The sequence below is a fragment of the Ignavibacteriales bacterium genome (assembly GCA_026390815.1).
GTDB lineage: Bacteria > Bacteroidota > Ignavibacteria > Ignavibacteriales > SURF-24 > JAPLFH01.
Window position 1 is genome coordinate 57,672 of sequence record JAPLFH010000034.1, and the last position, 43,900, is coordinate 101,571.

Annotated in this window: 41 protein-coding genes (1 of these 41 running past the window's edge); 20 read left to right on the plus strand and 21 right to left on the minus strand. The window is 34.1% G+C overall.

Annotation, left to right across the window (positions count from 1 at the left end):
• The 4 genes in view from NTX22_11470 to NTX22_11485 are tightly spaced (at most 48 nt apart) and all read right to left on the minus strand, a layout consistent with a single transcriptional unit that may run on beyond the window.
• Positions 1-866 carry the 5' portion of a permease gene (locus NTX22_11470; protein ID MCX6151136.1) on the minus strand. 178 nt of this gene lie to the left of the window's left edge, so 866 of the gene's 1,044 nt are visible here — the first part of the coding sequence; it begins with the start codon at positions 864-866; its stop codon lies off the left edge, out of view.
• A gap of 12 nt (positions 867-878) precedes the next feature.
• The gene (arsB, locus tag NTX22_11475) at positions 879-1,961 is read right to left on the minus strand and encodes an ACR3 family arsenite efflux transporter (protein MCX6151137.1); all 1,083 of its coding nucleotides are present in this window, start codon (positions 1,959-1,961) and stop codon (positions 879-881) included.
• Position 1,962: 1 nt separating this feature from the next.
• Positions 1,963-2,403: an arsenate reductase ArsC gene (locus NTX22_11480; protein MCX6151138.1), complete on the minus strand. Its 441-nt coding sequence runs from the start codon at positions 2,401-2,403 to the stop codon at positions 1,963-1,965.
• A gap of 48 nt (positions 2,404-2,451) precedes the next feature.
• Positions 2,452-2,799, minus strand: a complete 348-nt coding sequence (locus NTX22_11485) for a metalloregulator ArsR/SmtB family transcription factor (protein ID MCX6151139.1) — start codon at positions 2,797-2,799, stop codon at positions 2,452-2,454.
• Between the two features lie 259 nt (positions 2,800-3,058).
• On the opposite strand from NTX22_11485, the gene NTX22_11490 reads away from it, so the two are divergent.
• Positions 3,059-3,619 carry a DUF1697 domain-containing protein gene (locus tag NTX22_11490; GenBank protein MCX6151140.1) on the plus strand — a complete coding sequence of 187 codons (561 nt, stop codon included), beginning with the start codon at positions 3,059-3,061 and terminating at the stop codon, positions 3,617-3,619.
• Between the two features lie 4 nt (positions 3,620-3,623).
• Entirely contained in the window at positions 3,624-4,049 is a 426-nt protein-coding gene (locus NTX22_11495) for an SRPBCC family protein (GenBank protein MCX6151141.1), read from the plus strand.
• 48 nt (positions 4,050-4,097) lie between these two features.
• Here NTX22_11495 and NTX22_11500 read toward each other — a convergent pair whose 3' ends face one another.
• The 4 genes from NTX22_11500 to ispG form a co-directional block, all read right to left on the minus strand.
• Complete coding sequence (locus NTX22_11500) at positions 4,098-6,191, minus strand: heavy metal translocating P-type ATPase (GenBank protein MCX6151142.1); 2,094 nt, start codon at positions 6,189-6,191, stop codon at positions 4,098-4,100.
• A gap of 162 nt (positions 6,192-6,353) precedes the next feature.
• Positions 6,354-7,085, minus strand: coding sequence for a C4-type zinc ribbon domain-containing protein (locus NTX22_11505; protein MCX6151143.1), 732 nt, complete (start codon positions 7,083-7,085; stop codon positions 6,354-6,356).
• A gap of 14 nt (positions 7,086-7,099) precedes the next feature.
• Positions 7,100-8,212 (minus strand): Nif3-like dinuclear metal center hexameric protein, encoded by a 1,113-nt coding sequence (locus NTX22_11510; GenBank protein ID MCX6151144.1) that lies wholly within the window; start codon positions 8,210-8,212, stop codon positions 7,100-7,102.
• 188 nt (positions 8,213-8,400) lie between these two features.
• A complete protein-coding gene (ispG, locus tag NTX22_11515; protein MCX6151145.1) occupies positions 8,401-10,335 on the minus strand; it encodes a (E)-4-hydroxy-3-methylbut-2-enyl-diphosphate synthase in 1,935 nt (644 codons plus the stop codon).
• Between the two features lie 222 nt (positions 10,336-10,557).
• Between ispG and dnaG the strand changes: the two genes are divergently transcribed.
• From dnaG to hslU, 8 genes are all read left to right on the plus strand, one after another.
• A complete protein-coding gene (dnaG, locus tag NTX22_11520; GenBank protein MCX6151146.1) occupies positions 10,558-12,423 on the plus strand; it encodes a DNA primase in 1,866 nt (621 codons plus the stop codon).
• 65 nt (positions 12,424-12,488) lie between these two features.
• Positions 12,489-13,964 (plus strand): alpha-amylase family glycosyl hydrolase, encoded by a 1,476-nt coding sequence (locus NTX22_11525; GenBank protein MCX6151147.1) that lies wholly within the window; start codon positions 12,489-12,491, stop codon positions 13,962-13,964.
• Positions 13,965-14,250: 286 nt separating this feature from the next.
• Positions 14,251-14,820, plus strand: coding sequence for a DUF3109 family protein (locus NTX22_11530; GenBank protein ID MCX6151148.1), 570 nt, complete (start codon positions 14,251-14,253; stop codon positions 14,818-14,820).
• Positions 14,821-14,822: 2 nt separating this feature from the next.
• Positions 14,823-16,301, plus strand: coding sequence for an RNA polymerase factor sigma-54 (gene rpoN, locus NTX22_11535; protein MCX6151149.1), 1,479 nt, complete (start codon positions 14,823-14,825; stop codon positions 16,299-16,301).
• A complete protein-coding gene (locus NTX22_11540; GenBank protein MCX6151150.1) occupies positions 16,298-16,948 on the plus strand; it encodes an isoprenylcysteine carboxylmethyltransferase family protein in 651 nt (216 codons plus the stop codon). Before rpoN ends, NTX22_11540 begins: the two co-directional genes overlap by 4 nt.
• A 69-nt stretch (positions 16,949-17,017) precedes the next feature.
• Positions 17,018-18,838, plus strand: a complete 1,821-nt coding sequence (locus NTX22_11545; protein ID MCX6151151.1) for a peptidylprolyl isomerase — start codon at positions 17,018-17,020, stop codon at positions 18,836-18,838.
• 139 nt (positions 18,839-18,977) lie between these two features.
• Positions 18,978-19,520: an ATP-dependent protease subunit HslV gene (gene hslV / locus NTX22_11550; protein MCX6151152.1), complete on the plus strand. Its 543-nt coding sequence runs from the start codon at positions 18,978-18,980 to the stop codon at positions 19,518-19,520.
• On the plus strand, positions 19,520-20,911 hold the full coding sequence (gene hslU, locus NTX22_11555; GenBank protein MCX6151153.1) for an ATP-dependent protease ATPase subunit HslU: 1,392 nt from the start codon (positions 19,520-19,522) through the stop codon (positions 20,909-20,911). Before hslV ends, hslU begins: the two co-directional genes overlap by 1 nt.
• Positions 20,912-20,948: 37 nt before the next feature.
• Here the strand turns inward: hslU and NTX22_11560 are convergent, their stop codons facing one another.
• From NTX22_11560 to NTX22_11570, 3 genes are all read right to left on the minus strand, one after another.
• On the minus strand, positions 20,949-21,713 hold the full coding sequence (locus NTX22_11560; protein MCX6151154.1) for a carboxypeptidase-like regulatory domain-containing protein: 765 nt from the start codon (positions 21,711-21,713) through the stop codon (positions 20,949-20,951).
• 74 nt (positions 21,714-21,787) lie between these two features.
• Positions 21,788-22,246, minus strand: coding sequence for a zf-HC2 domain-containing protein (locus NTX22_11565; protein MCX6151155.1), 459 nt, complete (start codon positions 22,244-22,246; stop codon positions 21,788-21,790).
• Between the two features lie 9 nt (positions 22,247-22,255).
• A complete protein-coding gene (locus NTX22_11570) occupies positions 22,256-22,741 on the minus strand; it encodes an RNA polymerase sigma factor (GenBank protein ID MCX6151156.1) in 486 nt (161 codons plus the stop codon).
• 134 nt (positions 22,742-22,875) lie between these two features.
• Here NTX22_11570 and NTX22_11575 point away from each other — a divergent pair, with 134 nt between their 5' ends.
• The 7 genes from NTX22_11575 (at position 22,876) to NTX22_11605 (ending at position 29,504) form a co-directional block, all read left to right on the plus strand.
• Complete coding sequence (locus NTX22_11575; GenBank protein MCX6151157.1) at positions 22,876-23,529, plus strand: hypothetical protein; 654 nt, start codon at positions 22,876-22,878, stop codon at positions 23,527-23,529.
• Positions 23,530-23,657: 128 nt separating this feature from the next.
• Entirely contained in the window at positions 23,658-25,316 is a 1,659-nt protein-coding gene (locus NTX22_11580) for a phosphodiester glycosidase family protein (GenBank protein ID MCX6151158.1), read from the plus strand.
• A gap of 158 nt (positions 25,317-25,474) precedes the next feature.
• Positions 25,475-25,975, plus strand: a complete 501-nt coding sequence (locus NTX22_11585; protein ID MCX6151159.1) for an RNA polymerase sigma factor — start codon at positions 25,475-25,477, stop codon at positions 25,973-25,975.
• Between the two features lie 3 nt (positions 25,976-25,978).
• The gene (locus NTX22_11590; GenBank protein ID MCX6151160.1) at positions 25,979-26,608 is read left to right on the plus strand and encodes a hypothetical protein; all 630 of its coding nucleotides are present in this window, start codon (positions 25,979-25,981) and stop codon (positions 26,606-26,608) included.
• A 1-nt stretch (position 26,609) separates the two neighbouring features.
• Positions 26,610-27,830: a hypothetical protein gene (locus NTX22_11595; protein MCX6151161.1), complete on the plus strand. Its 1,221-nt coding sequence runs from the start codon at positions 26,610-26,612 to the stop codon at positions 27,828-27,830.
• Between the two features lie 12 nt (positions 27,831-27,842).
• Positions 27,843-28,403 (plus strand): hypothetical protein, encoded by a 561-nt coding sequence (locus NTX22_11600; protein MCX6151162.1) that lies wholly within the window; start codon positions 27,843-27,845, stop codon positions 28,401-28,403.
• A 66-nt stretch (positions 28,404-28,469) separates the two neighbouring features.
• Complete coding sequence (locus tag NTX22_11605; GenBank protein MCX6151163.1) at positions 28,470-29,504, plus strand: hypothetical protein; 1,035 nt, start codon at positions 28,470-28,472, stop codon at positions 29,502-29,504.
• A gap of 88 nt (positions 29,505-29,592) precedes the next feature.
• Here the strand turns inward: NTX22_11605 and NTX22_11610 are convergent, their stop codons facing one another.
• Both NTX22_11610 and NTX22_11615 read right to left on the minus strand, forming a co-directional pair.
• Positions 29,593-31,092, minus strand: coding sequence for an FAD-binding oxidoreductase (locus tag NTX22_11610; GenBank protein MCX6151164.1), 1,500 nt, complete (start codon positions 31,090-31,092; stop codon positions 29,593-29,595).
• A gap of 146 nt (positions 31,093-31,238) precedes the next feature.
• Positions 31,239-31,454 carry a hypothetical protein gene (locus NTX22_11615; GenBank protein ID MCX6151165.1) on the minus strand — a complete coding sequence of 72 codons (216 nt, stop codon included), beginning with the start codon at positions 31,452-31,454 and terminating at the stop codon, positions 31,239-31,241.
• A 90-nt stretch (positions 31,455-31,544) separates the two neighbouring features.
• Between NTX22_11615 and NTX22_11620 the strand changes: the two genes are divergently transcribed.
• Positions 31,545-32,219, plus strand: coding sequence for a phosphoribosylanthranilate isomerase (locus tag NTX22_11620; protein ID MCX6151166.1), 675 nt, complete (start codon positions 31,545-31,547; stop codon positions 32,217-32,219).
• A 4-nt stretch (positions 32,220-32,223) separates the two neighbouring features.
• Here NTX22_11620 and NTX22_11625 read toward each other — a convergent pair whose 3' ends face one another.
• The 5 genes from NTX22_11625 to NTX22_11645 form a co-directional block, all read right to left on the minus strand.
• Positions 32,224-34,206: a tetratricopeptide repeat-containing sensor histidine kinase gene (locus NTX22_11625; protein ID MCX6151167.1), complete on the minus strand. Its 1,983-nt coding sequence runs from the start codon at positions 34,204-34,206 to the stop codon at positions 32,224-32,226.
• Between the two features lie 170 nt (positions 34,207-34,376).
• Positions 34,377-35,273 carry a hypothetical protein gene (locus NTX22_11630; protein ID MCX6151168.1) on the minus strand — a complete coding sequence of 299 codons (897 nt, stop codon included), beginning with the start codon at positions 35,271-35,273 and terminating at the stop codon, positions 34,377-34,379.
• 42 nt (positions 35,274-35,315) lie between these two features.
• The gene (locus NTX22_11635) at positions 35,316-35,993 is read right to left on the minus strand and encodes a DUF4956 domain-containing protein (protein ID MCX6151169.1); all 678 of its coding nucleotides are present in this window, start codon (positions 35,991-35,993) and stop codon (positions 35,316-35,318) included.
• 2 nt (positions 35,994-35,995) lie between these two features.
• Positions 35,996-36,787, minus strand: coding sequence for a polyphosphate polymerase domain-containing protein (locus NTX22_11640; GenBank protein MCX6151170.1), 792 nt, complete (start codon positions 36,785-36,787; stop codon positions 35,996-35,998).
• Positions 36,788-36,792: 5 nt separating this feature from the next.
• The gene (locus NTX22_11645; protein ID MCX6151171.1) at positions 36,793-37,866 is read right to left on the minus strand and encodes an HlyD family secretion protein; all 1,074 of its coding nucleotides are present in this window, start codon (positions 37,864-37,866) and stop codon (positions 36,793-36,795) included.
• Between the two features lie 513 nt (positions 37,867-38,379).
• On the opposite strand from NTX22_11645, the gene NTX22_11650 reads away from it, so the two are divergent.
• Positions 38,380-39,609, plus strand: a complete 1,230-nt coding sequence (locus NTX22_11650) for a DUF5706 domain-containing protein (GenBank protein ID MCX6151172.1) — start codon at positions 38,380-38,382, stop codon at positions 39,607-39,609.
• 20 nt (positions 39,610-39,629) lie between these two features.
• A complete protein-coding gene (locus NTX22_11655; GenBank protein MCX6151173.1) occupies positions 39,630-40,127 on the plus strand; it encodes a histidine phosphatase family protein in 498 nt (165 codons plus the stop codon).
• 36 nt (positions 40,128-40,163) lie between these two features.
• Here the strand turns inward: NTX22_11655 and NTX22_11660 are convergent, their stop codons facing one another.
• The 3 genes from NTX22_11660 to NTX22_11670 all read right to left on the minus strand — a co-directional run.
• Positions 40,164-42,800, minus strand: coding sequence for a BamA/TamA family outer membrane protein (locus tag NTX22_11660; protein ID MCX6151174.1), 2,637 nt, complete (start codon positions 42,798-42,800; stop codon positions 40,164-40,166).
• Complete coding sequence (locus NTX22_11665) at positions 42,800-43,642, minus strand: SdiA-regulated domain-containing protein (protein ID MCX6151175.1); 843 nt, start codon at positions 43,640-43,642, stop codon at positions 42,800-42,802. Before NTX22_11665 ends, NTX22_11660 begins: the two co-directional genes overlap by 1 nt.
• Positions 43,643-43,666: 24 nt before the next feature.
• Positions 43,667-43,900 (minus strand): hypothetical protein (locus NTX22_11670; protein MCX6151176.1); only part of this gene is annotated, 234 nt, incomplete at its 5' end.

Consider the following 43,900-nt stretch of genomic DNA (forward strand, 5'->3'; position numbering starts at 1 on the left):
AGCAATGCCTGAACAATAGGAATTATTCCAGCAGCATTGGAATACATTGGGACACCAATAATAACAGCCACCGGGACAGACCACCATGCTGATTTACCCATCAGCGAAGCCATAAAGTTTTCCGGCACGTAACCATGAATTCCTGCGCCGACAGCAATTCCGATTACGATATAAATCCAAACTTTACTAACAATTTCTTTTACAGCATCAACACCAGAAGATATTCTTTGTGAAAAAGAAATTTTTTCTTCCTCCAATTCAAGATGCCCGGCTTTAACTTCATATACCCAAGGTTCAACATATTTTTCTAATTTTAATCTGCCGATTATATAACCGGAGAACATCGCTATTAGTAATCCGGTTGACATATACAAGAGAGCTGTTTTCCATCCGAATAATCCAAAAAGAAGAACGAGCGCAACTTCGTTTATCATCGGTGCAGCAATCAGAAAAGAAAAAGTAACACCAAGCGGTACACCGGATTCCACAAAGCCAAGAAACAATGGGATAGCCGAACAAGAGCAGAAAGGAGTTACAACTCCAAGCAAACTTGCCAGAATGTTTCCCACAAAAAGTTTTTTACCGCCAAGAATTTTTCTAGTTCGTTCCGGTGAAAAGTAGCTTCTGATTATTCCAACTACAAAAACAATCAGGATAAGAAGCAACAGAACTTTAGGCACTTCGAAAATGAAAAAGCGGATTGCTTCTGTAAGGCGAGTATTTTTTGTAAGATTGATAATATCATAAACTAAAAATTTTGTTATGATCTCAAGATTAAGGTAAAGAAGAAGCCATAGTGGTAATAATAAAAGAGGAATCAGGAATTTGGATTTTTCTTCGTTCAATTTGTTTGATATAAAATTCATTTTATTCACCAATTATGGACAGAGATCGGGAGCTTTAACCGCTCCATCTTCTACATTTTTGAAATATTTTTTCTGGAACCACAAAGAAACATTTACAAGGCTGATTAACACCGGCACTTCTACAAGCGGACCTATAACTGCTGCAAACGCTTCACCACTATTGATTCCAAATACCGCAATTGCAACTGCGATGGCTAATTCAAAATTGTTGCTCGCCGCTGTAAAAGATAGAGTTGCTGTTTTAGAATAACCTGCACCGATCTTTCTTCCCATATAGAACGAGACAAAGAACATTATTACAAAATAGATAACGAGCGGGATTGCAATCCGCACAACATCAAGCGGAATTTTTACTATGTACTCACCTTTTAGCGAAAACATAACTAAGATTGTGAATAGAAGTGCAACAAGAGTTATTGGAGAAATTTTGGGAATGAATTTTTGTTCATACCATTGTCTGCTTTTTAGTTTAAGAAATGTAAAGCGAGTTATAATTCCAGCAAGAAAGGGAATACCGAGATAAATAAAAACGCTTTCTGCTATTTGTCCGATGGTTATATCAACTTTAAAAGATTGTAAACCCAGCCAATTTGGAAGTACAGTTAAGAATACGTAAGCATAAATTGAAAAGAAAAGTACTTGAAAAATTGAGTTGAACGCAACCAAACCAGCAGCATATTCTGTATCTCCTTTTGCAAGTTCGTTCCAGACAATTACCATTGCAATGCAGCGTGCAAGACCAATCAGAATTAAACCAGCCATATACTCGGGATAATTTTGCAGAAAGATTATGGCAAGAACAAACATAAGTATTGGTCCGATGATCCAGTTCTGAACCAACGAAAGAGTAAGAATTTTCACATTGCGGAAAACGTCACCGAGTTCTTCATACTTAACCTTTGCAAGCGGGGGATACATCATAAGAATTAATCCGATTGCAATTGGAATGTTTGTGGTTCCGCTCTGGAATGAATTCCAAAAGTTTACAATCCCCGGAAAGAGAAAACCGGAAAAAACTCCAACGAACATTGCCAGAAAAATCCACAAGGTTAAGTAGCGGTCCAAGAACGAAAGTTTTTTAGAAAGTTGTTGCATATTATTTTTTGTCGAGTTTATGTTTTAATTCATCCATATTAAACTGATAAAATCTTTCTTTTATTTCATCTCTAATTTTTCTAAATACTGCAATTATTTCCTCTTCAGTTCCAACTGCATCCGCAGGATCTTCAAATCCAATGTGTAATTGTTTACCAACCTTGCCGATAAATACCGGACAAGATTCTTTGGCGTTATCACAAACTGTAATTACATAATCAAATGGTTCATTTATAAACTGATCAACCTTCTTGGGAAAATTTTTCCCTAGATCAATCCCCAATTCCTTCATCACTTGAATTGCTTTAGCACTAACTTGTTTTGCAGGATTAGTTCCTGCAGAATAAACTTCCAATTGTGGATCAAAAGATTTTAAGAATCCTTCTGCCATTTGGCTGCGACAGGAATTGCCGGTGCACAAAATTAGAATTCTTTCTTTCATTGTTTCTCTTTCATTTCGTTATATTACGAATCATTCAGTAAAAATCTTTTATTTACAGCATAATTTATTTCTATCAACAGTGGAGCAAGTATTTAAATCATTTTTAAGTACTTCATCTCCCTCTAACCAAAACGGAAGCATTGATAAAATATTTGCAACGGCTGAATCACCTGGTCTGGGATTTACTTTATAGTTTACCCATTTTCCGTCCTTTTCTTCCAATATGAATCCGGAATCCTTAAGAACACTAAGATGATTTGAAACAGTAGAAGTTGCCAGTTTTAAAACTGCAGTAATTTCGCAGACACATAAAGTTTTTCCCTGAAGCATCTTAAGGATACGCAACCGGTTTGGATCTGATAGGGCTTTAAATATTTTTGTTTTTTCTTGTAGCATAATCTCATTTCGTTAACCATCGAAATATAAAGAAGGTTTTATTAATCACCAAATTAATATTTTAAAAACTTTTCTTTAAGAACCGAAGGAAGAGAGACAAAAACTTTAGGTTTAGAATTGATTTGATTTTATAAGCTATCATAAATATTATTTTTTTGTTAGATTATAAATAAATGCTTTGTTATTGCACGGATAATTTTGTTGACAGTAATTTAGTTGAATAACTTTAGTGGAAATTATAATAAACTAACACAACTATATGCAAACTTATATTTCAATTTTAAGAGGAATAAATGTAAGCGGACAAAAAATGATAAAAATGGATGCGTTGCGTAAAATATATGAGAACATAAATTTTAAAAACATCCAGACATATATCCAAAGTGGGAATGTAATTTTCCAATACAAGAAAGCTGTGAACTTTGAATTAGAGACGAAAATAACAGATAAAATATTTGAAGAGTTTGGTTTTGAAGTTCCTGTGATGGTAAAAGAATTATATGAGCTGTTATTTATATTAATGAACAATCCTTTTGTGAATAAGAGGAATGAAGATATAACTAAACTTCATGTAACTTTTTTATCCCAAGAACCTGAGCAAGTAAATATTGACAAACTGAAAGACGGAAATTATGGAAGTGACGAATATATTATAATTGGGAAAACGGTCTATTTATTCTGCCCGAATGGTTATGGAAAAACCAAATTGACAAATACTTTTTTTGAAAACAAATTAAAGACAGTTGCTACAACCAGAAACTGGAAAACAATAAATGAATTAGTAAACATTGCACAGAAAGTTACAAATCAAAGGGACTAATTATATGAGACACGATTTAATAGTATCAAAATCAATTGACATAAATGCCGAACCCTCAAGAGTTTGGAATGCACTAACAAATCCAGAAATAATTAAAGAATATTTGTTTGGAACTGAAACAATTACTGACTGGAAAATCGGGAATGAAATAATATTTCAGGGAGAATATGAAGGGAAAAAATATCGCGACAAAGGCATTATCCTTGAAAACGTTTTGAATCAACAAGTAAGCTACAGCTACTGGAGTGGTTTTTCTGGTTTGGAAGACAAACCCGAAAATTATTCAATCATAGTTTACAGTATTACCAATAAGGGTAATAACCACACAATATTTACCTGGACGCAAAAAGGCTTTGCAACTGAACAAGGGCGCCAACATTCCGAAACTGGAATGGATGCATTACTTGAAAAAATAAAAGAAATAGTGTAAAGATGAACGACATCCGTTAGATGGTAATTCCAAAATATTTTTGAGAATTTATTTTAAGACACGAAGTGAATTAAGGATTGCAATTATAGCTACACCCATATCAGCAAAGACGGCTTCCCACATTGTGGCAATACCAAAAGAGCCCAGGAGAATAAAAAATGCTTTTACTCCAAGCGCAAAGTAAATATTCTGCCAAACTATTTTTCTTGTTTTCTTTGCAATATAAATTACCTTGGCAACTTTAGATGGTTTGTCAGTCATTAGCACAACATCCGCTGTTTCAATCGCAAGATCGGAACCCAATGCTCCCATTGCAATGCCAACATCAGCACGGGCAATTACCGGTGCATCGTTAATTCCATCACCTACAAATGCAGTTTTACTTTTTGAAGATGCCTTTTTCATTAATCCTTCCAGCACTGAGACTTTTTCCTCTGGAAGAAGTTCGGCATAGTAACCATCCAACTTCAATTCACTGGAAATACTTTGAGCAACAAAATGATTATCTCCAGTGAGCATATAAATTTTTTCAACTCCAGCATTCCGTAAATAACCCATAGCATAAATTGAGTCTTCTTTCAATTCATCAGATATTATTATATAGCCGGCATAACCGCCATCAATTGCAACATGTATTACTGATTTGTTAAGATTGCAGTCCGCGTGCTCAATATTTTCCCGGTGAAGCATTAAATCGTTACCGGCAATAATATTTTTATTTCCTATAATTGCTTTAATTCCAATACCGGCAATCTCTTCATAATTTTTTAATTGCAAGTTCGAAAGATCCTTGCCATATGCTTCTCTAATCGATTGAGCCAACGGATGATTTGACTGTGATTCAATTTGTGCAGCAACCTGCAATAATTCTTCTTTGGCAAATCCGTTTTTAGGAATAATTTCAGTTACTTTAAATACTCCTTTAGTAAGCGTTCCTGTTTTATCAAACACAACTGTTTTAACTTCTGCAAGCGCATCTAAAAAGTTGGATCCTTTAATCAAGATTCCATTTCTGGAGGCTGCACCAATTCCACCAAAATATCCAAGTGGAATGCTTATCACCAAAGCACAAGGGCAGGAAATAACCAATAGAACAAGCGCACGGTAAATCCAAATTGAAAATGATTGTGCAAAAAGAATTGGTGGTAAAAGAGCAACAAGCAGCGCTATGGTTACAACAACGGGTGTATAATACCGTGAGAATTTAGTTATAAATTTTTCTGTCTCTGCCTTTTTATTTGTGGCGGTTTCTACAAGCTCTAAAATCTTTTTTACTGATGAATCCTCGAAAAGTTTTGTAACACGAAGATTGATTAATCCAGTTTTATTAATCATTCCAGCAAGAATACTATCACCGGTTTTTACAAACCTTGGCATTGGTTCGCCTGTAAGCGGTGAAGTATCAATTTGTGATTCTCCGTCAATCACTTTGCCATCCAACGGAACTTTTTCGCCCGGTTTAATAAGAATTATTTCCCCAATCTTAACTTCTTCCGGTGCTACTCTCTTAACTTCTCCATTTAGTTTTAAGTTTGCATAATTTGGTTTGATTTCTATTAAGGATTTTATTGATCGTCTGGATTTATCAAGCGAAAGTTTTTGAAGAAATTCACCAATTTGGTAAAAGATCATTACACCAGCGGCTTCTTCAAGTTGCCCAATCGTTACAGCACCAAGAGTAGCCAAAGACATTAGAAAGTGTTCGTCAAAAAATTTACCATGGATGATTTTCTTATAAGCGCTTAATAAAACTTTCCATCCGGACAGCAGGTATGCAATAATAAAAATGAAATGTCCCCAAATTTGCAGTTGATTCTCCGGTAAATAGTTCCTGAATGCCAACCCGAAAACATATATGATCAAAACGATTGAAAGATTAACGATGCCTTTTGGGAGTTTGTGGTTGTTGTTGTTAGTGTTTTCGTTTTGAAGAGGTTGATCTGGAATAAGATGAAGTTCTAAAGTAGGTTCAATTTCTTTAATTGCTTTTTCAACTTTAACAAAGTTGTCTGCATCTATGAATAAGGTGGACTGAGCATAATATATTTTTACATACCTTACCTCTTTTAATCCGGCAAGTTTTTCTTCAACATCAATTGCGCATTTTGCACAACTAAGATTTTCCAATTTATATTTTTGCATCTAACTACAAAACTTTTTAGTTGTAATTTAGGAATAGTTCTTAAAGATGCAAACATAGAATGTAGAGGAGGAATTTATAGAAAAAACTTAAATCCTGTTGCAAACCTAATTACCAGAATACAGTCTTTAATTATTCAATTTATTTCTAAAGTAAAGAAAATCCTATTTATGATTTTCTGTTTCTTCAGCAATTTCTGCTGATACAAGAATTCTTCCACAATATTCGCAATTATACATCCTTCTGCTCTGGCGAATTTCCAATTGTCTTTGCGGAGGAACAACGTTATGGCAACCAGAACATGCTGTCCGCTTAATAGAGGAAACGGCTTTTCCACCTTTAGCCTTGCGGATTCGCATATAAGCACTGTAATCAGGTTTCTTAACTTTTGCCTCAAATTCACTTCGTTTCAGTTTTAATTTTGCTTCTTCTTTCTCATTAGCTTTTACTATTTCCTTCAGTTCAGATTCTTTTACTTTCAGTTCGCTCTTAAGAATTTCCAATTGTGGTGCTATCTCTTGAATATCATTTTTAAGTTTCTGTATCAAATCTTCAAAGGCAACATTTTCAGTTTCTAATTTTTTAATTTGATCTTCAGAATGATCAATCTCTTTAGTAAGGGCATCATATTCCTTATTGTTCCGTACCTGGTAAAGCTGCGACTTGAATTTTTTCTGATTGGTCTTTAATCTTTCAATTTCTTCTTCATTGCTCATTCTTTTTTCAATCGAACTTTTTTTCTCAACTTCTTTACCCTGTGTTTGCTCTCTCAATTCCTTTATTCGGTTCTGTAATTCTGTAACAGCGTTGGGTAAATCACCACGAAGTTCTTCCAATACATCAAGTTGGTCATCAATCAATTGTAATTCGTAAAGAGTTTTTAATCTGCTTTGCAATTTATTCTCCTTTCTTAATTTTTATAAAAATGAACCGGGTTAGTGGTTCTTTTGAAAATAACCGTTTTGATTCTCGGTTTTTCCGTTTGTAAAAATCTATCAAGTTTATCTTTTATTTTATATAGAATAAAAATTTCGGTTTCATAATGTCCGGCATCTATCAATAAAATTTTATCTTCAGCATCATGGAATGTGTGGTATTTTACATCCGCAGCTATAAAAGCATCCGCCTCTTTGGAAATTGCAGCAGATAATAAATCAGAGCCGCTGCCACCGCATACGGCAACCGTTTTAATCTTATCCCCATTTCCTTTACAAAAACGAAAGTTGCCGCCTATTTTTTCTTCAACATATTTTAAAAATGATTTGTATTCCATCTCGTTTTCAAGTTCGCCAATCGCACCCATTCCATAATTTAAATTTTCGTTTGCCAGGGGATAAACATCATAAGCAGGTTCTTCATAAGGATGGTTCTTTAACAATGCCGTAATCACATTTCTCAAATTCCATTGATCAAGAATCATTTCAAGTCTAACTTCATCAACTTCTTCAAACTTCATTGCAGAACCTATAACTGGTTGAGAATTTTCAGATCCTTCAAATGTTCCTTTCCCTTCCAACCGATAGCTGCATTTATTATATTCTCCAATTTTGCCAGCACCTGCTTCAAACAAAGCATTAGATAATTTTAGTAAATTTTCTTTGGGAACAAACGTTACCAACTTGAATTGATTACTATCAAGGTTCTTTAGAAATTTAATTTTGGTTAAGCTTAGCGCTTTTGCAAGTTGGTAGCTTACTCCATCTTTAGTAAAATCAAGATTTGTATGTGCCGAGTAAAGTGTGATGTTATTTTTTATTAGTTCTTGAATGAGTTTTGAGGTTTTATCCTGTGTGAAATTGAGTGATTTGATTGGCTGGAAAATTAGCGGATGATGAGTGATTATAAAGTTGCATCTTTTCTTAATTGCCTCCTTAAGCGCACTCTCCGTCAATTCTAAACAGAGCAAGATGCCTTGCACCTCTTCTTCTGCAGAACCTACCTGCAGTCCAACATTATCTTTCTGCCACGCAATTGCTTTTGGTGACCAGTTCTCCAAATATGTAATTATCCCGTTTCCTTTCATATCAAAAAAAAAATGCACTTCTTAAATTGGAAGTGCATTTTTATATTTTTTACCTTAAATCCGCAGGGTTTTTTCTAAACAGAAATTTCGATATTAATTTTACACAATTCATATTTTTACTATTGAAAATATAGCGGATTGACACGAATTATTCAAATTATTTAACAGGGAATTATTTTGTGCTATTATTAGCTCCTTATTGGGTCAATCCAATTGTTATCTTCTTTAATAAGCTGAATTAATTCATCAACAGCCGATTCGGAATTAACACTGCGTTTTATGACATTTTTGCTTCTGTAAAGTGTAATTTTACCCACACCGGAACCAACATATCCATAATCAGCATCTGCCATTTCACCAGGTCCGTTAACAATACAGCCCATTATTGCAATCTTTACTCCTTTAAGATGTTCTGTTCTGCTTCGAATCTTTGCTGTTACTTCCTGAAGATCAAAAAGAGTTCTTCCGCACGAAGGACAGGCTATATATTCTGTTTTGGAAATTCTTAACCGAACTGCTTGAAGTATACCGAATAAAATTCTATTGATTTGATTCTGATTAACTGTGCTGTTTGCTAACCAAACGCCATCACCCAATCCATCAATCAGTAATGCTCCCAGATCGGTAGAGCTGTAAAGCATCAGCTTTTCAATATCTTCATTCAAATAATTTCTTTTGATGATAACAGGATTGTTTATTTTTTTTGCTATCAGCTCAATAAAAAATCTTCTCTGCTCTGTCATTCCATGGAGATTCACAGTTTCCAGCACAAGTGCAACGGTTTTTTCATTCTTAAATTTATCAAGATCATTAAGATGATTAATATTGACTAAAACAAAATTTACGAACGGAGATTTTACTTTTGCTTCAAAATATTCTTCGAAGGAAAAAAGTGGAAGTCCGTTGGATTTATCTTCAAAATTTTTCCAATGTGCGTAATCATAAATTCCTTTCAAACTGGATGGAAGATTAAAGGGAACATTTTTACCTCCAAGATAAATGTAATCCGCTGCCATATCATTCATATTCCATTTATCAGTTTCCGGTTGGTAAAAGTAACCCACTGGTTCAAGATCATTATAATTGCTGAAACCATCCATGCTGAAATCTGAAAAGACTACAGGAAAATTATTCCCACCCAAATTAGAAACTTCAAATGTTTTTCTTTTATTATAATTGAAAGGATCAAGCGGATTTATATTAATATCTGGAATAAGATTATGCTCACCACGTCTTTCATATCTTTTTGTAAGCGAAATAGCAACCGGCACCTCATACTCCGGTTCCTCCGTTAATGAAACACGAATTGTGTCTCCAAGTCCATCTTCTAAAAGTGTTCCGATTCCAACTGCAGATTTTATTCTTCCATCTTCACCATCACCAGCTTCCGTTACACCAAGATGAAGCGGGTAATTCATTCCTTCACTTTCCATTTTATTAACAAGAAGCCTGTATGCCTGAACCATAACCTTAGGATTGCTTGCCTTCATTGAAAGAACGATGTTATGATAATTTATTTCATCACAGATTCGAACAAACTCTAAAGCCGATTCCACCATTCCCAGTGGGGTATCGCCATAGCGGCTCATAATTCTATCCGAAAGTGAACCATGGTTGGTTCCAATCCGCATTGCTGTACCATATTCTTTACAGATTTTTACCAGCGGCGTAAATCGTTCGCGGATTCTTTCCAGTTCCAAATCATATTCATGATCCGTGTAATCAATTTGCTGGAATTTTTTCCTATCGGCATAGTTACCGGGATTAACTCTAACTTTTTCAACAATCCTTGCCGCTAATTCTGCAGCGTTTGGTGTAAAATGAATATCAGCGATAAGCGGAACTGTATAACCTCTTTTATTTAATTCCTTTTTTATCTCAGCAAGATTTTGTGCTTCGTACATGCTGGGTGCTGTAATTCTAACATACTCGCACCCGGCATTAATCATTCTTATTGATTGCTCCACGGTAGCCATCGTATCCATTGTATCAGTTGTGGTCATCGATTGGATACGGATTGGATTATTTCCACCGAGCGGAACAGAGCCAATAAATACTTCTTTGGTTTTGTATCGTTGGTATTTTGTTACGTTTTGGCAATAATTTTTAATTGTTTCAATCATAAACTACATAACAACTTGTTATTAGATAAAGTTTAGAAAACAGACTAAGTTAATTCCAACTTCAGTTTTCTGCTTTCATATTCCTTAATTCTGACTTCTGTTTTCTGTATTCTATTTTCGTCTTCTCCTTTCAAATATAACAAATAATTACAACTGGTTGAGCAAATCATCCTATCAAAAATATTTCCTATATTTATGGCAAAAGAAAATTAATACTTATCGATGATAATTCCAGAAAATAAAATAGAAGAAGTACGTTCAGCGGTAAACATTGTTGATGTAATTTCAGAATCTGTTCAGTTAAGGAAAAGAGGTAAGAACTATGTGGGTCTTTGCCCATTCCATCAGGAAAAAACTCCTTCCTTTACCGTTAGCAGCGATAAACAAATATTTCATTGCTTTGGATGCCATGCCGGCGGTAATGTATTCAAATTCTTAATGGATTTACAAAACATTTCTTTTGTAGAAGCTGTTCAGGATATTGCAAAGCGAGCCGGTATCAACCTCGAATTTCAGGAAACTGCTCCAACCGAAGAACAGAGCGAACAGGAAATTCTTTATGACATAAACACGTTGGTTGCTCGTTTCTTTTTGAACAATCTTCTGCAAAGTTTACAAGGTGAAATTGCAAGAAATTACTTTGCCGAAAGAAACATTAAACTGCAAACACAAAGAATCTTTGGTTTGGGTTACGCACTTCCAGAATGGGAAAGCATTGTAAAGTTTGTAAAAGAAAATAATATAGATCTGGATAAAGCAAAATACCTGGGAATAATTGAAAAGAATGAAAGCGGCGGATATTATGATAAATTCCGGGGAAGGATTATCTTTCCGATTTTCTCTCCAAATGGAAGAGTAATTGCATTTGGCGGGCGAGTGATGGAGAAATCGGAGAACACAGCCAAGTATCTTAACTCACCGGAATCAGCAATTTATTCCAAGCGACGCTCGCTATATGGTTTATATCATTCCAAAGAAGAAATTAGAAAACTTGATAAAGCATTACTGGTTGAAGGCTATATGGATTTGATTTCGTTGTATCAGGGCGGAGTAAAGAATGTAGTTGCTTCGTCCGGAACTGCGCTTACAGAAGAACAAGTTCAAATGCTTTCCAGGTATACAAAAAATGTTGTTGTGTTTTACGATGCTGATCCAGCCGGTATTAAAGCTTCAATCCGCAGCATAGAGCTTTTAGTTAAACAGGATTTTGATGTTAAGATTGCCGAACTGCCGAAAGGGGAAGATCCCGATTCCTTTATTCAAAAATTTGGCAGAGAAGAATTTGACGATCAAATTAAAAAAGCACAAAATTTTTTAGAATACCAATCTGCACAGTATGAAAAGCAGGGACTGTTTAACGATCCAACTCTTCAAACAAAAGCTATTAGAGACCTTGTACAATCGGCTGCGTTTGTTAATGATGAATTGAAGAGAAGCATTCTGCTTAAATCGATTTCCCGAAAGTTTAACCTGCGCGAAAAACTTTTAGAGGCTGAATTAGAAAAACTTTTAAAAATATCTTCAAGGCGGGATGAAAGAAAAACCGAAATAAAAACAACAACTAACGATCAAAATGGTTCGCTGGAAAACATTCCCGAGGCTGCGGTTCGTGTGCAGGCTCCATCTGAAAGAGAATTGATTAAACTTTTATATGAAGGTGATAAAAAAATTGTTGAATTCATTTTCCATCATTTAGCACCGGAGGATTTTTCTAACCGTTCTTATCGTTACCTGGCAAACCTTATTTTTGATGCCTTGACAAATGACGAAAGTATTGCACCGGCTGTATTGGTAGAAAAAATTGAGGATGATAGAATAAAGCAATTCGTGTTTAACCTTTCGTTCGAAAAATATACTATCAGTAAATCGTGGGAAGATTTTTATCCTGGAGTCCCGGAAAGCCAAAGCTTAACCAGGCATTCTAAAGATGCGGTAAGGAGTTTCAAACTTTTCCATATCGACCTGGAGATAAAACAGAACAATGATAAAATAAAATCTGCAAAAAGTGATGAAGAAATTGTTCAATTGATGAAAGCAAACATAACCCTGGAGCAAGATAAAAAATTAATCCAAAATGATATTGGTTAAAAGTTTATGTGTTCATGCAAATGTACTTTTGTTAAAGAAAATAATATTTAAGGAAATTTTTAACTATGATAACTCATCCAAAATTGTACGAAATAAACACGCGCGTTTGGATAAATAAATTTTCTTTAGATAAAAAGAAAATTTCGCTAACAGAAATTCCCGACCAGGTTTGGAAAGATTTGGCTGATAAAGGTATAAACATAGTATGGTTGATGGGAATTTGGAAAACAAATCCTGCGCTTACACAAAAATATTGTCTGGAAGACTTCTTGATCAGAAATTATGAAAAAGCTTTGAAAGATTGGAAATTGGAAGACGTGATTGGATCTCCATTTGCAATTGATGAATATATTGTTAATCCAGATTTGGGTGATTTCGAGATTCTGGGCAATCTAAGGGAAAAATTAAACAGTTTTGAAATAAAGTTGTTTTTAGATTTCATTCCGAATCATTTCAGTGCGGGTTCAAATTTAATTAAGAATAATCCGGAAATATTTTTACCGGCTGATGAAGAAATGTATTCAAAAGATAAATATACATTCTTCAAACCAGAAGGAGCCTCGCAAATATTCGCGCACGGACGCGATCCGTTTTTCCCTGCCTGGCAAGATACAATCCAGGTTAATTATATCAGTCCGGAAGCAGTTGCGTTTATGATTGATACTTTATATAAAATTGCAAAATACTGCGATGGTGTTAGATGCGATATGGCTATGCTTGCTTTAAGCAATGTTTTTTTTAATACCTGGCGCGGCGTTCTTAACAAGCTGGGTTTTTCTAAACCGGATAGGGAATTCTGGCAGCTTGCAATTAAAAGAGTTAAAGAACATTTCCCTGATTTTATTTTTATGGCAGAAACATATTGGGATTTAGAGTGGGATCTACAGCAGCTTGGATTTGATTATACTTATGACAAAAAATTAACCGATAGACTTAATTGGGGAAATGTACGTGATATTCGGAATCACTTGATGGCTGAATTAGATTACCAGAATAAGCTGGTTCGTTTTATTGAAAATCATGACGAAGAACGAGCGGAAATATTATTTGGTAGAAACCGATCCAAGGCAGCTGCCGTTGTAATGAGCACAATTCCTGGAATACGTTTTTATTATGATGGTCAATTTGAAGGAAAAAAAATTAAGCTCCCTGTGCAGCTTGGAAGAGAGCCTAATGAAAAAGTGAACCAAAGTGTGCAGGATTTCTACTTTAAATTGCTAAGAATTACAAAGGAAGAAGTTTTTCATTTGGGAATCTGGAAATTGTTAACCGCGTTGCCGGCTTGGGAACATAATAATACTTTTTCAAACATGCTTGCATGGAATTGGAATTATAAAAATGAAAACCGGCTTATTGTTGTTAATTATTCTGACCAGAAATCACAATGCAGATTAAAATTGGATGTTGGAGATTATGATGAGAATTTTGAAATAATAGATTTGCTGAACGACTACGTTTATTTACGTTCTTCTGAAGAAGTTTACCATACTGGATTATACGTCGAACTTCAGGCTTTTCAAAGTCACATTTTTGCATATTAGAAATCCAGGGTATTGTAGTATTCTATCCCAAATCTTATTTTAACCAATACTCTAAACCAATTCTATCTTCTATAAAAAATCAAATTCTCATTGGGAATTTTTAAGTGTCCAAGTTGGTTTAGTTGGTAATATTTCTATTTTCACTTGAACTTAAAATGATTATCTTTCAGCGGAAAGAATATTTCTGAACAGAGAACGGCGGAATAGCAAAAAAAAAAATTAAAATGGTTTTTTATAGCTCAAAATCAATCTCATTGGTTTATAAAATAGGAGTAGTTTAATAGTAATGTTTCTGGATAATATAGTTGAAATAAATAAAGTGGCTGTTAGAAAAGAAGTTTTTGAAACTAAATTTGTCTGCGATCTGAATAAATGTAAAGGAGCATGCTGCACTTTAGAAAGCCAGTATGGTGCACCTCTTCTGAAAGATGAAATTAAAATAATTGAAAATTTATTACCAGACATCCTTCCTTATATTTCTGAGAAGCATAAAGAAGAAATTGAAACAAATGGATTTTGGGAAGAGAAAGAAGGCAATTTATTAATTAGAAGCCTGAACAATAAGGATTGTGTTTTTGCTCGTTTCGAAAATGGCATTGCTAAATGTGGAATTGAAAAAGCTTACTTTGATAATAAAATAAATTTTCAGAAACCAATTTCGTGTCATCTGTTCCCAATAAGAATTTCTAATTTTGGCGGGGATATTCTAAGGTTTGAAAAATTTAAAGAGTGCCACCCAGCCATTGAAAATGGCAGTAATTTAAATGTAACTGTTGCTAATTTTTGTAAAGATTCATTAACCAGATTATATGGTAAGGACTGGTTTGATAAGTTAAGCGAAATTCCTAGGAGTTAATTATGTTATCATTAAATCAACGACTACAACAACTTCAAAAACTTTCCCCACAGCAGATTCAATATCAAAAGCTGCTTCAATTAAATACATTGTCTCTTGAACAAAGAATAAAAACCGAATTAGAGCTAAATCCTATACTTGAAGAAGTGCTTACTGATGATTTTGAATTAGAAATGAAACAAGACGATGAAAAACCAGAAACAACTGAATCGGAAGATTTTGAAGGAGAAGAGTTTTCTGAAGAAAAAAATTCGGATGATGAATTTGGTGTTGAAGATTATATGAATGATGTGGAAGAACTTGACAACGATTATGTTTATAAGAATCAGGAGGAAGAAAAAATACATCCCGTTGCACCTTTACGAGAAACATTGAATGAGCATTTGCTGAATCAATTATATCTCCTTGAGCTGGCAGAACCGCTTTACAGGCTTGGCGAGGAAATTATTGGAAGCCTTACTGAAGGCGGTTACCTTAAACGCGATTTAAATAGTATTGTTGAAGAATTAAAGATGTTTGAACATATAGAAATTTCTGCTGAGGAAGCAGAAAATCTTATCAAGAGAATTCAATTATTCGATCCGATTGGTATAGCTTGCAGAAATTTGCGCGAATGTCTTCTGGTTCAACTAAAAAACTCGTCTTACGATCCATATTATTCCTATCTTGCCGAACATCTTTTAACCGAACATTTTGATGATTTTGTTAATAAACGCTTCGAAAATATTCAGCGAAGCATGAACTTTAGTGTAGAAACTCTGAAAGCAACTCTCAAGTTAATCCATAAGCTTAATCCAAAACCCGGGGAAGGAAATATTGAATCGGATCAGGCAAATCAAATTACTCCGGATTTCATGATAGAAAAAGTAGATGACAATTTTATAATTACCTTAAATGATCGAAGTGTTCCGTCAGTAACAATTAGTCAAACTTATTTGGAATTATTGAATACAAATAAGCGAAAAAGAAATCTCTCCAGAAGAGATAAAGACACGCACAAATTCTTACGGGAAAAGTTTGAATCGGCAAAGTGGTTTATTGCTTCAATCCAGCAAAGAAGAGATACGTTGATGAGAATTATGCGCGCTATTTTGGAAAAACAGTACGAGTTTTTTGAATATGGACCTAAAGCTCTTAAGCCAATGATTTATAAAGATATTGCTGAAGAAATCCAAATGGATATATCTACAATAAGCCGTGTAGTAAATGGAAAGTATGTTCAAAGTCCGGTTGGAATTCACGAACTAAAATATTTTTTTAGTGAAGGATTAGCCACAGATGATGGAACTGAAATTTCCAATAAACATATTAAAGAATTGATAAAAGAAATCTGCGAATCGGAACCGAAAACCGCTCCGTATAGCGATGATAAAATTGCAGAGATCCTTAATGATAAAGGAATCCACATTGCCAGAAGAACAGTAGCAAAATACCGCGAGCAGCTTAGAATTCCTGTTGCACGTCTTCGCAAGGAATTATGATAATCGTTTTAAATGTTTTCATCATCATTCTTCTTTTTGCTTTATTTGGATATTCTCACTCATATTTGGCTTCTGTTAAGATTAAGCAGAAACTTGCAGCCAAATTTGGCAACAATATTGCTTTTTACCGATTTGCATATAATATCATTTCCATTTTTTCCTTTTACCTGATTTACGAGCTTTCACCTAAACCAGACGTTATTATTTATGACTTAAATTATCCGTTCGATATTATTATCTTTGTCCTGCAAATTTTAAGTTTTGCCGGATTGGTTTGGACCATATCCGATATAGATGGAAAGGAGTTTCTTGGTATTTCGCAAATTTTTAGGTGGCGTAAAAACAATTATTCAGAAAATGATTTGGATGAAATATCTGTTCTTAAAACCAACGGGTCTTATAAGTACAGTCGTCATCCCATCTATCTCTTTTCGATACTTTTTCTTTTGTTTCGCCCAACAATGAGTTTATTTTATTTGGTATTTTTTATTTGTATTGTAATCTACTTTTACGTCGGTTCTTATTACGAAGAGAAAAAGTTGTTGGAAAAATTTGGTACTGAATATTATGAGTACAAACGAAGCGTTCCTAGAATTTTTCCGACTTTAAAAAAACTTGTAACAATTTTCGGATCGAATAAAAGTTAATATTATAATCAAAGTTTATGTTCAAGTGATAATAGTTTTTTATTTTCTAAAATTTTCCGGTTGATTCTGATGAAAAAATATTTTCTTGTTTCAGTTCTTCTATTCGTAAATCCATTCTATTTTGCACAGGATAATGAAAAAGAAGTTGCTAAAATTGGCAGCACATCTATAAATTCCCAGGAGTTTATTGAAAGATTTGAAATGACGCCTCGCCTTGGTCCTCAAAGTGAAAATAATCTTGAATTCGAAAAGAAAGACTTCCTTTATACTTTAATTGCAGAAAAACTCTGGGCAAAAAAAGCAAAGGAAATGAAATTAGATACTTTAGAAATTATTAAAACTACTACTGGAATTTTGGAAAGAATGTACGTCCGCGATGCACTGTATAAAATTGAGGTCCTAAATAAAGCTACAATTCCTGATCAGGAATTAATTAAAGGAATATTCAGAAACCAGGTAATGTTAAAAGTAAATTTTGCCTGGTCTAAAGATAAAAAATATATTAACGATTTATATAATGCTTTAAATGACGGCTTATCATTCGATTCTCTACTTACCGATAAAGATAGTGTTATGGATGTTACCTTTGGACAGATGCAAGAACCTGTTGAGGATTCCTTGTATAAATTATTACCGGGTAAATATACAGCGCCAATCCAAGCGCCAACCGGTGATTGGTTTATTTTCCGTGTGAACAGCCGCGAAAAAAACATTCCCAAAGAGGAAGACTTAGAAAAAACAAATTCTAATGTTAAAAAAATTGTTAAGGAAAGGATCATTGATAAATTTTATAGAGATTTTTATGTGAAGTTTTTTGGCGGAATAAAAATTAATGCAAAGGGTTACCTTTTCTGGAGCTTTGCAGATAAAGCTATTAAAGTAATTGTTGAAAAGAAACAGAAAGAAAAAATTGCGGACAATGAAAAGATCTATTTGAATGATTATGATATTGCAAAAATTAAACATGAGTTTGGAAGCGATACATTAAAACAGCCTTTTATTGCGTTTGAAAAAGATCCGGTACCGTTTGGTCAATTCCTGGATGAGTTTGCCTTTGAGGGCTTCTTTACAACAACCACAGATAGTAATAAAATAAAAGCTAAGCTATATTCAAGAGTTAAAAATTTTATTGAACACGAATTACTTACTCGTGAAGGATATAAACGCGGTTTACAGAATCTTCCTGAAGTAAAAACTGAATTGAAAATGTGGAGTGATTATTATTTATCGCAAATCTTCCGAACAAGATTTCTTGACTCAGCAAAAGTTACAGATAACGAAGTTTATAATTACTATAAGAGTAAGAACAAAGAAATTTTAATTCCAAAACAGGTGAACATTATTGAAGTCCTTACCGATAGCCTTGAAGTAATAGAAAAAGTTTTGGATGGATTAAAGAACGGGCAGGATATGCGTGAGCTTGCAAAAAAATATACGCAAAGAAAATGGACTAAAGATAAAGATGGTGAGTTTGGATTTTTTCCTGTTACTATGTACGGAGATATTGGTAGGATATCAAGCTCCATGGAAATTGGTGAAGTCTATGGTCCATTAAAACTTCCTGAGGGTTATTCTATATTTAAATTGATCGACAAGAAAGATGCAAGTAAGGAAGAACCGAAACCATTTGAAGATATTAAAGATGATGTAAAGAAAAATTTAATGGCTTCAAAACTACAGAACTCAATTGTTAATTATACTGTAAAACTTGCAAACGAATATGGTGTTTCTGTTGACGAAACTGTTTTAAAACAGATTAAAGTAACATATATTGTAATGTTTGCTTACAGGTACATGGGCTTTGGCGGTCGGATTGTTGCTGTTCCGATGTCTCCCCCATTTAATGATTGGGTTAACCAATGGCTTAAGAGTAAAAAGGATTTACCATAGATGCTTTGTTTAATTGCTTTACAAAAAAAATAATTATGAAATCATGCCCTGCTCACAAGCGAATTAACAAAGTTGCACGGGCAGGCTTGTCTTTCAGCAGGCAGGTACAAAAATTATAAAATTTAATTTGGAGAAAGAATTGGGTAAAAAAGTTAGATCAACCACAATAATAGGAGTCATTCATAATGGTGAGGCTGCTATCGGAGGCGATGGACAGGTAACACTTGGCAACACTGTTATGAAACATAATTCCCTGAAGATACGAAAACTGTACGATGGAAAAGTATTGTGCGGCTTTGCCGGCGCTGCCGCGGATGCATTTACTTTGCTGGAAAGATTTGAAGAAAAACTTGAGCAATACCGGGGAAACGTAAGTCGTGCTGCAGTAGAACTGGCAAAAGACTGGCGGACAGATAAATATCTCCGCAAACTAGAGGCGATGCTTGCAATTATTTCTGAGGATCAGGCGCTGATTGTCTCCGGTACCGGCGATATTATTGAACCTGACGATAAAATTGTTGCAATTGGTTCCGGTGGAATGTATGCATTGTCTGCTGCTAAGATGCTTAAAAAGTACAGTCAGCTTACGGCAAAAGAAATTGTTGCCGAATCATTAAAGGTAGCATCCGAAATTTGCATTTATACTAATGAAAAAATTAATGTTGAGGTAATACAGAAATAATGGAATCAAAAATAAAAAATGAAGGAATAAAAGGATTAACCCCATCTCAAACTGTTGTGGAGCTTGATAAATATATTATCGGACAGGATGATGCAAAACGCGCTGTTGCAATCGCTTTAAGAAACAGATGGAGAAGACAGCAGGTTAAAGAGGAATTGAGGGAAGAAATTTTACCGAACAATATAATTCTTATAGGTCCTACCGGTGTTGGAAAAACAGAAATTGCGCGCCGTCTTGCAAAACTATCCGGAGCGCCGTTCATCAAAGTAGAAGCTTCTAAGTTTACAGAAGTCGGTTATGTTGGTAGAGATGTTGAATCGATGATACGCGACCTTACTGAACTTGCTGTTAACATGGTAAAAAGTGAAAAGACTGGTGAAGTACAGGAGAAGGCAGAAAAAATTGCCGAGGAAAGAATTCTTGATCTGCTTATTCCGCCTGTTAAAAAACCAGCTTCCGCACAAGAAAACAATAACGTTGATGAAACTGATGAAGTATATCAGAATCAAAAAACCCGCGAATGGATGAAACAGAAACTTAAAAACGGCGAGCTTGATGATAAAATGATTGAGTATGATTTTGCGTCACAATCAGGGGTTGGTATGCAAGTGCTTGGTCCATTCGGGCTTGACGATATGGGCATTAACATACAGGAAATTATGAGCAACATAATGCCAAAGAAAAAGAAGAAAAAGAAAACTGCAATTAAAGACGCACGCGAAATTTTTATCCAGGAAGAAGCGCAGAAATTAATTGATATGGAAGCGGTTCAGAAAGAAGCAATTTCCCGTGTTCAGGATTCCGGGATTGTTTTTATTGATGAGATAGATAAAATAGCCGGCAGCGGAAGCAAAGCAATGGGACCAGATGTTTCCCGCGAAGGCGTTCAAAGGGACTTACTTCCAATTGTGGAAGGCTCGAATGTTAATACAAAATACGGCGTTGTAAAAACCGATCACGTTTTATTTATTGCTTCCGGCGCATTTCATGTTTCCAAACCATCTGATCTGATTCCAGAACTTCAGGGTCGTTTTCCAATCCGTGTTGAATTGAAAAGCTTAACCGAAGAAGATTTTGTTAAAATCCTTACCTTGCCGCAGAACGCATTGCTGAAACAATATGCGGCTCTCCTTCAAACAGAAGGCGTTGAAATAGAATTTAAGGAGGATGGGATTTTAGAAATTGCTCGCATTGCAACCTTAGTAAATGAGCAGGTAGAAAACATTGGTGCCAGAAGGCTGCATACAATTTTAACAACCTTACTTGATGACATTCTTTTCGATGTTCCGGATAAACTTCCGGAAGGTACAGTTACTATTACCGGAAAAATGGTAAAGGATAAACTTGAAAGAATTGTTATGAACAGAGATTTGAGTAAATACATTTTATAGAATAATCTGGGCGGGTGCATTACCCGCTCCGGTATTTTTATTTAAGCAATTCGTTAATTCTCTTTTTAATAATTTCTTCCTTGTTATTACTAAACTCAAGAGTGTAATTTTTTAATTTTTCTATTTTGGTTTCTAAAGTCTTTAATTCTTCTTTTCGTTGTACTTCACGTAAATTAAATAAATCTCTAAGAATAGATTCTACCTTTTGTCGAATTTCCTTCTGTTCAGATTTATCAACTTTTTTATATTGCAATCCTAATAATTCAGCTTGTAAATCAAGTGATAAAATTTTTTCAGTTCGGCTTTCAGTTTTCTGGTTATAAATAAAACCACTTCTGCTTGTGTAACTAAGTGAAGTTTGGTGAAGAAGTGTATAATATTTATTCAAATCTAATTTTTTCACTTCTATTAAGTTTTGTTTGACCTCTGCAGGAAGGTCTTTTAACAATTTTGCTTCTAAATCATCCGGGAGCCAAACATTTTTTCCCTCATACTTAAGTTGAATATCTAATTTTGTAATTGATCCCGAAGAAATTTTTACATTTTCAATAATGGTTGGTTTATAACCTTCCAAGCTACATTCTACTTTATAAATCCCTTCAGGAATATTTGTAATAATATATTCTCCATTTTGGATTGAAGCTGCACCAAGCTGAGTTTCTGATAAAAAGATGCTTGCAGCAAGTAACGGATTACTTGTTCCAGCGTCTATTACCCTACCAAATAGCTTCCCCTTTTGAGCTTCTAAAGCAGCTGAAGAGGTAAATAATAAAATTAACGGGATGAAGAATTTTAGTATCATAATACTCGTTCCTTATAAATAATTTTTATTTCTGTGGGCATTTATTATCCGGGTGAATTAAGTTCTCAAATAGTTCAGAGTGGCTTTTCTTCTATCTCTTTTATCAACAAATTTAATCTCCTGTTTAAGTTCGATACCTCTAAATTCCAATCACCATCTTTAACATAATTAGTTTTGCTAACTACGGATGTCGGATTGGTTTTATCTTTCAACAAGGAATTAACAGTTGGATTTTCTTTTATCTTGTCAGATGATATTACAAAGCCGATTATTACAGCAGCAGCAGCTGCAAGATATATCAACCCTTTCCTGAAATAATTAGCCTTTTTGTTTCTGTAAGGATGGTGTATATCTATTCCCTGTAATTTAACATTAGCATAAAGATTCCGGGTTTTCCGTTTCAGCCCGGTGTATTCTGATAGAAAAATTTTGCATTCGGCACAGCTTTCTATATGTTGATTGAGCATCTCTCGTTCTTTTTCATTTAAATCGCCTTCAACAAGCCGAAAGATTTTTTCTTCATAATCATGCATGGTTTGCCTTCATTCATTAAATAATTTTCTTAATCGTTGTTTCGCTCTGAATAGTTTAACCTTAACATTCTCAACTGATTGCCCTGTTATTTCAGCAATTTGCTTGTAAGAGTTACCTTCGTAATCGCGCAGGTAAATAATTTCATTTTGTTCATCTGTTAACATCTTCATCGCATCTTTCAGTGAAATCAGGTTATCGTAATCGGGATTATTTATCGCTTCAAATAAATTGTCATCTAATTTTTCAGCAGAATGTTTTCTGCTTCTTAACCTGTCGTAACAATAGTTTCTTGTTAAAGTAAACAACCAGGTTTTTAAACTGCAGTCTTCTCTGAAAGTATTTTTATTCTCAGTATATTTTAGAAAAACTTCCTGAACTGCATCCTGGGCGTCATATGAATTCCTTAAAATGCTGAATGAGTATCTTAAAATATCTTCCGCATAAAGTTTAAAATGGTCTGTAAGTGAAATATTTTCTTCTTTTATCTTATACATTATTTTTCAATTACAACGTAGACGGGGAACTGTGTTAAAAGTTACAAATTTATTTTCACATTCTTTGTTTGTATATAATTGAAAATTGAATACATTTCTTATCAAAATATTTACGATGGATAAAGAATTGAATTATGAAAACAATTAAATCAATTTCAAAAGCTATTATTTTAGGTGTTCTGCTGCCAGCCTATATTGGATGCTCTTCTTCACTTTTAAATCTTGCGGATTCAAAAAAGATGATTAAAAAATATTATGAAACCGGTGAATACAATGCTGAATTGAATAAGATTGTTTTGAATGCAATCGTGGACTTCAAAAATGTAGAAGTACAAAAAAACTCTGTTGTAATTTTTGATGTTGATGATACTGCAATTTCCAACTATGAATTTATGAAAAGTATGGATTTCGGGAATGTTTCTTCCGCCTGGGATAAATATATGGTCGACTCTAACGCACCTGTAATTCCGGAAATTAAAATGCTATACGATTTTTTAATAAGCCGTAGAATCAAAATTATTTTTCTTAGCGGAAGGAACTACAAAAATTATGAGGGAACATATAAAAACCTGAAGAACGCAGGTTATAATGATTTTGACACACTAATTGTAAGATCGGAGGGTCAATTAAATTCCCCCGCTTCAGATTATAAAAGTATTGAACGATTGGTTATAGCAAATTTGGGTTACAATATAATTGGTTGCGTTGGAGATCAGCAAAGCGATCTTGAAGGCGGCAACGCTGGAATTAAAATTAAACTGCCAAACTATTTATATTTTGTCGAGTAAAAATATTCAGCACACAAGAAATTATTAAATTGAAAAATCGTTTTATTGTTAATCTCTAAATCGATTGTGACAGTTGAACAAACTATGTCTTCCAGAACAAAATTAATTAAGTAATAAATTGTATTAAGATGAAAAAAATAACTCTATTACTTTTTCTATTCACGATTTCCACCTTCCCACAACCAATAACCTGGACAGAATTAACCAGTACCTACAATCTTCCGGATGGAGTAAAACTTTATAAGGGAGAACAACAAACACCATCTCTACTTAAAATAAATTACCTTGATGTTGATATGCGAAGTAAAAATGTTGCTATCCGGTCTTACTTATCTCCATCAGCAAGCGGAGAAATTGTTCCTTCATTTGTAAAACGGGTTGGAGCAATTGCCGGAATTAATGGCGGCTATTTCGGAAGCGGAGTATCCTATTCGGCAGTTATCGATCTGGCGCAGGTTCTGGCAAAAAATATTGCAAGTGTTACAAGAGATGGTAAATCTTATCCAATAACAAGAAGTTTATTTGGAATAACTGAAACACGCGAAATGTCAATCGATTGGATTTATCATTTTGGTGCCAAGATAAATGATATCCGTAGATTTGAAAATCCATCACCAAATGCTCAAGGAACACCGGCACCTGCTCCCACACCTTCGAAGGGAACGGTATATTACGATTTATTGGTGGGTATTGGCGGAGGACCAAGATTAATTAAAAATGGAAGTATTAATATCACTTATGACCAGGAAGTTTTTTGGGGATCGGGAATAAACGGAGAAAGTACAAATCCGCGAACCGCAGTTGGAATTACACAAGAACAACATGTAATCATGCTTACTGTTGATGGCAGGCAAGCCGCAAGTGCTGGAGTTAATCTGCAGGATTTAGCTAAGATTATGTTAAACCTCGGATGCATCGACGCAATGAATTTAGACGGCGGCGGTTCAACTCAATTGGCAGCTGGGGACAAATACGTTAATTCACCTTCTGAACAGCGCGCTGTTCCTACCATTCTTGCTGTTGTAAAAGCTGATTCAGTTCCATTCCTTCCACCAATCTACTTCAACAAAAAAATTGATAACGGTGATGTTGAATGTAAATTTTTCGGCAGCGGCTGGACTGTTTCTAACATAGGAGGATATTGGGGTTCAACTCCAGCCCAGATTGCACTAAAAGGAAATGGAGAAAACTATTCAATCTTCAATCTCAACTTGTCCAAATCTTCCCAATATGATGTTTTTGGCTGGTGGGTTTCCGCATCTAACAGATGCAAGGATACTCCATTTATAATCAAACATAAAAACGGATCTGATACTGTGCGGATTGATCAAACTGTTAACGGTTCAAAATGGAATAAGATTGGCACATTTACTTTCTCTGGTGATTCAACTGACAAAGTAACAATCTCCAACGCGGCAACCCAAGGCGATTATGTTGTGGTTGATGCTGTTCGAATTATTTCCTACGATTCCACTCTAATTACCAGCGTTGAAAATAACAAAAAGAATTCGGTCCCATCGGCATTTACACTTTTTCAGAATTACCCAAATCCTTTTAATCCAACAACTGTCATCAGTTATCAGTTGCCTGTTTCAGGTTTTGTAACTTTAAAAGTTTTTGATTTTCTTGGTAACGAAATTGCAACACTTGTTAATGAAGATAAATCTGCGGGAAATTACTATTGTCAATGGTCAATTGTAAACGATCAATTGCCAAGTGGTGTTTATTTCTATCAACTTCGCACAGCTAATTTTACTGAAACTAAAAAGCTTTTAATTCTAAAATAAAATTTTCGTGGAATATTGGAATGTAACATTATGGTTAACCAATATCCCACAATTCCATTTTGCCATATATTCTTTTCTTATAAGTGATATTATCCAGCCCTTTCATTTATTTCAATTGCTTTGTAACTTTCGCCAGCTTCAATTGTCTATTTATTAGAATGAATAAAAATCTTCCGGAACAGAATATAGAAAAGATATCCATCACCGAATTGTTTGACAGATTCTCAACTGAGATATACCGCTATTCATTTAGCATCCTAAAGGATTATGATGAAGCAAGTGATGCTGTTCAGGAAACTTTTGTGAAATTTGCAGAAAATGAAGAATCATTTAAAGGACAATGTTCCTACAAAACCTGGCTTATAATTATTGCACGTAATTATTGTTATAACCGAAGAAGAAGTGGTGATTTTAAAAGTCTTAAAATTGATGAAGAGAATTTTAACGAGAGCTATGAGCTGCAACTTGATTGGAGAATATCATTAAAAAACGCCCTGATGAAATTAACCGATGAACAAAACGAGCTGATTTATCTGGTTGATTATGCGGGTTATTCTTATAAAGAAATAGCAGAATTAACAAAGCAATCATTGGAGAATATTAAAATCAAAATATTCCGTGCCAGGCAGGAATTAAGAAAGTATTTGAAAGAGAGGTAAAGAATGAAACATTATGAATACGAAATAATTCTTTTCCTTGATAGCGAGTTAGAAAAGGAAAACCAAAAGGAATTATTTACTCATTTAACTTTGTGCGAAGAGTGCCGGACATTACTTTATGAAGTAATGGATTTAAAAAATAAATCGAAGAAATTTTATGAGGGTATTATTCCGGAATTGAACGAGGTGTTACTTCCAACTACAACTTTACAAAAAAGAAGAGAAAAAAATATTTACAGACCTCTCTTCTACTTTGCCACCGCCGCCTGTTTTCTGTTAGGATTTCTATTCCTATTGAACAAGACTAAGGAGAATGAACTGCAAAACAAACTTACAAGTTTGGAAAAGTACAATGCGATTATCGAAAATGATTTCCGGAAAACCTCTGAACAAAAATTGAATGCGGTTACTTTAAAAGCACCTCTGGACGAAAAGATTGAGTACCACCAGAAGAATATAAATAATATTGTCAAGAAAGTTCCCCCAAAATCGAAGACAACCACTGCAAAGCCGGATAGTTATACTGCCAAATCAGAAATTCGAAGATCAGATTATGCTCAATATCTTAGCTCATTAAAAACAGAAAGGATTACTAAAAATGATTTTCTAATTCCGCAATTGATTGGAAATTAAAATGAAAAAATTATTGTGTGTTCTAACAATTGCTTTCTTAGCTCAATGTTTAGCTCAGGATTCCTCATATGAAATAGGTTGGAATATTTCCATAAGTACACCCGATAATTCACAAAAAGTAAGCTTATACAAAAATATAAATGCTGATGAACCCGTTGAGGGATATTTCCTCTGTACCGAGTATGAAAAATTGCTGGAGGGAAAATTAGTTGAAGGTGGATTCAATTTTCTCGATCCAAAAATTATCGGTGGGTTAACAGAATCAAAATTCTTCAGACAGCAGTGGGTAAATAATAAATTTCCTTTAAGAGATATTGAGACGATGACCAGTCCGTTGGATGTTGAGAAAGCAATTTCATTTAATATTTGCCCGCAGGTGGAACAGAATTGTACCGATTCGATTAGTCTGTTTTTTAAGTATGCTTTATTCAACCTGCTAAAACGAAATGATGGTGAATATCTCGATTCCGATTTTAATATAACTATCCGCTATAAGCTGGTAAAGGTTCCATTCGATAAAACAGTAAGCTTCGATTTTATTGGTAAAGATTTTGCTCCATTCAAAATATCTCTTTCCGTTATGAAGAAACAAAAAACAGAAAATATACTTACCATAGACGAAAATTTCGTTCTTGCAAAAGAAATTGTTAATTCTGCAAACCAATCAAAGTTGAAAGGAGCAGAATTTAACCTGGGTGTTGAATTCATCATCATCGATTCTCTTAAACAACTGTATAACAAAAACTCATCCACTTCCGACTTACTGAATCGAATTAAGCAAGAAGGAATGAATAGTTTTAATTGTTTAAAAAACGACTTTGATAAAATTAATTTGCCTGCCAATATTTATCAATGTAAGCTAAATTTTCCGTTTCATCTCTATAATATTCAAAAAGAGAATGCTTATAAGAATTATATGACAAGAGAAGATATTTTCAAATCGGAATATAATATCATTCTGGTTCCAATCTCTTACGAGAAGGATATTTTAACTGCTGATCTGTTTGTGGATTACAAAAAAATAATTCCTGATGATCTACCGCGCTGGACGCCGATTAAAAAACGGATTCAAATTCAAAAAGATGTTGGTGTTCGGATAGATTTACCTAAAGAAAACTGGAGTGCAAACTTTATAAGAAGCGGAGAAAAGTACGAGATTTACGGATACTCAGATTATGAAAAATATGTGAACGAATCAATAATTATAAATTTCGAAAATTAAACAGGAGTAAAAATGCGAAGAATATTATTTATCATACTATTAGTGTCGATAGTTTATATTCCTGCACAGGAAAATTATAAGGGAAAAATCAGTCTAACTTTTAATGACGAAAAGATGGATATTCCAATTAATAATATTATGATTCGGAAGGAAAGTCAAATTATTGTAAGTATTAGAGCTGAACGAAATGAAGATAGTGTGCAGCAGATGATTTCTATGGAGCTAAGTTTAAAAAATTTATCATCAGACGAGAAGTCTGGACCCAATCCGTACGATATGCAGTTAAGGATTTTCAAAAGAAAAATAAATGAAAAACATAATCCTTTTACTGAAGAGTTCGGATATGACTTTGAAAAAGAACGACTTTATTTTAGGACAGAAAATAACGATGAGAAAATGAGTTGGGAAATTAAAAGCTTTCATATAAGAATGAGTGACACAAAGATTACGTTTAATGATGGTTCGTTGATAATTAAAGGATCTTTTTCATTTGATTGTTTCTCTGAGAAGTCCAAGAAAGAGATTTTAACAGTGGTTGAGATCAAAGATTTTAATTATGAAATAATTATTTAGAAAAACTTCTTTTTCTACTCTTAGCAGTTTCTTAAACATTATTAATTATTAAACCAGGGACTCATTATGAAAATGAAAGTTTTATTAGTTCAATTGCTTGTTTTTATTGGAATCGCTTCTCCACAGAACAATCCAAGCAAATCTGGAAACATATTCTCTACAGAATGGATCTATCCAAAACTTCCAGATACGTTGAGTGGTTCTTTTTCAAACGAAAAAAACCAAACAAAGAGTTGTACAATATTACCTCCAGACAGTTTGAGAACATTTGGTAATATAAGAGGTATGGGTTGCGATAAAAATAATTATCTATATATCTGGGATGATGGCTACCAGGCTTTATGGAAATTTACATCGAATGGAGAAAAAGTATGGAGAAAAAAATTTCTGAAAGGAAATAATGAAAATGAGTTCATGAATGTCGGGCCGGCTTTCGCTGTCTCAAAGGATGGCAAAATATGTCTCGGTGATAAGAGCAACCGGACATTGTCAATATTGGACAACAACGGTAATTTTGAGGGACGATTTCCTGTTAAAATGATGCCCGCGTCAATAACTTTCGGTGGAAATGGTTCAATATATTTAGTCGGATTTCCAATGTCATACAAAGGAAATCTTATTCACCATTATTCAGTAACAGGAGAATTCTTAGGTTCATTCTGTGAAAGAAAAGACACTGCTAAAGCTATATTATTTTCCGGTAATTGCGGACGATTAGAAACTGATGACGAAGGAAATATTTTATATTCACATTTATATCGTTACAAAATTGACGGATTCTCAAAAGATGGAAATCTTCTGAATACATTTGGTAAAAACATTGATGAACTGTTAATCCCCGGTATAAGAGGTATTACTTTACTGAACAAAGATTATTTGTTTGTGTTTGTTTTTGGGGAGGAGGAAAAAAAGTGGAATATAGATTTTTATAATAAGTCAGAACAAACACATTCTTTTCCATCAGAGACAATCACTTCCCCCAAATTTCAGTACCGATATTCAGCAGCTGATTCAAATAATAATATCTATTTTGATATATCCGACTATACAGAACCAGTTGTAGTAAAATATAAGGTTAATTTTGCGGAGCTGACTAAATAATATTCGATGAGCGCAAATTAAAGACAGAAAATTTGAGATAATAATATAAAAAGAATGGAACGCGGATAGGCCTCGGTGTAAATCCGTGTTATCCGTGTTCTGTTGTAGTTAAGTATCTCTCCTCAAAAATATTCCCGATTCCTAAAATTTTATTTGGATCCAGTGACAGCTTCAACTTTGCCATTTGTTTTATGTTTTCTTCACCAAACATTTTAAGCAAATAACCACGTTTCAACTTTCCTATTCCGTGCTCCGCAGAAACAGTTCCATGCAAGCAAATAGCTTTCTCGCATATCAATGTGTAAAAAGTTTTTGCCAGGTGGTGTTCCTTCTGATCTTTAGGAAGCATATTCAGGTGAATATGCGAATCACCAAAGTGACCATAGATTACAAAATCCAGATCGGTTTTTTCTACTTCGCGCCGTATCCATTTGTAAAACTCAATAAACTTTTCATCAGGAACGGCTATATCCGTTCCAACCTTTGTAATATTTTTTCTGCTGATATAATCACTCACTTTCCAGGAAACAGCGTGGCGGAAATCTTTGAACTTTTCAATATCGTTTTTATTTGAAGCAATCCATGCGGTTTCTTCATCGCCGTTGAATTCAGTGATCAACTCCATCCACAATCCAAAAATCGCCTCTTCATTTTCCGGAGTAAATTCCTGCTCAAACCAAACAGCCGCCTGCGCTTCTTTGGGAATCTGCGGATACTGTTCTATTAGAAATTTCAGAGTATAATGATCAAAGAATTCCAAACCCCGCGCATCAATTTCATTTTCCAGCTTATCATTTCGTGTTTGATAACTTAGTTTTCTTGCTTCAGTTAAAAAGTTTAATGCATCATTTTCATTCTTAAAAAAGATAACTGCCGAAATTATATTTTGAGGTAAATCTAAAAGCTTAAGTTTTATCTCAGTAATAATTCCAAGCGTCCCCTCGCTTCCAATAAAAAGATCAATTGCGTCCATATTTTTGTTGCAGAAATATCCAGCAGCATGTTTGGTCTCCGGCATTTTGTAATTAGGAATTTCCAATTTGATTATTTTACCTGATCCACATTTTAATTCAAGTAAATATTCATTAGCAATATTTTTACCGCGCTCAAGTCTAATTAATTCTCCATTCGGAAGAACGATCCGTAATTCAAGAACATAATCCCGCGTAGGTCCGTACTTAAAAGTTTTTGCGCCTGATGCGTTTGTTGCAACCGTAGCTCCGATAAAACAGTTTCTTTCTGTTGGATCAGGTGGATAAAATAGATTTTTGCTTTCAACTTCTTCCTGAAATTCTTTTAATATTACCGCTGGCTGAACTACAGCAGTTTTTTCTTCTACATTAATTTTAATAATCTTATTCAGTTTTTCTGTTGAAATAACAATTCCACCTTCCGGTACACGGGCGCCGGTTAAACCAGTTCCGTTTCCAGCAACTGTAATATGAGTTTTCTTTTCGTTTGCTTCTTTAACTATTTGTACAATCTCCTCCTCAGTTTCCGGAAAGTAAACCGCAGCACAAAATCCTTTAACATTTGCTGCATCAACCAGATAGTTCTGGATTTCATCAGGAGAAGTTTTTATAATCATACCAACCTTTATTTTTAATAAGTGAAAAGGAGTAACTTCCAATTTCAAATTACGAATTACGAATTACTAATTACGGATTACGGATTACTAAGTTGAACAGATATAACTTTAATAAAAATCGTAATTCGTAATTCCAAATTCATAATTTATTCAACCGGTTTCCCATGTTTCTTCATTATTTCTTTCCAGGATTCCAGTTCAAGCTGCTCAGATTCATCAATCAACATGATAGGAATATCATCTTCTATTCTATATCGCCTTCTCGTTGCTTTATCAACAGAAACTAAAAAGTTGCCATCCAAAACTAAATCAGCTTTAGTCTCCGGGCAACAAAGAATATCCAGCAGTTCTTTGCTAATCATTATCACTCCAAATTTTTACTTAAGACAAATTTAATACTTATTTCTAAAAACAAAAATTTTACTTATAGTTAGAAGTAAAAAATATTAAAAATGAGTTATAGATTAACACCAAGAATAAAAATTTGCTGTATTAGCAGCATTGATGAAGCAACAAGTGCAATCCGAAACAGAGTTTCTGCTATTGGTCTTGTATCGGAAATGCCAAGTGGTCCTGGTGTAATCTCCGAAGAAATAATTTTAGAAATTGCCAAAATTATTCCTCCTGGAGTTTCATCTTTCCTATTAACAAGCAAGCAAAATGTTGAAGATATTATTTTACAGCAGAGAAAATGCAAAACAAATACAATTCAACTTTGCGATACACTTTTGCCAGAACAGCATTTAGAACTACGCAGAGCATTGCCGGGAATTTCAATTGTTCAGGTAGTTCATGTAACAGGTGAAGAATCTATTAAAGAAGCAATTGAGTTATCTAAAAATACAAACGGATTGTTACTGGATTCTGGAAACCAGTCTTTGCAGATAAAAGAATTAGGTGGAACAGGAAGAGTGCACAATTGGATAATTAGTAAAGAAATTGTTAAACGGGTTAATGTTCCGGTTTTTCTTGCAGGAGGATTAAATCCATCCAATGTAAAAGAAGCAATCAGAATCGTTCAACCATTTGGAGTGGATATTTGCAGTGGTGTAAGAACAGATGGAAAACTTGATGAGAAAAAATTAAAGCAGTTTGTAAATAACGTATTGAATTGGATGGATGAATAGTTTTTTAGTTGCTTTGTTCTTTAGGAAGTGTAAAACAAAATGTGCTTCCTTTCATAAATTCACTTTCTACCCAAATCTTTCCTCCGTTGGATTCTATAAAATCTTTACATAGTATCAAACCTAATCCTGTTCCTGTTTCACCCGCTGTTCCCTTTCTATTTGTACTTACTTCTATTCTAAATAATTTTTCAAGATCTTCTTTTCGTATTCCCATTCCGCTGTCTTTTATTTCTATAATAATTTCTTTTTCTCTATCCCGGCTGTTTATTTCTATTATACCACCCGGGTTGGTAAACTTAATTGCATTAGAAAGTAAATTTCGAATTACCGTTATAGTTGTATATTGATCGGCAAATACCGGTGTGTTTTCCTTTATTGTTGAATTTATTTTAATGTTTTTGGAAACTGACTGCTGGCTTAATAGATCAAGGCATTCGTATATAGAACTGGAAATATCAAAGGTTTTCTTTTCCAGCTTAATTCTTCCTGTCTGACTTCTTGCCCACAACAAAAGATTTTCTAATAAATTATGAGCTGCTTCAGATGACTTAAGAATTATTTCTAAAAATTGTAAAAGCTCTTTTTTCTCGAAGCTTTCAAAATCACTAACGATCAATTTCGAAGAATTAATAATGGAGTTAAACGGATTCTTCAGATCGTGTGCAATTATAGAAAAGAATTTATCCTTTGTTGAATTAAGTTGCTGCAATTTTGAATTCAGCTCATTGAGCTGGATATTTGTTTTCTTTTTCTGACGGTATCCCCAATATATTAATACTGCAATTACCCCAAGGAAAAATAGAACTACACTTAAAATTTGATTAAAGAATTTTTGCTTGTCGAGCTCTATTTCCTGTAATCTCTCCATCCTTTCAATTTTATTATCAAGCTCAAGTTTGTTTAACCTTTTCATCTTCTCATCGTTTTTAAGACTATCATCAGCCGCTTTAAGCATTGTTAAATATGTAAATGCTTTTTTATAATTACCCAATTGCTGATAACTACTTTGCAAAATATTGGCAGCAATAGAAATATTATCTAATGATTTAATTTGTTGGGCATTCTCAATAGCAATTTCTGCGTGTTTTATTGCTGCTTTCAAGTCTCCCTTTTCTTTATAAGTTGTGGCAATACCTGTTTCAACATTGGCAATACCTTTTGGTTGAGCTTGTAATTTATAAAAAGCCAAAGCTCTGGAATAATAAGATAATGCATTAGGGTAATCTTTTAGTTCATGATACACCCTACCAATGTTAAATAAAGAATTAGCTTCTGATTTTGTATTACCTATTTCATGATTTATCCTTAGCGCTTCATTAAAGTACTCCATTGCCTTATCATATTTCTTCATCATCCGATAAACATCACCAATGTTGTCTTTAGTAATTCCAATCCCAGATTTGCTTCCAGTTTCAATTCTTACCTGGAGTGCTTTGTTCAAATAATCTAATGCAACGTCGTAATTCTTAAGTGCCATATGAACCAGTGCAATGTTATTGTAAGAAGTTGCAATTTTGGTTTTATCACCAAATTCCTCTCTTAGTTTAAGTGCTTGTAAATGGTATTCAACGGCAATTAAATAATCGCCCTGATAGTAATTTATTATGCCCAAAACATTAAGCGAGCTGGCTGTGCCTATTTTGTCCCCAATTTCTTTGCGCATTTGCAAGGCTATTTTGGTATTCTCAATAGCTTTTTGATTATTTAAACCGACATAACTATATCCAACATTACCGTAGGCTGCTGCTAATCCTTTTTTATAATTTATTTGTTTCGCTAGCTCAATTCCTTCATAAGCATAATCAATGGCTCGTTTGGTATTTATATATTGATAGATATCTGATAATTGATTTAGTAAATCAACTTTTTTTGTGCCGGATAAATTATTTATTTGCTTCTCAAGACTATCGGCAACATTTTGCTGACCAGGTATACCCTGGTAAATGAAGAAAAAATAGATTAGAAAAGTTATTGGTAGAATTTTCATCGTTATATCATTTAAGATGGGATATAAAATCCTTTATCTATCTCCTTTGAACTATTTATATAAATGTTAGGATGAAAACAAAACTAAGCGCATTACAAATAAAATACAAGTTGGTTACAGGAGTAAATTTATATATTGTACTATCAGCGATGTTTAACCATCTATTAATTTTAATCCAGCAAGCATCGTCTGATTGTTAACCTACCACCAGCAGCAAATATTTTAATTGCTTCGGACGCTTTATAAGGATTCCCACCGGATGGAGGAACAACCGAACCGCCTGATTCTAAATAATAAAGTTGAGAGTTTATTTCCACAACTATTCCAAAATGTCCTGGTCTTCCAACCAAATCCCCGGCTTGAAGTTTATTAATTTGTTCAGCATTTAATGAACCACCTTTAGGAATAGAAGATATTTCTCTTCCAAGTGTTGCAAGTTCCTGTGTCTCCAATCTAAAATTATTGCTTGTTTCTTCTCTTCCTCCAATATCTTTTACGTTTGAGGACTTGCAGTAAAGCTCAAATCCTTTTGAAGAAAAAACAGCTTGTTCTGGTTTTAATAATCCAAAGTAAACTGCCAACTCATATGGCATGGCTGAAAAGCCGGAACAATCCAGTCCATAACTTTTATTATATCTGATGCTTTCAATTTGCGGATCATCCAGATCCATAATATCACCAGACCAGCGATAAAAATCTTTTCCAAAATAAGTTTGAAAGATTTCGTGACCAAAAAGAGCAAGAGCATTTATCATCTGAGATGGCTTCATTTTCTTAAGAGTATCAATGTATGGAACAACTACCGGTGAAATAATTTCTTCGAGAAATATTTTGTTATGGGTTGGATACCCAGTTAACTTTTTTCCATCCTTATCAACAGTAATAAGTTCGGAATTTATATCAGCATTAAATTTTATCAATTGTTCTTTTGTTGGAAGAGGAATTTTGATCAATCGGTTAAAAGAATTGTAACTAATAGAAAATTCTCTTGATACTTTACTTGACGAACAAGAGAAAAAAACAAATGAAATAGAAACGATGGCAATTGTTCTAACTATGAATTTCATAAACAAACTGTAATTGTTAATCGGAAATTTCAGTATCATTTGTTAAAAATGTTCTTCATCAAAAAACAAGTTAACATGATTAAGTCCGGTAATGGTTTTTAATTCTTTAATAAACCCGGCATTCTCATCCTTTTGTTTTAAGTGAACATAAAACGAGAGTTCAAGCCCGTCTCCATTTCCAAGAGATTTTATATTTATCAACTTATGACTCTTACAATATTTTTTAAGTACGGCAAGATACGGTGCATCATTACTTTCGTCGGCACCGGCATAATAAAACTGCAAAAGATATTCTTCTCTTGAAGAGGATATGATACTTGTTTTGGTAAGAACTATCAGCACAATTCCAATAAAGATTGTACCACCAATTGCTACTGCAAATAATCCAACTCCGGCAGCCAATCCAATTGCGAGGGAAAAGAAAATAAACATTATGTCCAACGGCTCTTTAACCGCCGTTCTAAATCTGATTATTGACATCGCTCCAACCAAGCCGAACGCTCTTGCCAGATTATTGCCAATTACCATAATTACAACCGAAGTAATCATTGTTAATAGGATAAGAGAATTTAGAAATGAATTTGTATATCCTGATCCCCGGTAAGTTATTTTGTAAAAAAAGCCAATCATCAAACCACAGATTAAAGCAACTGTTAAGTTTACTAAAACATCAGAAAATGAAAGAGAAAAATTGAAAATGTTTTGAAAGTCTCGCGGCATTTTTAAACAGCTTCCTTGCGATAAACCTGTTGGTTCCAAACAGGGTTGGTAAATACAAATTTTCTTGAATTTACAGCCGAACCAAATTGCTTATCCGCATCAATACAAATTTGATATTTAGATACTGCCAGACGCAGCAATCCAAGCCGGTTGATTATATCCTGTATATGCTCGGAGTAACCCTTATAAAATTTTATTTCGAAAACAAAATGCTTTGGCATTGCTGGTTTCAATATACTTTCGTCATATAAGGAAGCAAAAGTTGGGAACGAGTGATACCGCAAATTCTTATCAAATGTAATTCTAATGTTCGAATCGAATTTAGAAAAAAATGCTTCACGATTATATACAACAAGAGTAACCGGTCTTAATAAGTTTTTGTGAATATGAAAGAAAAATCTTTTGGCATTATCTATTGCATCACTATCTTTTAGAATTATGTACCTATCAATATCTCCGGTATAAAAAAGCTCCTCAAGATTTTCATAAAGCAGCGGTGACCGGTGTTTGTCTATATAATTTTCCAGCTTCCGCTTAATTTCCAGATAAATAATATTGCTGGAATTCATTTCATTATAACCACGTATGCGAATCTTCTTTCTGTTTTTTAAGCCTTCAATTTTTTCATGATAATAATCGAGCCTCAAGGTATCGTAGTAAATACTTCTTACAGTATATTCCTTTTGCGGGCGGATGTTTGCATATTTATCAAGCTGTACATAAGGTTCTAATTCTGAACGCAGATCATCAAGAATTTCTTTGGGAGCCAAATATTTATATTCTCTTCGCAGCATATTCATCAACCTAAAATCGATTTGAACATTCTTCTTAAATATTCAATCGGTCTAACCGGGTCACATTCAATTGAACATTGTATCATCAAACCAGGCAGAAGATCTATTAGTTTGGAATTTAACTGCGCTGTAACTAAAAATAATTGCCCGCCATTTAATTGATGAATTGATTTATCTATTCTTATGAGTGTTGCGTCCTGCTTGATCCCGGAATCGGGTGGTTTTAGATAAACTTTTTGATTGATAGCAATGTAATTTCTATCCTCCCATTTAACCGGAATAAGAACAATATATTCAGTAGTATCTGCTACAATTAAAAGCGTATCACCATCCATTGCTCTGCTAGCAACACCGGATATTTGAGAAATTAATATATAATCATTGAATCTTTTTTGAAGGATGGATATTTCTTTCTGCAGCGAAATGATTTGCGACCGTATAAAATCAACCTGCTCCTTCTTTACGCCCGTTTGTACAGATTGAAGATGAGCTTCGGCAATTGAAATATTTATTTCGTTCAACTCAGAAGTTCCTTTGGAAACCTCATATTCTTCCTCAGAAACCAACTTCTTTTGATAGAGAGCTTCCAGACGCTGAAAAACTTTCTTCTGCTCTACCGCTTGTTTTTTCATGAATTCAAGACGTTCTTTTTCTTCTTTTATAACCGATTGCTTTTCTCCGGTTTCGTATGTAGCTAACGATGCTTTTGCAACTTCAAGCTCACCCTTTAATTGAACGAACTGTCGCTCGATTTCATTTGAATAAATGGAAGCTACTGTATCAGTAAAATTTATTGCAGAACCGTTGGCTATATTTGGTCTAAGCGAAAATTGAATTGCATCTCCACGTTCGAACTGCGAAACAGAATAGTTTCTGCTTACTCCTAATTTATTATCTTTTAAAACTGTAATAAGCCGCCCATCTGCTCCCCTGGAAACAATCCACTCTTTTGAAGAAAGGATTTTACCTGGAGATTTTATTGAGTATGGAATTTTTATTGGAAGCAACAGGATTATTGTAATAACAACTAAAATAATGATCCAGGTAAGAGCAGCTTTTGAGTTATTAAAAATGTTCATTTCTTCGCCGTTTAGGACTTATCCGGTTTTAATTCACATACTAAAGACATCTTAAATTTCAATTTGAATCATTCCGAACAACTGTTTCACCCCCAACCAGATTAAGAAAATTTATTTAATTAAATCAATATTGGTTGATTAAAATCGCTTCCAAATATAAGAAAATTTATTTCTTATTATCGAATCAACCACCAAAAAATTGAAAAATGATTTTCCGAGAATATCCTTGTTTTTCACCCAAATTCTATTTTAGGATAATGGATTATTCTTTTTGAATTCTGAAAAAAATGAATGTGAGAAACTGTATTACTTTGCTAAGATTTGTAAGTTATTAGAAGGGAAGGAGTTTTATTAATATTTCCAACTTCCAAGCTCTCATAGATCAATTGCCAGCGACTGAAATCTAAATAATTCCATTATTACCTTCAAAATTATTTGTTAGTCAGCTCTATTTACATTTGAAATCAAATCCAATATTTTAATACCTGATTAAAAAAAACAGAAGCAACCAAAATGAGCAATACTCCACTTACTAAAAAAGCCGCAGAATTTGTGACTGAGCTATTTAAAAACAAGTTGTCAGAAAAAATTGTTTATCATAATATTGATCACACTTTTGAAGTTGCAGATACTTGTAAAAAACTGGCGTCAATTTACAAGCTGAATAATTCAGAAATGGAAATTGTACTGCTTGCATGCTGGTTCCACGATACTGGCTACATAGAAAAGCGGGAAGGACACGAACTAATAAGCGCCGGCATAGCCGAAAAATTTCTTGGGGCGCAAAACTTTCCGAAGGAAAAAATTGAAAAGGTGAAAAGTTGTATTCTTGCTACCTCCATACCGCAAAATCCAAAAGACATTTTAGAGGAGATTGTTTGCGATTCGGATCTAAGCCATTTTGGAAAGAAAAATTTCTTTAACCGGTCAAATCTTCTTAGGCTTGAATTTGAACAAGTAAATGAAACTATATATTCTGATTTTGAATGGATTAAAAAAGGTCTGGATATAATGTTTGCAAATCCATTCCATACAAAGGCAGCAAAAGATGAATTTGGGGAACAGCGTACTGAAAATCTTTTAATGCTTCAGAAAAAATTGCGGAAGAAAAGCATTGTGCAGGATACTGAATCATCGGCATTTGAAATGCAAAAAGAAAAATTTGAACTAAAAAAAGAAAAACAACAAAAACCAGAACGCGGCATTGAAACAATGTTCAGATTGACTTCTAGCAATCACCTCCGTCTTAGCAGTATGGCAGATGAAAAAGCTCATATTATGATAAACGTAAACACAATTTTAATTTCACTGGTAATTACCATCCTTGTACGCAAATTAGATTCTAATCCACATTTGATTATCCCAACATTCCTGCTTCTTTCGGTAAGCCTTTTAACCATTGTTTTTGCAACTTTAGCAACAAAACCTAAGGTTACTTCCGGAACATTTACCACAGACGATATAAAAGAAAAACGGGTTAACTTACTTTTTTTTGGAAACTTCTTTAAAATGAAACTTGATGATTTTGAGTGGGGAATGAAATCGATGATGAACGATAGGGATTTTCTTTATGGCAGCATGATTAAAGATTTTTATTATCTTGGTAAAGTGCTGGGACAAAAATACAAACACCTAAGAATCTGTTACAATATTTTTATGTACGGAATGATTTTAGCCATCCTCGCTTTTGCCATTGCAATTATTTTTGCCCCCTATCAAACCACAATTAATATTATTGACTAACAAACAAAAAAAAGGATTGAATGAAAACATTATTATTAGTTCGGCACGCAAAATCAAGCTGGAAAGAAAGTGAATTGGATGACAAGGATCGCCCACTGAATAAACGAGGTGAACACGATGCTCCGATTATTGGCAAACTCTTAATGAAAAGAAAAATTATTCCTGATCTAATAATTACAAGCCCCGCTGTTAGGGCGTTAACCACGGCAGAAATTATTGCAAACGAGTTAGATTATTCAAAGAAAAAAATCATTATAAATGACGATGTTTATCTGGCAAGCACACGAGAGTTGATTGATGTTATAAGTGATATTAAACATGAAATAAAAACAGTAATGCTATTTGGACATAATCCCGGCATTACAGATTTTCTAAATCATCTTTGTATAGATAAAGTTGATAATATGCCCACTTGCAGTGTTGCCTGTATTGAATTTGAAATTGACTCCTGGAACAATGTAAAAAATTCAAAAGGTAAATTGAAATTCTTTGAGCATCCAAAGAAATATTTGGCTTAAAATTGATTTGTAAAATTATAATGAGTCTGATTCTTTTTAAAACGTAAATCCATAAACCGCATACACGCCCCAATCCTCTGGCGCTTTTGCATAAGATAAACTAAAAGTATAATCGCTGTTAATGAAAGAAGCCCAAACTCCACCACCAAATGCTGTGTGCCATTTCCTGGAAGCATCACCAGATTGAAAAACTCTTCCCGATTCAGTAAAACTTGTTATTCCAAAAACTCCTGGAACAACAAAATTAAATTTGGTAAGAAGGATCCTCAATTCAGCGTTGGCTTCAACTTCGGCATCACCGGCAAATCTCTGGCGGTCAAATCCACGCACCGATTCCGAACCGCCAAGAAATGCTGCTTCATAAAACGGAAAATTTCCCCAAACTTTTTCACCTTTAAATCTGAAAGCAAAAACAGATTTGAAAATTGTATTTACCGGAATATAAAAACGGGAATCCAAAATTCCCCGCGCATATTTACTTTGATTCTTAAACAGATCGGGTGTAAAAGAACTTTTTAGATTTATCCAAAATCCTTTTGTGGGGACAATTGAATTATCACACTTATTTAAAAGCAGTTCAGCTTTTAATCCCAAAGATGTTATTGCCTTTATGCCATAAGGTTTAAGCGCCATTATAAACTTATCTCCGCTGGAAACTACTTGCGAGTATTTTAGTTGATAAGCAACCGTTAGCGAAAAATTTTGGGCTAACTCAAACTCCAGCGATGGTTGACAAATTAATTCCAAATATTCAAGCTTATAATAACCTTTCTTTGCAAGCAGAACGTTACGAGGTGACTCATTTCCAAATCCATAAAAATTTGTAATTGTAAGTTCCGATTTCCGAAGATGAATACTAAGCTTTGAGCTTTTTACTAAATTATAAAAGTCGGCTTTGTAATCGGCAAAGTAACTCTTAATCTTAGGAGCAAAGCCTAGCAGAAATTGCATTCTGAAAATATAAGGTGATGTTCTAAAGCCAAACTTATAAAGAATCGGACCTGCTCCAAAAGTAATTCCAACATTGTTGTTGTAATTTGCATATGGACCTAATTTCCAATCGTATCCCCAATCCCTAACCGGCGGTTCATATTTTTCTGTTTCATTTTTAGGTTCAGGAAATTTGTCGCGGATAACTTTAGTATTTGCACCTTCTACAATTTCGGTTTTCATTCCATCATCATAAAAAACTGTTAATTTTTCAGGAACGCAGATGAATGGTAGAATGCTAAACAAATAACCATCCACTTCTGAGCTATCAATCAATTTATCTTTTCCTTCCCCACCAATGATGCGTACAAGAATGCTATTTTCAACTTTACCTTTTACAACTGCAATATCATCTCCGCCAAGTAAATAGATCCGCAGTTCTTCCGTTTCATTGCAGTTATAAATTCTATGGAAGAATGGTTCTTCTTCCCTGTCGTCCGATTTTTTATTCCTATTGAAAAATAAAACTTCAACTTGATTATCATTCTCACGATTTACTTCTAAGAATTCTGATTTGTTGCTTCCACGTATATCAACATATGATGAATTAAGATCGTAGTATTCATCTGAGGCATTCTTCAGTTTATCTCGTCTGATTTTTAATGTTTCTATTAATTCTTTACCTGCGATTGAAAAATATTCTACTGGTAAACAACTAACCGACTTTTCCAAAACATCATCCATCAGCTTTGAAATTACAAAATTGGTTACAGAATCCCATTGAGCTTTTGTAATTGAACTAAGTAGTCTTCTGTCAAGAAATCTTCCGGACCAGGTCAAATCTTCAATTTCCGGATAATTATTACTAAATCCTTCCAACTGAGGAACGGCAAGTTCGGCAATCCATGGAAGGAATCCATCAAATTTGGAAAATGCCTGATCTCTATCCTTTGGAATCGGATACCATAATTTTTTATTCCCCAGTTTATATCTTGCCCAATTCCATTGACCGGTGTGTCTATCCCAATCACTCAGAAACATATCCATTAATCTTGCTTTAAGATAATCCGTTGCTGCAACCTGGTTATCATTATCTTTTTCCAATTCCTCAAAAAAATTAAAAGTATTTTTAATTTTTTCTGCCCCACCGAATGCTACAGAATCATCAGCTTCTGGTTTTTCCTCAATCATTCCAAGAACATTAGCAAATTCGTTTTTAAATTCTCCCAGCTTTTCATCTTCTGGCATAACCACTACTTTTGGCTGAGCATTTAAAACCCCAACTGCACTTATTATTGGCGCCGCTATAACTGCCGATAAAGGGTTTGCCGAACTTATCTGATCCTGCACCACATTGGCAACTAACGATTCCTGTAGCTCTTTTGGCAGCACAGCTTTGGGATCTTTGTTGATTGAGCGGAATTTATAATATCTTCCATCATTACCCTTAAGATGAAGCGTTTTGGTTTGAAAGCCACCGCCTTTTTTGAGCGGAACTAATCCACCAGCAAATGAATTTAAATCGAGAACCTCAACTTTAATAGGAGTTGTCCACATCTTCCGCCAATGTTCTCCAAAGAATATTTTGTGCAACCAACCCGCATTATATTCCGGACCGGGGGTAACATTAACAATTTTAGGATTTGTATTAATTGTATCTTTGGATTGAGAGAATGATTCCAGATTTAGAAATATTGAAACGAAAAGTAAAATGAAAAGAAATTTTAATAGAATGCTCTCCATCATTTTTCCATACTATACTTTGTAATCTGTCCAAATTGTTTACCTTCGTCACTAATGAATAATGAATTATCCGGAGCGAAGGCAATTCCTTCCGGCTGATTGTGCTTATGTTTAATAAGCTTAGCCAGGTTTATAATTTTACCATCGCGTGATACTTCAATTAGTGATTGATCCCGTGCCGATATAATAAAGAAAGTTCCACTTATTGGATGACGCCGAATACCAGATGGACGAAAATTATTGATCTCAAGTTTTTGCGTGATGTAATCGACCGGAAGAACAAACCGTGGTTTTTTATTAAGCTTATTTGAAGTAAGAGAAAATGAATACACAGTTCTGTAATTACCATAACCAGGTCCCGGAAAATCCTTGCATGCAAGCAATAATGAATTTGTTTCAGGATCGTAACATAACCCTTCAATGTTATAGCTTTCAGTTAAACCGGTATCATACTTTTTGAAATCCACATAACTGTTGTTTTTCCCTTCCGTAAATTCAACTAAATAACCATTGCTTGTTACAAGAAAAAACTTTTTGTCAACTATTTCAATTTCTTCAAAGTCGGCTCGTAAAGGTTTTCTACCTACAGAAAATGATTTTACTATGCTCCCTGAATTAAAATCAATTTGATATACAATTCCTTTATTATCGTTATGAGCAAATAATCTTCCATCCTTAGTGAAAGCCATTCCGGAAATTTCTTTTAACTCCTTTGGCAAACTGATAACTTGAACTTTTTTATTCTGGACATTATACCAGGATAATGCTGATTGATCATCCTTTATTGGAAGGCAGGCAAGTAAAAATAGAAGGGCAGCAACAAGTATTATTTTAATTTTCATAATTTTTTTGTTAAAAGTATAGGATTAAAAATAGAAAATCAACGGCTGGAAGTAGTTAATTACATAACCCGGCAAGCCGTAATGGATGATGGAAGATGTTTGACCTGCCTGCCGGCAAGAGTCTGTTGCAGAACAGAAGAAGTGGCAGAATAATTGCGATAAGAAAGGAGAAATAAAACAGAGTGAAAAAAGAATGTTGGGAAGAAAGAAATTTGAGCCAAAATTAATGTATGCAGTTAGTCTGGAGGACTTGGTACC

Coding starts and splice junctions, on each gene's coding strand:
- arsB (MCX6151137.1), bottom strand. CDS start 1,961: ATGCAACAACTTTCTAAAAAACTTTCGTTCTTGGACCGCTACTTAACC.
- NTX22_11480 (MCX6151138.1), bottom strand. CDS start 2,403: ATGAAAGAAAGAATTCTAATTTTGTGCACCGGCAATTCCTGTCGCAGC.
- NTX22_11485 (MCX6151139.1), bottom strand. CDS start 2,799: ATGCTACAAGAAAAAACAAAAATATTTAAAGCCCTATCAGATCCAAAC.
- NTX22_11490 (MCX6151140.1), top strand. CDS start 3,059: ATGCAAACTTATATTTCAATTTTAAGAGGAATAAATGTAAGCGGACAA.
- NTX22_11495 (MCX6151141.1), top strand. CDS start 3,624: ATGAGACACGATTTAATAGTATCAAAATCAATTGACATAAATGCCGAA.
- NTX22_11500 (MCX6151142.1), bottom strand. CDS start 6,191: ATGCAAAAATATAAATTGGAAAATCTTAGTTGTGCAAAATGCGCAATT.
- NTX22_11510 (MCX6151144.1), bottom strand. CDS start 8,212: ATGAAAGGAAACGGGATAATTACATATTTGGAGAACTGGTCACCAAAA.
- ispG (MCX6151145.1), bottom strand. CDS start 10,335: ATGATTGAAACAATTAAAAATTATTGCCAAAACGTAACAAAATACCAA.
- dnaG (MCX6151146.1), top strand. CDS start 10,558: ATGATAATTCCAGAAAATAAAATAGAAGAAGTACGTTCAGCGGTAAAC.
- NTX22_11525 (MCX6151147.1), top strand. CDS start 12,489: ATGATAACTCATCCAAAATTGTACGAAATAAACACGCGCGTTTGGATA.
- NTX22_11530 (MCX6151148.1), top strand. CDS start 14,251: ATGTTTCTGGATAATATAGTTGAAATAAATAAAGTGGCTGTTAGAAAA.
- rpoN (MCX6151149.1), top strand. CDS start 14,823: ATGTTATCATTAAATCAACGACTACAACAACTTCAAAAACTTTCCCCA.
- NTX22_11540 (MCX6151150.1), top strand. CDS start 16,298: ATGATAATCGTTTTAAATGTTTTCATCATCATTCTTCTTTTTGCTTTA.
- NTX22_11545 (MCX6151151.1), top strand. CDS start 17,018: ATGAAAAAATATTTTCTTGTTTCAGTTCTTCTATTCGTAAATCCATTC.
- hslU (MCX6151153.1), top strand. CDS start 19,520: ATGGAATCAAAAATAAAAAATGAAGGAATAAAAGGATTAACCCCATCT.
- NTX22_11560 (MCX6151154.1), bottom strand. CDS start 21,713: ATGATACTAAAATTCTTCATCCCGTTAATTTTATTATTTACCTCTTCA.
- NTX22_11565 (MCX6151155.1), bottom strand. CDS start 22,246: ATGCATGATTATGAAGAAAAAATCTTTCGGCTTGTTGAAGGCGATTTA.
- NTX22_11570 (MCX6151156.1), bottom strand. CDS start 22,741: ATGTATAAGATAAAAGAAGAAAATATTTCACTTACAGACCATTTTAAA.
- NTX22_11575 (MCX6151157.1), top strand. CDS start 22,876: ATGAAAACAATTAAATCAATTTCAAAAGCTATTATTTTAGGTGTTCTG.
- NTX22_11580 (MCX6151158.1), top strand. CDS start 23,658: ATGAAAAAAATAACTCTATTACTTTTTCTATTCACGATTTCCACCTTC.
- NTX22_11585 (MCX6151159.1), top strand. CDS start 25,475: ATGAATAAAAATCTTCCGGAACAGAATATAGAAAAGATATCCATCACC.
- NTX22_11590 (MCX6151160.1), top strand. CDS start 25,979: ATGAAACATTATGAATACGAAATAATTCTTTTCCTTGATAGCGAGTTA.
- NTX22_11595 (MCX6151161.1), top strand. CDS start 26,610: ATGAAAAAATTATTGTGTGTTCTAACAATTGCTTTCTTAGCTCAATGT.
- NTX22_11600 (MCX6151162.1), top strand. CDS start 27,843: ATGCGAAGAATATTATTTATCATACTATTAGTGTCGATAGTTTATATT.
- NTX22_11605 (MCX6151163.1), top strand. CDS start 28,470: ATGAAAATGAAAGTTTTATTAGTTCAATTGCTTGTTTTTATTGGAATC.
- NTX22_11610 (MCX6151164.1), bottom strand. CDS start 31,092: ATGATTATAAAAACTTCTCCTGATGAAATCCAGAACTATCTGGTTGAT.
- NTX22_11615 (MCX6151165.1), bottom strand. CDS start 31,454: ATGATTAGCAAAGAACTGCTGGATATTCTTTGTTGCCCGGAGACTAAA.
- NTX22_11620 (MCX6151166.1), top strand. CDS start 31,545: ATGAGTTATAGATTAACACCAAGAATAAAAATTTGCTGTATTAGCAGC.
- NTX22_11625 (MCX6151167.1), bottom strand. CDS start 34,206: ATGAAAATTCTACCAATAACTTTTCTAATCTATTTTTTCTTCATTTAC.
- NTX22_11630 (MCX6151168.1), bottom strand. CDS start 35,273: ATGAAATTCATAGTTAGAACAATTGCCATCGTTTCTATTTCATTTGTT.
- NTX22_11635 (MCX6151169.1), bottom strand. CDS start 35,993: ATGCCGCGAGACTTTCAAAACATTTTCAATTTTTCTCTTTCATTTTCT.
- NTX22_11640 (MCX6151170.1), bottom strand. CDS start 36,787: ATGCTGCGAAGAGAATATAAATATTTGGCTCCCAAAGAAATTCTTGAT.
- NTX22_11645 (MCX6151171.1), bottom strand. CDS start 37,866: ATGAACATTTTTAATAACTCAAAAGCTGCTCTTACCTGGATCATTATT.
- NTX22_11650 (MCX6151172.1), top strand. CDS start 38,380: ATGAGCAATACTCCACTTACTAAAAAAGCCGCAGAATTTGTGACTGAG.
- NTX22_11655 (MCX6151173.1), top strand. CDS start 39,630: ATGAAAACATTATTATTAGTTCGGCACGCAAAATCAAGCTGGAAAGAA.
- NTX22_11660 (MCX6151174.1), bottom strand. CDS start 42,800: ATGGAGAGCATTCTATTAAAATTTCTTTTCATTTTACTTTTCGTTTCA.
- NTX22_11665 (MCX6151175.1), bottom strand. CDS start 43,642: ATGAAAATTAAAATAATACTTGTTGCTGCCCTTCTATTTTTACTTGCC.